This window comes from Defluviimonas aquaemixtae (assembly GCF_900302475.1).
GTDB lineage: Bacteria > Pseudomonadota > Alphaproteobacteria > Rhodobacterales > Rhodobacteraceae > Albidovulum > Albidovulum aquaemixtae.
In genome coordinates this window covers 1-54096 of sequence record NZ_OMOQ01000004.1, presented here as the reverse complement: position 1 = coordinate 54096, position 54096 = coordinate 1, and the positions used below count along the sequence as shown (strand labels likewise).

Genomic DNA, 54096 nt, shown 5'->3' with positions numbered 1-54096 from the left:
GCGGGGGGAGTCGGGCGGAAGGTCCCGAGCGAAACCGAAGGGGCGCGCGGACGCCGAACCTGGCGGCCAGGAGGCTTGCTCAGGCGATGATGTCGGGCGTCAGGATGTCCTCGATACGCGCGATCTGATCCTTCAGCATCAGCTTTTGTTTCTTCAGCCGCTTGAGCGTCAACTGGTCGGCACGGCCCGACGCCTCCATCAGATGGATCGCTTCGTCGAGATCGCGGTGTTCGCGGCGCAGCACTTCGAGCTTCACGCGCAGAACCTCGGAATTTTCCATCTCCATATGGGCGTTCATGTGGTCCTTTGGCATGAGTCGGCGGGAAGCGGCGAAGCGAAGATACCAATTTCGACCCCTGCCGGGAAGCGCTTCGGTCGGAATTGCCCTTGCTGACGAATGCGCGACACCCCATATCCCAAGGGTCGGGGCTGCCTGCAAGGGGCTCCGGCAGATGTCGCTTGATCACGAGGGCATGATTGCCATGACGAAACTGACCTTTGCCTCGCATCCCTTCCTTTTGGGATTCGACCAACTCGAGAGGCTCGTGGAGCGAACCGCGAAAAGCGGGAGCGACGGATATCCGCCATTCAACATCGAGCAATCCTCGGAAAACGGCTTCCGCATCACGCTGGCGCTTGCCGGATTCCGGCTCGAAGACATCTCCATCACTGTGGAAGACCGCCAACTCTTGATCCGCGGCCGGCAGGTCGAGGAGGACGAGGGCCGGGTATTTCTGCACCGCGGCATCGCCAGGCGCGCCTTCCAGCGGAACTTCGTGCTCGCCGACGGCGTTGAGGTTGCAGGCGCTGTGATGGAAAACGGGCTGCTGCACGTCGACCTTCACCGGGCTGCGCCCGAGAAGGTGGTGCAAACGATTCAGATAACCAAAGGCTGAGGAGGTTCGGGCATGCATACCAAGTACGATTTCGGACCCGATACCGGAGAGCGCATCGTCTACGTCCGCGCCGTTGATGTCACGGACCTTCCTGACGAGATTCGCGCGCAGGCCGGGGATGCTGAGACGCTTTATGCCGTCCATGACTCGTCGGGCGAGCGGCTGGCACTGGTGAAGGACCGGAGCCTTGCCTTCGTGCTGGCTCGTCAGAACGACATGGCGCCGGTGAGCGTTCACTGACGCCCGGCAACGGCAGTTGTACGGACTCGCGGCGGAATATTCCTCCGATCCGGTGTATGAATCGCGACCCCGTGGGGTTCCGCGTCTGACCGCGTGAGGTATTCGTGTAAGAGATTACCGGTTACAGCGCAGAGATCGCGCTGCATTGACTCTTGCTGGCGCTGATCATCGTGACCTACGTCAGCGAGGACACCATGAAGACGGCGTGGCGCGCGCTCAACCGCGGGCAGGAGATCGCGCATATTGAAGACAGGAATACCACGACCTGCCGGAAGAAGAGAATTTGAAGCACGTGGTGTTCGCCGACAGCCACCTCAGCCATCGCCGCGCCAGCAGCAAATCACCCGTCGCTAGAAGAGCCCTCAGAATGCCCTGAATGTTGCGGGTCGATGCGGGCGCGGGCTGTCCAGTATTGACTGAGCTTGACATCGTGTCTGCCTTTCTTGACGGTAGCTTGGTACGTGAGTACCAAATCACCAAATTGTAAATGGCGACGGGAGATCAGCTGTGACGGCGGGCCAAAAGAAAGTTGAACGCGTTCAGACCGGCGTGCGGATAGAAAAGCGCATCCTGAAGGTACTCAAGGCCATCGCAGCCAGGCACGAGATGACGCTGGGCGACCTGATCGAAGGGATCGTGCTGCACAGTTTCGAGGGCAAATCGCCGTTTGAGCCGGAGACACTGGCGTTCATCGATAAAATGCGCACCGCTTTTGGGCTCGAGCTCACGGCGGCCGACAGCCATAAACTATCCGAGGACTAAGTGATTGTATTTTTGTTGAGATTTCATGATTTTGGTCATCGCGCTGGGCGTGGTGGCTTACTTCAGGATGCCCACTCTCGGCCGCCGCGCTCTGCATTTCTGCAGAGTTGCTGCCCGAATGAGCGGATAGGCTCGCGCCGCAGACTGGACCACTCTTAGGGTGTTCAGTTCAGCCAGATGGAGCGCGACATGCATGCCCCCCAAATATCGGAAGCCCGTTACCCGACCAAGACTCGGGAGATGCACAGCCACCATTTCGACAGCACGATCTGGAACGACCTGTCCATCCGCGACGACGACATCATCATCGCCACCTATGCCAAGTCCGGCACGACATGGATGCAACAGATCGTTTCGCAGCTCATCTTCCAGGGCGAAGAAGGTCTGCCGGTCGCCGAGATGAGCCCCTGGGTCGACCTTCGCGTGCCGCCCAAGGAGGTGAAGCTGCCGCTGATCGAGGCGCAGACCCATCGGCGCTTTCTCAAGACCCATCTGCCGGTCGACGCGCTCGTCTTCTCGAAAAGGGCGAGGTACCTCTATATCGCCCGCGACGGCCGCGACGTGATCTGGTCGATGTACAATCACCACGCCAACGCAAATGACGCTTGGTACGAAGCGTTGAACGACACGCCGGGCCTTGTGGGCCCGCGGATCGAGCCGCCGCCTGCCTCGAAAGAGGACTACTTCAAGACCTGGCTCGACGAAGACGGTGCGCCGTTCTGGTCGTTCTGGGACAATTTGTCGAGTTGGTGGGCGATCCGGCACCTGCCGAATGTCCGCATGGTCCACTTCGCCGATCTGAAGGCGGATATGGAGGGCGAGATCGGCCGCATCGCCGAGTTTCTCGATATCGATGTCTCACCGGAAGTCATGGAGCGCGTCAAGAAGCATTGCTCCTTCGAATACATGAAGGCGAATGCCACGGCCTCGGTACCGCTGGGAGGCGCGTTCTGGGACGGCGGCGCAGAGACCTTCATCCACAAGGGCGTCAATGGGCGCTGGAGAGACGAGCTGAGTGAGGACCTCAGCCGCCGATACGAGGATATGGCGGTCGAACGGCTCGGCCCGGCCTGTGCGACCTGGCTGAAGAACGGCAGCCGCTAGGACCGTGGCCCTAGGGTGCATTGCAGCCGCCCCGGACCACCTTCATTCCGATCTTTCGCTCCCGCTTTGACGAATGCTCCTGTGCTGACATAGTAAAGGCAGAGGAGCACGACATGTTCGAGTGGAGTGATATCCGCATCATGCTCGCCGTAGCCAGTGCCGGCTCGACGCTCGGAGCGGCGAAGTGCCTGCACATGAATCAGACCACCGTCAGCCGGCGTATCCAGGCGCTCGAACATGCCCTCGGCCTTACCCTATTCGAACGCGATACCCGGGGTTACGCACTTACACTCAATGGCAAGGCCCTTTTGGAGCTGGCGGAGGCGATGGGAGGCACGGCCAAGCGGATCGAGACACTTTCGCGTTCCATCGCCCGCGGCACGAAGGGCAGCATCAAGATTTCCGCTGCGCCCGACATGCACCCGTACTGGGTCAACCCCGTGACCACTGCCTACCGCAAGAAGAATCCCGAGGTCTTTTTCGATATCGACGATGCCGTCTTTAACGTCGATCTCGGCGCCGGCGAGGCCGATATTGCGGTGCGCAGCGGGGATGAAATCCAGGACGAAGAGTTGGTCGTGCGCAAGCTCGGGAAGTGCGTGTGGGCTATATTCTGTAGCAAGACCTATGTGCGGAAGTTTGGCATGCCGCGCTCCATCGAAGACCTCGCCAATCGCGAAATGTTCTTCTACTCCCCAGCGATCGTCGACCGCTTGAAAGTCCTTCGGTATCTCGGCGAACGCATCAAGCCGGAACAGGTTGTGCAGACGTTCAGGGCGCCGACTGCCCTCTCCAGAACTCTTGAATTCAGCTATGCCGTGGGGCTGTTGCCCGTCGTCGCCGGGGCCTCCCGCCCAGAACTGGTCCAGTGCTTCACCGACCCCGGGTTCCGCCAGAACGTCTGGCTCGCCACGTCGCGCGACAGCTACCAGCGGCCCCTCGTGCGAGACTTCATGAAATTCTTTGGCGATTTTACGCTGAAGGACGGGGTCACGCTAGTCTGAAACGAGAGGCGGCGGTCGCCGCCGCGGAATTCAGCATCCAAGCCGAACTGATGGTGTCGGTGCCTGGCCGTCATAGGCACCCCAGACCGACTGATCGAACTGGATGACCGAGCCGGTCATCATGCCACTGTCACCCGAGGCCAAGAACGTCACCGCTTTTGCAACCTCGTCAGGTTCCAGCAGCCGTCCGAAAGGCATGGAAGCGGCCTGCCTGTCGATGAATTCCGGATCGCCGGATTCCTTGGCCTGAAGCGCGCGTTCGTTGTCGGAGTTCATCCAGCCGATATCCAGCTGGTTCACCCGAATTCGATTCCGCATCAGCGCAAAACCGGAATTCCGCGTCAGCGTCGCCAGCGCGCCCTTGGAAGCGCAATAGGGTGCAAGGAATGGCTGGCCAGCCCTTTCGGATGTGGATCCGATATTGACGATCGCGCCTTCGGTTGCCTCGCGGATCATTACCCCAACCGTGTCCTGCATCAGGAAGAACGGGGCGCGGACATTGATCGCGAACATTCGGTCGAAGAGCTCTGGGCTGGTGTTCAAAAGGTTGCCACGGTCAGTCAGTCCGGCGGCGTTGACAAGGATGTCGATCCGGCCAAAGGCCTCGTCGGCAGCCGCGATGACGGAACGACAATCGGCGAGCTCCGCGAGATCGGCGGTCACGAAGCGGACAGGGATGTCGTGAGCCCCACAGATATTGGCCGCGACGGCGCGGCCCTTGTCCTCATTGCGGCCGCAGATCACGATCCCCGCCGCGCCTGCCATTGCGAAGCGGCGCGCGATGGCAGCGCCCAGTCCTTGCGTTCCACCCGTCACGACAGCGACTTTCCCGTCCAGACTGTTCATTGGTTTCGGCTCCTGCCAACGAGACTTGGTTCAACCCGGCTTGTAAACCCTGTGAGCTTCGGGTTCGTCCTCGGTATAGGGAAGTGCGCTGACTTCCTCCCAGACAGTTTCCGGGATCGGCTGCTGAGCCCATTCTAGCGTCTGAGTCACGCGCTCGGGTTTTGAGACCCCGGCGATCGTCGACGTGATTCGTGGATCTTTCATCGAAAACTGGAGCGCCAGCGCCCCCGGCACGATGCCGTAACGGGCGCAGATCGCCTCGACACGGCGCACCGGCGCGAGATCTTCGTCACTGGCGACCTGGTAGGTCACGCGCGGCATCTTTGCGCTGCCCTTCGCCAACACACCGCCCGCATAGGGTGCGGCGTTCAGAATCGCTATGCCCCTGTCATGGGCATGGTCGAACATCTCGGCGGCCGAGCGGTTCAGGATCGTGAAGCGATTGTGGCTAATAAGGGCGTCGAAAGGCCGTTCGCGAAGGATCGGGAACATCACGTCGATACGGCCCATGGCAAGGCCCACCGCCCGCGCGACACCTTCTTCCTTCAGCTTGAAGAGTTCGTCCAGCGCTCCGCCCGAGCCGGTGATCTCGCCGAGGTCGCGTGCGTGTTCGGGGTCGTGCAGGTGCAGAAGCGGGACGGTGTCCAATCCAAGCCGCGACAGGCTCTCCTCAATGGACTGGCGCACGCGCGCCGCGTCGAACCTGCCCGTCTCGATATCACGATCGAGCTTTGTCGACAGCACGAAGCCGTCCGGCAGCCCTCCCCGTTCACGGATCACGGCGCCGATGCGCTCTTCGCTCCGCCCGAAGCCGTAGTTGTTGGACGTATCCAGGAAGTTCACCGGCCCGTCGAAGATCGCCCGTACGGTCGCCTGGGCGCGCTCTTCGCCGACTGAGTAACCGTAGGTGTCGGGCATATCTCCAAGACCCGACGTTCCAAAACAAAGCGGCGTGACGGATAGGCCCGATTTCCCAAGAGGTACTTTGTCCATTGTAGTCTCCCTCAGATCGATCCCGCTTCGACCATGTAGTTGTTGGCCGTGCACATCGCGGCATCGTCCGAGGCGAGAAACAGCACCATTCGCGCAAGGTAGACCGGTTCGATCAGATCGGGGAGGCACTGCCTGTCGCAGTGCTTTTCGAGCGCTTCCGGCTTGGCCCAGAGTTTCTTCTGCCGTTCGGTCATGACCCAGCCTGGAACGACCGTGTTGACCCGAATGCGGTGACCGCCGAGGTCGCGGGCCATGGTGCGGGTCAGCCCGTGCACAGCGGCCTTGGCACTTGTGTAGGCGGGAAAGCCGCCGCCGGCTTCCCACCAGGAATTCGATCCCATGTTGATAATCGATCCGCCCCCTGCCTCGATCATGTCGGGCGCAACCGACTGGATGGCGAAGAACATGTGGCGCAGGTTCGTCGCGTAGCGTTCGTCCCAGTATTCCGGTGTGACTTCCCGCCAATCGTGGCGGTCGTCACGTGCGGCGTTGTTCACCAGCACTTGAACCGGGCCGATCCGGCCCCGCAAAGAGGCGATTGCTGCTCGCATCGCATCAATGTCGCGCAGATCGCAGATCTCGAACTGCGCGTCCCCCTGCAGTTCGTCCACCAGCGCCGCGGAGGCGTCTTGGTTGAAATCCAGAAACCCGACGCGGGCGCCTTGGGCGGCGAATGCCTTGACGATCTCGGCGCCGATACCGGACGCCCCTCCGGTGACAAGCACAGACCGGCCCTCGAGGCTTGGGTAGATTGCGAAACTCATAGTGTCCCCTTCATGCTGGGATCCGATAGAATTCCTGCGCGGTCCCCGCGAAGACGCGCGATCGCGCTTCGCCGTCGAGACCCGCCGTGAGCGTCAATGCGCGCTCGTGCCAGCTCTCGTATTCGCAGCGCAGGCGGCACACCGGCCAATCAGAGCCCCACATCACGCGCTCGGCCCCGAACGCGGTCAGGACGTGATCGACATAGGGGCGCAGGAGGTCGATGGACCAATCCTCGCCGGCCTCGGTCACCAACCCCGAGAGCTTGCAGAAGGCGCCGGTGTCCCGGGCGAGACGTGTCATTCCGTCGGACCACTCCCCGAAAGCCCCATCAGAATGGGCCCGAAGCTGCGGCTTCAAGCAATGATCCAGCACCGCACGCATCCGGGGGTACCGCGTTAGCAGCGTCAAGAAATGCTGAAGATGCCGCGGGAATCCGAGGCAGTCGAAAGTCAGATCCAGATCGATGATCGCCTGATAGGCCCATTGCACATCATCGCGCAGCATCCAGAGGTCGTCGTCGATATCTTGAATCATCGGGCGCACACCCTTGAACTTCGGATGCCGCGCGAGACGCTCCAGCGTTCTGATCTGGGAGGGCTTTTCGAAGTCAATCCAGCCGACCACACCGGCGACATGCGCCGTCGCATCCGCGATTCCGAGCATGTACTCGGTCTCTTCGACGGTGGGCGCCGCCTGGACCAGTATGGTCCGCGCCACACCTGCCGCGGACAGACCGGGCGCCAGATCATCCGGACCGTAGGGGCGGGTGAGAACCGGATCATCTACAGGCATCCAGCCGTAGTCGCCCCGCGCCGGATGCCAGAAATGCTGATGTGCGTCGATCATGCCTGGCTCTTGAAGATATCCGCCCAGTCGGGGTGCCAGCGCGACAGCGGTGGCCGATTTTCGGTCATGTCGCCTGCCGCCCAGAGAATTCGCTTGACGTCCATCTGGGGCGTCACCTCGTTGTCTGGGCAGATGATATAGAAATCGCCTTGTTCCAGGCGCTTGATCATCAGTTCGACGACCTGCTCTGGCTGCCAGCCGCCCGGATCGGGTGTATGCGGGCCGGTGATCGTCCAGCCGGGGATCAAAAGATGGGCCGTGACCTTGCAGCCGTCGGTGTTTCGCAGGCGGTGCTGCAATCCCTCCGTGTAGGTTTTCAGCGCCGATTTCGTAGTGTTGTAAATCAGGTTACCGGGCGGGTTCGTAATGCCCTGCTTCGAGCCGGTATTGACGATCATCGCGGGTTGCCCGGCTTCGATCATCCGCGGGAGAAAGGCGCGCTCGGCATAGACGGCGGCCCAGAAGTTGACCTCCATCGTTCGGTGCCATTCATTCAGGTCATCACGCGCGCCTCCGGCAACACGCACGGCGGCATTGTTCATAAGGAAGTCCACGCGTCCGAAGCGATCGTAGACGGCGTCTGCCAGTGCCGCGATGGCGGAGGCATCCGCGACATCGGTTTCGCGCGTCATGACCTTGTGGGTTCCAAGCGAGGCAGCAATGCGCTCGCCCTCCGCGTTCAGTTTGGCGGCGTCAATGTCCACCATTATAACTGACATGCCGCGCGCCGCCAACGCGCCGACCGCGGCGAGGCCGATGCCCGAAGCTGCGCCTGTCACGACCGCGACGGCGCCGCGGCTCAATGCATCCTGTGCCATATTGAACGCCCATAAAGGAGTTTGGCGGCGGCGCCAAATCCTGCGCCGCCGCCTTTGGTCAGATCACTGCATTCGCGTTACTGCACGCAGGAGTCGATGTTCTCGTTGCTGCAGACGTCGAGGCCAGTGTAGATCGGGTCTTCGACCGCTTTGCCTTCGGCGATGTCCTTCAGAATGAACATTGCCTTGTAGCCCATCTCGAACGGACGCTGACCAACGAGGCCGTTGCCGAGGCCATCTTTGGTCTGCTGGAGCTGCATCGGCAGCGTGTCGGCGACTACGATTGTCATCTCTCCGTTCGCCATCTTCTCCTTGTAGGGCTCTGCGGCCTGACGATAAGCGTTGTCGAACCACTGAGTGAAGGCCCCGGTTGACAAGAACGCCGTTAGATCGGGGTTGGCCGCAAGAATGTCGGTCATGCCCTGAACGGCGACGTTGCCGTCATCATTGGTGATGAGCGGGCAGCCCGAGATCTCAGTCCAGCCGCCCTGACCGGTCAGCGGCGTGCCCGGCGGATCACCCAGCTTCTCGCCGGCCAGTTGCTCACGGGCGCCGAGCAGGCGTTCGTTGTGGTTGGCAGCCGCCGCACCGCCAGTCTGCAGGCAGATGGTTCCGCCGTCGGGATGACGGCCCTGCACGAGTTCGGCCAGATGACGACCGATGTCGTAGTTGAATGTTCCGACGTAGGTCGTACGGAGCGCTTTGTCCTCTTCCAATAGGTCCGAGTCCCAGGTCATCACCGGGATACCGGCATCTGCAGCGGCTTTCAGCACCTTCGCCATGGCCGGCGCGTTCGATGGCGCAACCGCGATTCCGTCGACACCCTTGGTGATCAGGTCCTGGACGATCTGGATCTGCTCAAGCTCGGTGTGCTCACCGGGACCGATATATTCGCAGGTCACGTCGGCCAGCTCCTCCTGCGCCTTGTAGCAGCCGTCGCGCGCGAGGTCGAAGAACGGGTTGTTCATCGCCTTCGGCACGAGCGCGAAAGTATACTCGGCCTGCGCCGCGACCGGCACGAGCATTCCGACGAGGGCCGTTGCTGTGAGTATTCTCTTCATTTAGTTCCTCCCATTTGTTTTGAAGAGCCTGATATAGACCTACTTGCCCCCACGATTGCGGAGCTGTTCGAGAAGCACCGCAAGGATGAGGAAGAGGCCGACGAAGAATTGCTGCCAGAGCGCGGGAATCCCGGCCAGAAGAAGCGAATTCCGGATGAGTTCGACGAGTGCGGCGCCGATCGGGGCGCCAAGCGCGTAGACAACGCCGCCCATCAGGTTCGCGCCGCCGATCACCGAGGCCGCGATGACGTTCAGTTCATAGGTCACGCCCATGCCGTTGGTGGCGGAGCCGGTGTAGCCGATGAACATGAAGGCGGCGAGGCCCGTGCACATCGAACAGACCATGTAGACCGAAACGATCATCCGTTCGACCGGGATACCGGCGAGCTTGGCCGCTTGCGCGTTGCCGCCGATGGCGATTACCCAGCGGCCCCAGGTCGAGTAGCGCCAGACCCACCAAAACGCCGCCGCCATGATGATGAGGACCCAGACCACATTCGGGACGCCAATGATACTCTCGCCGCCGATCCACTCGAACAGGTCGGTGTCGGGGCCGAATTCGTATATCATCTTGTTGTCCGACAGGACCATCGCGATCGATCGCGCCATGGCCAGCATGCCAAGTGTGACGACGAAGGGTGCCATGCGCAGGTAGGCGATCAGGATGCCGTTGATCAGCCCGACGATGGCGGCTGTGGCCATGCAGACGAGGAATCCCATTTCGATGCCCCAGCCGGCCTGCATCGTCAGGCCGAGCGTGATCGCGCACAGCCCAAGCAGCGAGCCGACCGAGAGGTCGATTCCGGCAGTACAGATAACCGCAGACATGCCCAAGGCCATGATTCCGAAGAAGGCGAAGTTCCGCGTGATGTTGAACATGTTGCGTTCGGTCATGAACGCGTCCGACACGAACGACATCACGATGCCGATGGCAATCATCGCCATGAAGACCCAGAAGGGCTGCGTGCGGAGCATCGCGCCGATCCCGGAGACTTCCTGACGCGAGGTGATGCTCTCGTCGATTGCCGCGTGGTCCATTCCGTCCAATTCATCCATAGGTCCACGGCCCGGATGGCGACGCAACTCTTGGTCGGTTGTTTGGTCGGTCATGCTGTTTCAATCGCCCCGGTAATGAGGCCCGTGACTTCCTCCGGGCTGGTTTCGTCAATGCGCTTGTCGGCGACTTTGGCCCCGCGTCGGAGAACTGCTACGCGGTCGCAGACTTCGAATACATCGGGCATCCGGTGAGACACGAGAATGACCGCGTGGCCGGTGTCCTTCAACCTTTTTATCAGTGCCAGAACCTCTGCAACCTGCCGGACAGAGATCGCCGCCGTCGGTTCGTCCATCAGGACTAGCTTGGGGTCCGACAATCGCGTGCGTGCGATTGCAACGGCCTGCCGCTGGCCGCCCGACATCTGCTGAACCAAATCGCGTGGACGGGTTTCGGACTTGAGCTCGGTGAATAGCTCGCCCGCGCGCTCGTACATCGCCCCGTAATCGAGATACGAGAACGGACCAAACTTCTTCTTGAGCTCACGTCCAAGAAAGACATTGGCGCCCGCCGTGAGATTGTCGCAGAGCGCGAGATCCTGGTAGACGATCTCGATCCCCGCGTCGCGCGCGTCGATGGGCTTGTGGAATTCGACGGACCGGTCCTCGATACGAATCTCCCCCGAAGTAGGTGGAAAGTTCCCGGCAACGATCTTCATCAGCGTCGATTTCCCGGCGCCGTTGTCGCCCATGAGGCCAACAGCCTCCCCCGCCGCGATACTCAGGTTCACACCCTGCAGGGCGTGGATGGCACCGAAGCTCTTGGTGATCTTTCTCAACTCTAGCATGCTCAAGAGTTTCCCTCCCTCAGATTGCCTGCGGCGTGAAGTCCGACGGCGCGACCGGCATGACGCCATTAAGAAGCGCCACCGATTTCTCCAGACCTTCCAGAGAGTTCAGAAGCACGTCCTCGTGCTCTATGCTGAGCCAGCCATCGTAGCCGGCCATTCTCAAATGATAGCATAGTTGCCGCCACCACTCCTCGCCATGGCCAAAGCCGAGGGTGACGCAGCTCCAACTACGGGCCGGTATATCCATTAGGTCACCGTTTTCCAGAAGGCTGGTCGTGGCCTGAACCGGGGTGTTTAGGAGGGTGTCCTTTGCATGCACGTGATATATTGCCTCCCCGAGTGCCGTGGCTGCGGCCAAGGGGTCGGCGCCCATCCAGAAAAGGTGCGAAGGGTCGAGATTGGCCCCAACGATGGGCCCGACCGCTTCGCGCAGTTTCAATAGGGAGGGCACGTTGTAGACACATTGGTTCCCATGCAGTTCGAGTGCGATCCGCTTTACCCCGGCGGAACTCGCCAGATCGACAATCTCGCGCCAATAGGGAAGCAGCGCCTCATTCCACTGGTAGTCGAGGATGTGTTGCGTCTCGGGCGGCCAGGACGACACGACCCAGTTCGGCATCGTATCGGTCGCACCGCCAGCCGGCAATCCCGACATCCTGCAGACGGTGGATATCCCCGTGTTTCCCGCCACGCAGATCGTGTCATTCAGGCATTCGCCCTGCGCCGGATCGGTCGGGTGCAACGGGTTGCCGTTTGCATTCAGACTCACGATCTCCAACGACCGGTCGCCGAAGGCCATACGGAAGTCGCGCCGCGCATCTGCGCTGATTTTCATTGCCTCGAGGTCGGAATGCGGAGCGGCCGACCAGCCGCCGGTATTGATCTCGACGCCGCTGACGCCAAGCCCGGAAGCGGTGTCTAGGAGCTCATCGAACCCCATGTTGCCAAGGCTGTCTGAGACGAAACCGAGCTTCACGCCGCGGTCCCCGCCGGGTCATAGAGCGCAGACCGCTCGGCGAGGTCGACGCGGGTCTTTTCCCCGGACTCCAGAGATCGCGCGCCTGCTTCGGCGATTGCGGTCGCACAATAGCCATCCCAGGCATTGGCGGCGCCTGCCGCCGGAACGCCAGTGGTGATCGAGGCTATCCAGGCCTTGTTCTGCAGTCTGTAGGCCTCGTGGAACCTAGGACGCCAATCGGCTGCATAAGCGACCGATGACGACAGGGACCTGTCGACGCGTACTGCGGCAAGCCCGCCGAGAGAGACCGCGCCTTCTTTCCCGACAAGCTCTGCGCGCACGTCATAGCCGTAGGCGGCATTGTTGTTCACCTCGACTGTGATGAGTTGGCCCTCGGACGTTTCCATCACAAGCACGACCGGATTGCAGGCTCCCGAGGTGCAGCGCTTCGGTTCAAACGCGGAAATGGACACGATCTCGGCATCAAGCACGTATCGTACAGCGTCGAACTCATGCGGCGCCGAATTCGTGATCGCCATCAAGCCGCTGAAGCCGGCCGGAGCTTCGACGTTGCGATGGAAATTGTGCATCATGATTGCACCGCCGATCTTTCCCGCGCAAAGCGTGTCTTTCATGTCGACGTAAGAAGGATCGAAGCGGCGCATGAAGCCGACTTGAACGAATTGGCGCCCGATAGCGCATTCCGCCTCGATCACAGCGAGGCAATCCTCGGAAGTCAGGGCGAGCGGTTTTTCGCATAGAACAGGCTTGCCGAGCTTAATTGCCTCGAGCGTCAGGCTGGCATGCGTAGCGTCTGGACTTGCAATCAGGACGGCGTCGACATCCTTCCGTCGAATGGCCGCCACGGGATCGGTGCTGACATCCTGCGCTGAATTCTCCTCCGCGACGCGACGCGCCGAAGCCTCTGACACGTCGCAGACGACCTGCAAGTCTGCCCCCGCGAGTTCCTCAGAGACAATCCGGGCGTGGTCCGCACCCATGATGCCTGCGCCGATAACAGCGACTCTGACTGTCATTTGTCACGCTGCCGGATTTTCCGGCCCCTCCCTGATTTCCAAGTACTATGACGCTCAACGATCCAAGCTCAAAGCGGGACGAGCACCCGTTCGTGATGCATAAGCCATCAGATCGTCTATTTGTCTTCTCGCCTAATTGACTAAATTCTTGAGATATCACTGCAAGAATGATGTGAATGACATTAGGATTACACATCAGGTTGAACTGCTCACATGGGTGGTGTCCCGAAGGTCGGCGGGCATTGGAAAGGCCCGACGATTCGCGAGATAGCAGAGCTGTCCGGACTTGGAACGGCCACGGTGGACCGAGTGCTGAACGGTCGGCCCGGCGTGCGCGACAAGACGCGCGAGAAGGTTCAGGCGGCGCTGCGCAAGCTCTCCCAATCGGCCATGGCCGACGAATTGCTCCGGATCGGACTTCTGTGTTAATCCGGTGTGACATTCAATCGCGCGATGGGTAGCGCCGCCGATCTCATCAATCGATCGTTGCCAGGAGGCTCGGTCTTCGATGACTACACCGAGACCAGCAACTTCGACGCCCAGGAATTCGCAGGCAAGGTCACCGATGCGGGCGACAAACCGGACGGCCTCATTCTGGTTGCCAGGGAACATCCGGCGATCAATCACGCGGTCAGAGGCCTGCGCAAGCAAGGCATGCCCGTGGTCTGTCTGACGACGGACCTGCCGAGTTCACGCCGCAATGTCTATGTCGGCAACGATCACTACGCGGCCGGCAGCGTCGCCGGTCAGCTGATCGGGCACGCTTTGCCGAAGACGAAGCAGAATATCCTAGTCGTGATGAGCGTCGCATTCCGCTGCCAGCAGGAGCGCGAAATGGGCTTTCGGCGTGTCTTGCGCTCAGCGTTTCCCCATTTGCGCATTGAAGAGCGGGTGATTTCTGACGATGTGCCTGAGACGACCTACGAACAGCTTTATGCGCTTTTCGAGACACAGGGTGTGCCGACAGCTATCTACAACGTCGCCGGCGCCAACCGTGGCGTCGCCCAGGCGCTGGCAGGTTTCGGTTCCGCTGAGGCGACGATCTTCGTCGGACACGAGCTGACGTCGGTCTCGCGGGAGTTGCTGGAAAACGGCACGATGGATTACGTGATCTCGCATGACTTTGCGGCGGAGTTGCGCGGTGCCGTGCAGTGGATCGAGGCCTTTCATGCCGGTGTTGAAGGCGAATCCGGTCCAACGCAGATCCTTCTGCACACGCGGTACAATTGCAGCGTGTAGGGACGCCACTCCAGCTCGCGGTGCCAGTTCATTGGTCTTTTCGCCCCGGCAGGTGATATTGCCCGGACCGGGCAGCGCGGGCGGGCGCCCGCACTTCGCCACAGCCACCAGCCCTCACGCAAGACAGCCGAGAATGGGGACAATATTGCTGATGGGGGGGCGCGACTTTTTGGTCCTGCGCGTCATCGGATCGTCACGACCCCCTCGTGCACGGCCAACTGCCGTCGCCCGGTGGTGAAGGTGATCCACGAGGCCATCGGTATCCGGTACGGGTCGATCACGACGACGACGGGTAGCACCACGGCGATCACGCTGATCTATCTCGAGCTGAAAGGGCAGCTGAACGGCCTCGCCGTCCGTGTGCCGCTGCGCAACGCCGCAATCACCGACTGCGTGTTCGAAGTCGAGCTCGCAACAGATGCGGAGGAGGTGAACGCGCTCTTCAAGGTCGCGGCTGAAGGTTCGCTCAAGCGTATTCTGCGCTATGAGGTGCGGCCCCTCGTTTCGGCTGACAACACTAACGACACGCGGTCGAGCATCGTCAATGCCCGCCACGACGATGGTGGTGAACGGCACGCAGGTAAAGGCCTTTGCCTGGTACCACAATGAGATGGGGTATCCCCCCGGTTGGTCGATGTGGCGCTGATGGCCAGTGCCTCGCTTCAATCCTACCTGATCCTCGCGTTCATGCGCGAAGAGCGCGTGACTATGGATGCGGGCTTTTGCTACACGGCCAACGCAGATGGGTGGCTGATCGGTACGGTGCTTTTGGGACTGACCTACCAGGTGGGCGGGCTGGCGTTGACGCTCGGCATGGCCGCAGGAGTGGTCGCAGCTCCTGCACTTGCCGCCGGGCGGCTGCAAAGGGAACACCCCGACGAGACACCGGCATGAGTGCAGAAATCATCGACATCGTCACTTCGCGAAACTATGCGGAGTCGGCCAGGTCAACCACGTCGACAAGGGCGACAGGGTGGACGCCGGCACCGCAATCGTTGAGCGGCCCGGCGGCACCCAGATCTTGGCCGACTGGGCCGGGGCAGGCGCGAAGGGAAACTGAGCGTGGCGTCAGGCGTCACGACCCCTTCGATTGAAGCGCGAGCGGCGTCGGAAGAAACCAGAGGTAGTATGAGCGAGATCACCTTTTCGCCGGGTGTTCAGCAACGGCGGTCTGAAGGCAGGCATTTCACCGAAATAATACGGAATGATCGGAGACACTATGATAGTCCACTCCTGCCCGATCTCGCGCGCATTCGCTATCGGCCCGGCTTTTCCACGACACGCCGATGTGGGCGACTCTCAGGAACGGCCGTCTTGAATGAAAAGCTCCGACGGGCGTTTCGTCCGCTTCGAGCTCAATACTGACATTTGCGCTGAATGTTGAAGACCCGAAATGGAGCCAGGTCATGCGCAGTCATCCAGAATTGTCCGATCACTATGCCGACCCCAGCACTTGCCCTCCGAGTGTCGCGTGCATGGACGTGCAATACCTACTGATTGGCTTAGTAAAAATATCGGTGCTGGACTATGGCCTACTTCATTCCGACGCAACTCATGACGTGGTACACGCTTGGAAAGGCGTGTTTTTCCGACTCGAAGATCACCTCGAACGGTTCTTTGCCGGATTGGAGAAGCTGCACATGGCAATCTCGCATGACAAAGCACAGGTTACAGAAATCCTGAAAAAAATTTCGTAGCGCTGTCGGGGCTTCAGAATTCATACGTTGAGTTCACCTCTATGCGCGGAATGTCCCCTACTTTCAGTCGGGCCCCGAGAAACGCAGTCAATCGGCTAATCGCATTTGCGTTTCCCTTTGGGTCTGTTGCCATTGCCGAACAGTTGGAGAACGGCTTGCACGCCGCCATAGCTCTAATTGTGCGCATTCCGCCTCAATCAGTTGATTCAACCGTAAAGAACTACCATTGGCTTGATTTGATCAAGGGGCTCTATTCGGCATACGACCAAAGCGCCGATACAGCAATTCTCGTTGACGTCAACGGGAACATTTCCGAAGGGCCTGTATTCGATATGATTGCCGTGTCGGATGGCAAAACCTGGACATCCCGCCATGGTGTCCTGAAGTGAATCACCCGCCAGACAGTTTTCAACATCAGCCAAATGATGGAGGTCGAATGCATCGCGCAGGATATGTCTCCGGATCAGCTCAGGCAGGCGGACAAGGTCTTTATCACTTCGATCGCAGGCGGGGCCATGCCCGTCACCAGGATTGACGGCGAACCAATTTGGACGGGAACACCTGGGTCGATTACCAAAAAGGTCACCGAGAGATACGGGCGAATGTATGCGGAAGGGCAGTACCGCATAATCGTCGATCATCCGGCTACGGCTTAACGCAGGTTCTACACTGACTCCGCACGTCTGATGGTCACCTTTATCCCGCATTGCGGTGATCTTCGCCCACCGCGACCAGCCTCCCACGCGGGATACTCTGAGGCCTTGCCCTATAACTCCGATTGGCCCCGCCGCAGTCCAAAGCCTATTCCTTAGGTCTCGCGATCAGGCCCTGATCAAGCCCATCGACTCGAGCTTCAGGATCACCTGGTGCGCGCAGTTGTCGACGTCGACATTCTCGGTCTCGACCCGTAGCTCCGGGTTCTGCGGTTCCTCGTAGGGGTCTGAGATACCGGTGAATTCCTTGATCTTGCCTTCGCGGGCGAGCTTGTAGAGTCCCTTTCGGTCGCGGCGCTCACACTCTTCGAGGCTCGTGGCCACGTGGACTTCCAAGAAGGCGCCGTATTGCTCGACCATCTCGCGCACCGCTCGGCGGGTCGCGGTGTAGGGCGCGATCGGCGCGCAAATCGCGATTCCGCCGTTTTTGGTGATCTCGGAGGCGACATAGCCGATGCGCTTAATGTTGAGGTCGCGGTGCTCTTTCGAGAAGCCGAGTTCGGAGGACAGATGCTTGCGCACCACGTCGCCGTCGAGCAGCGTCGTCGGCCGGCCGCCCATCTCCATCAATTTGACCATCAGCGCATTGGCGATCGTCGACTTGCCCGAGCCCGAGAGCCCCGTGAAGAAGACCGTGAAGCCCTGCTTGGCGCGCGGCGGCGAGGTGCGGCGCAGCTCCTGTACGACCTCGGGGAAGGAGAACCAGTCGGGGATTTCCAGCCCCTCGCGCAGGCGGCGGCGCAGTTCCGTGCCGGAGATGTCGAGCACGGTCGATTTTTCGGGCACCTCGTCCACGGGAAAATACTGGGCCTTCTCCTGCACGTAGACCATTTGCTTGAAGTCGACCATCTCGATGCCGATCTCGGCCTGGTGCTTGGCGACAAGGTCCTGCGCGGCATAGGGGTCGTAGAAATCCTTGCCCTCGCTGTTCTTGCCCGGACCGGCATGATCGCGCCCGACGATGAAGTGGGTGATGCCGTGGTTCTTGCGGATGATCGCGTGCCAGACGGCTTCGCGCGGGCCGCCCATGCGCATCGCAAGGTTCAGAAGCGACAGGTGCGTCGTGGAGGCCGGGTACTGGTCCAGCACCGCCTCGTAGCAGCGTACGCGGGTGAAGTGATCGACATCGCCGGGCTTCGTCATGCCGACGACCGGGTGGATCAGGAGGTTTGCCTGCGCCTCCTTCGCCGCGCGGAATGTCAGTTCCTGATGCGCGCGGTGCAGGGGGTTGCGGGTCTGGAACGCTACGACCTTTCGCCATCCCAGTTTGCGGAAGTAGGCACGGAGTTCATTGGGCGTGTCGCGGCGGGCCTTGAAGTCGTAGTGCACGGGCGGCTGGATGCCTGTGATCGGGCCACCGAGATAGACCTTGCCCGCGGTGTGGTGCAGGTAGTTGACAGCCGGATGCGCGATGTCGTCGGCGCCAAACACCTTTTTGGCCTCGGCGTTTTTGTCCGGGCTCCATTTGTCGGTGACCGACAGGATGGCGAGGATTACGCCCTCGGCATCGCGGAGAGCGATGTCCTGACCGGGCTCGACTGTCTCGGCGAAGGCTTCTGCGACGTCAAGCGTCACCGGGATCGGCCAGATCGACCCGTCGGAAAGCCGCATGTTTTCAAGCACGCCGTCGTAGTCGGCCTCGGTCATGAAACCCTTTAGCGGGTGGAAGCCGCCGTTCATCAGAAGCTCCAGATCGCAGGTCTGGCGCGGCGTCAGGTCCCAGGACGGAAGGCCTCCGGCCTCGTGCTTCAGTTTCTGGGCGGACTCGTAGGAGACGTAAAGCTCCGGGATCGGAGCGTGATTGGGGATCGACATCACTGAAGTAACCTCAGATTGAAACAGCGCGGCCAGGCGGGGCGCATCTGGGCGGGGCATATCCCCGATCTTGGCCGAAGTTCAAGCGAGGGGCCGGTCTTTTTGCGGGATTCGGGCCGGAATCGCACAGTTTCCTTGCCCTGGCGGACACTGTTGCGGGCAGGGCGCCGGACGGCGGACGAACGGTTCTGCGCCGCGTGCCGGGCCGGAACGATCCCCTGGCGGGATTTTCGGCCTCGATCCCTTCACAAGGGACGGGCCCACCGCTATAGCCACTGGCCTGACAACGAGGAGCCGGAGGCCGATGCAGGGCAGCGCCAATCTTAACCTGATGATCAAGGCCGCCCGCAAGGCGGGCCGCAGCCTCGTGAAGGATTTCCGTGAAGTCGAGAACCTTCAGGTCTCGGTCAAGGGGGCGGGGGACTTCGTGAGCAAGGCCGACCTTGCGGCGGAGAAGATCATTCGCGAGGAGTTGACTGGTGCGCGCCCGACCTATGGCTGGCTGGCCGAAGAATCCGACGAGGAGGCGGGCGCGGACCCGACCCGTCGCTGGATCGTCGATCCCCTGGACGGGACGACGAATTTCCTGCACGGCCTGCCGCACTGGGCGGTCTCCATTGCGCTCGAGCACAAGGGGGAGATCGTTGCGGCGGTGATCCTAGACCCGGCCAAGGACGAGCTGTTCTGGGCTGAGAAGGGCCAGGGCGCCTGGATGAACGAGGCCCGCATCCGTGTCTCGGGGCGGCGGTCGATGGCCGAGGCGGTCTTCGCCACGGGCGTGCCGTTCGGGACGAAGAAGACGCTGCCGGCAACGCTGAAGGACCTCGCGCGGCTGATGCCGACTTGCGCGGGCGTGCGCCGCTGGGGGGCAGCCGCTCTGGACCTCGCCTATGTCGCGGCGGGGCGGTATGACGGCTTCTGGGAGCGCGAGCTCAATGCCTGGGACATGGCGGCGGGGCTTCTACTGGTGCGCGAGGCCGGGGGGTTCACCGAGGCGGTGCGCGAGAGGCGGGAGATATTCGACAGCGGTTCGGTGATCGCGGCGAATGGCGAGCTGTTCGCTGGCCTGGCGAAGGTGCTGCGCGAGGAGGCGTAGGGGCCTTCTGCCCCCTCTTGCCGCATGCGCGACAATTCACCCCCGAGAGTATTTTTCTAACAGAAGAAGATCAGGCGCGGTCGGAGGGGTGGTTGATGCCGTCGGTCCATTCCACGGGGTCGAGGTCGCGCGGATTGACGCCTTCGAGGCAGGCCGCGTTGACGCCGCACTCGTTCGGGTTCGACCGGCGCCGGTGGTGGGTATAGATGCCGCAAGTCTTGCAGAAATAGTGTTTCGCAGTGCCGGTGTTCCAGGTGTAGAGCGTGAGATTCTCCGCGCCCCTCACGATCCTCACGCCGTTAATCGGCGCGGTCACCGCGATGGCGCCCCGGCGCGCGCAGAAAGAGCAGTCGCAGCGCCGGGCGGTGGTGAGACCGTCGGAGAGCGTGACCGCAAGCTCCACCGCGCCGCAATGGCAGGTGGCGCGGTGCGGAGTGCGAATCTCGGGCAGGGTCATTTGCGTCTCCGGCGGATGACGGGGATCGAGGTGGTCGAGTAGCGCGCGTCGGGATGCGGCGGATGGCCTTCCGTGCGCTGCCAGTACCCGCGCGCTCCGCGCCTCAGCCAGGTTGGAAACGCGAGCAGGATTCCGGCGATGAAGCCTCCGGCATGCGCCCAGTAGGCGACCCCGCCGCCTTGGGTCGGCGTGCCGAGACCGCCGAAGATCTGCATCGCGAACCAGAGCCCGAGCATGGTCCAGGCCGGGATCGCAAAGACGCGGAAGAAGACGATGAAGATCAGAAGCACGTCGATCCGCGCGCGCGGGAAGAACAGAAGGTAGCCACCGAGCACGGCGCCGATCGCGCCCGAGGCGCCTACGGTCGGGACGACCGAAGCCGGGTTGGCCGCGATATGGGCGAGCGCCGCCGCGACGCCGCCCGCGAGATAAAAGAGAAGGAAGCCCAGATGGCCGAGCTGATCCTCCATGTTGTCGCCGAAGATCCAGAGAAAGAGCATGTTGCCCGCGAGATGCAGGAGCCCGGCATGTAGGAACATCGAGGTGAAGATGCCGTGGAGTTCGCCGCTTTGGGTGACCACGACCGGGATCATCGCCCAGTCGCGCCAGAAGGCAAGCATGGCGCGTTCGCTGCCTGTGTAGGGCAGTTGCAGGAGATACGCGGCGACGTTCGCCGCGATCAGCGCATAGACCACGTAGGGCGTGCGTTCCGAAGGGTTGTGGTCGCGGATCGGGAACATGGGACGAGGCTCGCCCCTCCCCGATCCGGCGTCAAGCGGAACCGGCCTGGGCGAGCAGCGCGGCGTTGCCGCCCGAGGCGGTGGTGTCGACGCAGACATGGCGTTCATGCGCGACATGGCCGAGATCGGGCAAGGCGGTGACGAGCGGCAGAATCGGCCCGTCGCGGCGCGCGAGCGCCTCGTCCAGCGTGCGCGCCGTCGCCTCGTCGCCCCAGTAGAAGACGCCGGCGAAGCCCCTGAGCGTGGTCAGGGCCTCGGGGTCGAGCGTGCCCGCGACCGCGATCGCCTGCCCGCCGAGCGCCTGGATCGCCTCGGCCTGCGCCCCGGTCGCCTCGCGGCCGGGGCCGAGACAGAGGAAGGGCGCGCGGGCGAGAAGCGTCAGCCGGTTCGACTCGCCCGTGGGGCCGGGCAGGTCGAGGCGGGCGAGCGTAGTCGGCGGCGGCGCGGCGTCGAGCGCGGCCTGGACCCGGGCCGGATCGGCCTTGCATTCGGCGTTGCCTGCCTTGTCCGGCCGGGGCGGGGCGGTGAATCGGGCGAGGTAATGCGGACCGCCGGCTTTCGGGCCGGTTCCCGAAAGGCCCTCGCCGCCAAAGGGCTGGGAGCCCACGACCGCGCCGATCTGGTTGCGGTTTACGTAGATGTTGCCGACGTGCAGCGCCTCGGTCACCTCCTGCACGCGGTTGTCGATCCGGGTGTGGAGGCCGAAGGTGAGGCCGTAGCCCGTCGCGTTGACGTCATCGATGATCTTCTGAAGGTCGTCCGCATCGAAGGTCGCGACATGCAGGACCGGGCCGAAGATCTCGCGCTTCATGTCGGCGATGCCGGACACGCGGATGACGGACGGCGCGATAAAGTGGCCTCCTTTGGGTGTCGAGAGCTGGCGCAGGAGCCGCCCCTCCTTGCGGGCCTTTTCGACGTGGGCGCGGATGCCTCGTTCGGCCTCTTCGTCGATGACCGGGCCGACATCGGTCGAGAGATGCCAGGGGTCGCCGACGGAGAGCTCCTCCATCGCGCCGAAGAGCATGTCGGTGAAGCGGTCGGCGATGTCCTCCTGCACGTAGAGGCAGCGGAGCGCCGAGCAGCGCTGGCCGGCCGACTGGAAGGACGACGCCACGATGTCGCGCACGGCCTGTTCGGGGAGCGCGGTCGAGTCGACGATCATCGCGTTCAGCCCGCCCGTCTCGGCAATCAGCGGCGCGCCGGGGGCGAGGTGTCGCGCCATGGCCTTGCGGATGAGCTGCGCCGTTTCGGTCGAGCCGGTGAAGCAGACGCCGTTCACGCGCGGATCGGAGGTGAGCTTGGCGCCGACCGTCGCGCCGTCGCCGGGCAGGAGCTGGAGCGTCGAGGCTGGGACGCCCGCCTTGTGGAGGAGCGCCACGGCATGGGCGGCGATCAGCGGGGTCTGTTCGGCGGGCTTGGCGACGACGGCGTTGCCGGCCGCCAGCGCGGCGGCGATCTGGCCGGTGAAGATCGCGAGCGGGAAGTTCCAGGGGGAGATGCAGGCGAAGGTCCCGAGCGGCGGTTGTTTCAGTTCCAGACCGCGCGCCGCGTAGTAGCGCAGGAAGTCCACCGCCTCGCGCAGTTCCGCGACGGCGTCCATTTGCGTTTTGCCCGCTTCGCGTGCGAGGAGCGCAAAGATCGGGCCGAAACTCTCCTCAAAGAGATCGGCGGCGCGATTCAGGACCGCTGCGCGCTCGGCGGCACTCGCCTTCCAGGGCTTCGCCGCGGAAAGCGCGCCGTCCACGTCGGCGGCTGAGGCATCGGTGACGCGGCCGACAAGCTGTCCGGTCGCGGGGTTGTGGACGCGTCGCGGCTTCAGCCCCGCCACATTGCAGGCGAGAAGCGGTTCGGCGGTGAACTCGGTCTTGGCGAACTCGGCGCGCGCGGCGTCGATCCGGGCGAGCGTGGGACCGTCGGACAGATCGAAGCCTTTGGAGTTCTGCCGCTCGGGCGCGAAAAGGTCCGGCCCGGTGCGGATCGCTCGGTTTGTCAGGCCCGGAAGCATCGCCTCGACTGCGTCGAACGGGCAGGCAGCGACCTCTTCCGGCGAAACGTCCTCGTCGACGATCTGGTTGACGAAGGAGGAGTTGGCGCCGTTCTCCAGGAGCCGCCGGACGAGATAGGCGAGCAGGTCGCGATGCGCGCCCACCGGAGCGTAGATGCGGCAGCGGGTCTTGTCGCGCTTTAGAACGATGTCGTGCAGCCGCTCGCCCATGCCGTGCAGGCGCTGGAATTCGAAGGGCTTGTCGTCGGCCATGTCAAGGATCGCGGCGACGGTATGGGCATTGTGGGTGGCGAACTGGGGATAGATCCGGTCGGTCATGCCAAGGATCCTCCGCGCATTCGCGACATAGCTCACGTCGGTCGCTTCCTTGCGCGTGAAGACCGGGAAATCCTCAAGCCCCATGACCTGCGCGCGCTTGATCTCGGCGTCCCAGTAGGCGCCCTTCACCAGCCGGACCATGATCTTGCGGTCGAGTTTTTCTGCCAGCGAGTAAAGCCGGTCGAGCACCATCCCCGCGCGGCGGCCATAGGCCTGGACTACGACACCGAAACCGTCCCAGCCGGCAAGCTCTTCGTCGGCTAGCACGGCCTCGATGACCTTCAGCGAGAGCGTCAGCCGGTCCGCCTCTTCCGCGTCGATGTTGAAGCCCATCCGCGCCTGCGCGGCCTGCCGCGCGAGGTCGCGGACTACCGGCACCAGTTCGGCCATCACACGCGCTTCCTGCGCGAGCTCGTAGCGGGGGTGGAGCGCCGAGAGTTTCACCGAGATCCCCGGATTTTTGCGGATGTCGTCGCTTTTCGCGGCCCGGGAGATAGCGGCAATCGCCTTGGAATAGGCGATGGCGTAACGTTCGGCATCCTCGGCTGTCTTGGCAGCCTCGCCTAGCATGTCGTAGGAATAGGTGTAGCCGCGCGCCTCCATCCTCGAGGCGCGCTCCATCGCGGCGCTGATCGTCTCGCCGAGCACGAATTGGCGGCCCATCTCCTTCATCGCTTGCCGCGTCGCACGCCGGATCACGGGTTCGCCCAGCCGCTTTACGGCACCGCGCAAGTGGCCGACGATGCCGGGGTCCTTCTCCTCTTCAAGGACCTTGCCGGTCAGCATCAGCGCCCAAGTCGAAGCGTTGACGAGCGAGGATGCGGAATGGCCAAGATGCTTGCCCCAGTCCGAGGGCGCGATCTTGTCCTCGATTAACGCGTCCATCGTGTCAGCGTCGGGGACGCGCAGCAACGCCTCAGCGAGGCACATGAGCGCGATCCCCTCTTCAGTCGAAAGGCCGTATTCGGCGAGGAAGACCTCCATCATCCCTGGCCGCACGTCGGACCGGATCTGACGGACGAGCCCCGCGCCCTCGGCGACGATCCGATCGCGCGCGGCGCGGTCGAGCGCGGCCTCGCCGATCAGGCGTTCGAGAAGAGGAGCTTCCGGCTGAAGCGTGCCGGAATCGATGGTGTGCCAGGGGTGGTGCATGTCTTCCTCCGCGTTGTGCGGCTAAGATAATGCTTGTTCTGAAGTCATTCTGACTGAATGTTTATCAGTAGTAGCCCGTTAGACCAAAATAAAGGCGTTTCGCATGCCAGATGACCTGTCCCCGATGGATCGCTACGACGCCGCGATTCTGCGCGCCCTTTCGGAGGACGGCCGTATGTCCGTCACCGAGCTTGCCCGCCGCATCGGGCTGACCAAGACGCCGACCCAAGCGCGGGTGCGCCGCCTGGAAGAAGCGGGCGTGATCGCGGGCTACCGGGCCGTGCTGAATCCCATCCGCATGGGGCTCGCGCATGTCGCCTATGTCGAGGTGCGCCTCTCAGACACGCGGGAGGCGGCGCTCCAGGCCTTCAACAGAGCCGTGCGCGCGCTGCCCGAGATCGAGGAATGCCACATGATGGCCGCAGGTTTCGACTATCTGATGAAAGTCCGCACAAGCGACATCGCCGACTATCGGCGGGTACTGGGCGAACGAATTTCCACGCTGCCGCATGTCGCCGCGACCTCGACCTTCGTGGCGATGGAGGCGGTGAAGGAGCATGGGCTCTGAGCCGCGGGGCGGAGTGGCCATTGCCGGGCGGGTCGAGGGCGACTAGAAGAGGCGCGGGCGGCCGCTTGCTGGAACAGGTAGACAGACCCGACTTAAAATCGGAGGCCTTCGGGCGTGAGGGTTCGAGTCCCTCAGCGGCCACCACTTCCATGATGCGGCTAGCGCGGCCCAATCGGAAACCTCGATGGAGAGTGGAGGCGGGTACCGGAATCGAACCGGTCTACACGGATTTGCAATCCGCTGCGTAACCTCTCCGCCAACCCGCCGGAGGTGGGGCGGAGATATACCATGGCTCTGTCCCACGCAAGCCCGGCGCATGCGAGCTTTTGTGCGGTCCGGGCAGGGCGGTCAGACGTTGCTCCGCCCGGGTTTATGTGGCAAGAGTTTGCGCTAGAGAGCAGACCGAAGAGTTCAGGCCATGACCGATTTCGCACAGCGCCGCACCATGATGGTGGATACGCAGGTCCGTCCCAGCGACGTGACGAAATTTCCCATCATCGAAGCGATGCTGAGCGTCCCGCGCGAAGCGTTCGTGCCGGCACAGCGGCGCGAGGCTGCCTATGTCGGCGGGGACGTCGATCTGGGAGGCGGGCGTGTCATGCTCGAGGCGCGGACGTTGGCCAAGATGCTTGATGCGCTGGATATCGGCCCCGAAGATGTCGTGCTCGATATTGGCTGCGGGCTCGGGTATTCTGCCGCGGTGATGGCGCTCCTGGCCGAGGCCGTCGTTGCGGTCGAGGAGGATCCCGATCTTGCGGCGCAGGCGCAGGCCCGGCTCTCGGCAGAGGGCGTGGACAGCGCCGCCGTCATCGAGGCGCCTCTATCCCAGGGCGCGGCGAAGCACGGTCCCTACGACGTGATCGTCGTCGAGGGCGCGGCGGAGGTGGTGCCGGATGCGATCCTCGCCCAATTGAAAGAGGGCGGGCGCATCGCGTGCCTGCTCATGGAGGGGGCGCTGGGCGCCTGCCAGGTCGGTCGCAAGATCGACGGACGCGTGAGTTGGCGCTTCGCATTCAACGCGACGGCGCCGGTCCTGCCGGGATTTGAGCGTGAACGAGGGTTCACACTGTGACCGAATTGTCCGCCCCCAAGCGCCGGCCGGGCACCGAGGCAGGGAAGGGAGTTGACATGAGAGCGCTCTGCAGTCTTTCGCCGCGCCGTTTCGTCGCTGCGGGCATCTGTGCTTTCGGGCTGATTGTCTCCGGCGCCGCAAAGGCCGAGACTTTGGGCGATGCGCTGGTCGCCGCCTACCGCAACTCCAACATCATCGAACAGAACCGCGCCGTACTGCGCGCCTCTGACGAGGACGTGGCTGGCGCTGTGGCCACCTTGCGCCCCGTCCTCCGGTGGGTCGCGAGCGCGCAGCTGAGCGACAGCACGCTCAACCGGAACCTGACGACCTCGCTCGGCCTGCAGGCCGAGGTGATCCTCTTCGATTTTGGCCGGTCCGATCTGGCTGTCGAAATCGCCAAGCAGAGCGTTCTGGCCACGCGCCAGGCGCTCGTCGGCGTCGAGCAGGACGTGCTTTTGTCGGCGGTTCAGGCCTATTTCAGCGTGCGCAGCGCCATCGAGAACGTCGCGATCAACCAGAACTCGGTGCGCGTCCTTGCCGAGACGCTGCGCGCCACGCAGGACAAGTTCGATGTCGGCGAGGTGACGCGAACAGATGTCGCCCAAGCAGAAGCACGGCTGGCGGGCGCACGCGCTTCGCTGGCGGCGGCCGAGGGTGATCTGGCCAGCGCTCGGGAAGCCTACAGGGCCGCGACCGGGGGCTATCCCGGTTTGCTGGCATCCGCGCCGCCCGCTCCTGCGCTGCCCCGGATCCTGGCCGAGGCGCAGTCCATTGCACAGCGCACCCATCCCGACGTCCGTCAGGCGCAGTTCCAGGCGCGCGTAGCCGATCTTCAGGTCGATCTTGCCGCCGCCGAGCGGATGCCCGACGTGCGCGGCACCGCAGCGCTTTCACGCAACAGCGACGGGGCCGACACCTCCCGGCTCGGGATCGAACTCCGGCAGACGATATTTGCGGGTGGCGCGCTTTCTGCGGCCCACCGGAAGGCCATCGCCGGGCGCGACGCGGCGCGCTCCGCGCTGCTGCAGGCCGGTGTCTTCGTGACGCAGGGCGTGGGCGACGCCTGGGCCGCCATTGAGGTTGCGCGTGCCCAGATCGTTGCGACCGAGCGCGAAATCGAGGCAGCGACCATCGCCTATGACGGCGTATCTGAAGAAGCCAAGCTTGGCGCGCGCACGACGCTCGACGTTCTCGATGCCGAGCAAGCGCTGCTCGACGCCCGCGCGCGCAGGATCACCGCAGAAGCCAATTTGCAGATAGCGTTCTATCAACTATTGTCTTCTATGGGTCTTCTGACCGCGGAGCGTCTGTCGCTCGGGGTTCCGATCTACGATCCCGAAGCGTACTACAATGCCGTCAAGAATGCGCCCGTGACCTCGGTACAGGGGAAAAGCCTCGACCGGGTCCTGAAGGCCATCGGAAAGAACTGACTGCACGTTACGGTTGTGGGGCAGGGCGTGCAGCCTTAGACTGAGGGGCAGGAACGGTTGAGGAACAAAATGTCTGACCCGCTGACGAATATGGAGATTCAGGACGTTCTGTCCTCCATACGGCGTCTCGTCTCGGAAGACAGCCGCCGCAAACCGGCAGGCGATGCCGAGCCTCGAGCCGATGCACAGAAGCACGACGAAGCTGGACGCGAGGCGTCCGAGGAACCGGGCAAGCTGATGCTGACGGAGGCGCTTCGGGTTACCGAAGGCGGCGAGACCGCGCCTCTCGGAGTGGATACGCTGCGCCAAACGATCGCGGGCGACGGGATCTTCGAGGAAGGCGACGAGGTGCCGGAAATCGAGGTCCGCGATCCCCAGCTCGCCGGCCGCGGCCAGGACGACGTCGTCGATTGGGACAAGGATGCCGCGAGCGATGCTGGTGAGGCTGGCTCGCTCGAGGATACGATCGCCGAGCTCGAAGCCGCGGTCGCCGGATTCGGCGGGGAGTTCGAGCCCGACGGCAGCGAGATCGCATCAGATCGCGGTGTCGATGCAGAGCTGGACGAGGTCTTCGAGGACGGCTTCGCCGTGGACCAAGGGGACGACCCCGACGTGGCGGAGCTTTCGCAGCCCGTGACCGGTGGCGGCGCGGACGACTGGCTGGAGGCTGGAAAAAAGCCCACCGAGGGTTCTGGCGACGCGGCAGAGACCGACGCGGAGAGCGGGGTTCTTGTGCTTGGCGAATCCGAGGACCGCCTTGGCGGGGGGGCGTCGGACATTTCAGATCAGCCCGGTTCGGACGCTGTTCCACAGGACGCTCCTGTCGAGGAACTGCCGGAAGTTGTCGGGGCCGCGGCCGCTTTGCCTGCCTTCAGTGCGCGTCGTCAGGAGGACTCCGAATCCCCGGAGGCACTCACTGCGGGCGGAACTGGTGAGCGTGCCACAGCACCACCCCGCCGGTTGCACCTGGGCCCCGCCGAGGCCGTGGCAGCGACCGAGACCGTTGATGACGGAGCGACCGCAGAAGCCGAGAGCGCCGGTCCGGACGTGGCGGATGCACAAGGCACTGGCGACAGCGGTGCGGAGGCTGGTGAGTCCGGTCTCTCGGGTGTCGCGGGCGCCGAGGTTGCGCTCGAGATGGACGTCCTGCGCGAACTCGTTGCCGAGATCCTGCGCGATGAGTTGAAGGGGCCGCTGGGCGAGCGCATCACCCGCAATGTCCGCATGCTCGTTCGGCGTGAAATCCAAAGGGCGCTCGAAAGTGGCGAAAACGGCTGAACTCCCATCCGGAGGCGACGCCCGGCACATTCCGAACATTTGCCCATAACGAAAGCGCGCCCTGGATGGGGCGCGCCTTCATGCGTGGCGGCAGGTCCCGCCGGGCTGGGTCAGGCCGCCTCGGCTTCCTCGGCAGCGGCGGCGTGGCGGCGTTCGCTTTCCTCGCGCGACAGCGCCACGGAGGTGCGCACGCCTTTGGACACGAACTCCATCAGGCCCGTCACGACCCGCTCGTTGGGGTCGATGCCGGCACAGGACAAAACTTCGCGCCCATCACGGGATCGCGCCCAGCGAGCGATCTGCTCGGGGCCGTTGCCATACTTCTTGTCATCGGCGATCGCATCGTCCAGAGCGGCGAGCACAACGGCGGCGAAGAGCTTTCGCGACCTCTGGCCTTGCTCGTAGTTGAATGCGGTGCCGTCAACGAAATCGCGCATTTCCTGTATCCATTATTCTTGCTCTTGCGTTTCCGGGCGTCCTGCTGTTTATGGCTTTTTGGCCCTGATTCGATATTCCCCTTTGGTCATGGCAGATATGCTCTGAATGCATAGCTTCTCCCCAAAGCATACCGTATCTTGTTGGCTTGCTAGTTGGCAGAGTGGCATATATAGGTGCCGCCCAACTCCATTCAACCTTTCGTCAAGGTTTAGACAGATGCCCAAGATCAATGGCAACGAAATTCGTCCCGGAAACGTTCTGGAACATGACGGTGGCCTCTGGGCCGCCGTGAAGGTCAGCCACGTCAAGCCCGGAAAGGGCGGCGCCTTCGCCCAGGTCGAACTCAAAAACCTGCGCGACGGCCGAAAACTGAACGAGAGATTCCGGTCCGAGGACAAGGTCGAGCGCGTGCGGCTTGACCAGAAGGACCAGCAATTTCTGTATGAAAATGACGGCATGCTCGTATTCATGGACAACGAGACGTTCGAACAGACCGAGCTGCCGGCCGACCTCCTCGGCGAACGTCGGCCCTTTCTGCAGGATGGGATGGTCGCGACAATTGAATATTACGGCGACGAGGCGCTCAGCGTTCAGCTGCCGCAGAAGGTCGTCTGCAAGGTTGTGGAGACCGAGCCCGTCGTGAAGGGCCAGACCGCGGCGAATAGCTACAAGCCCGCGATCCTGGACAACGGGGTCCGCGTCACCGTGCCGCCCTTCGTCGGCGAGGGCGAGGACATCGTCGTCCACACCGAGACGATGGAATATTCCGAACGCGCCTGATGGCAGGCTGGGGAACAAGACAGGGCCCCTTTCGGGACGTTCTAGTCTTTCAAGGAGAGGCGCGCAGCGCCCGCCTTCATCGCGCCCTCGGCCCTGTCGAAACGCAGCCAGGCGATCCCTTCGCCGCCTGATTGGGTAAAGAGCCGACCCGCGGGCTTGTCGCCCGCCGCAATCTCGGTGCCGACTGGGGCCGCGCCGTCCACTGAGATGGTGACGAGACCCTTGCGAAGCTCGGTCTTGTGTCGCATCCGCGCGGTGACCTCCTGCCCGACATAGCAGCCCTTTCGGAAGTCAACACCGTGGAGGCGCTCGAATCCGCATTCGAGTACATAGCTTTCGTCGGGGATCAGCTCGATTCCGGTTTCGGGTACGCAATGGGTCACGCGGATGGCGTCCCAATCGACTTCGGGTGTGGCGCCCGCTTCGGTGCTGTAGCGCCGCCAGCCGAGCGCGGGATGACGCGGATCGGGATGGGCGCCGGCAGGTGCGGGACCAAGCCCGCGCGTCACGGTTAGCGCTGTCTGGTCCAGCGTCACGTCGGCGCGCAGGCGGTACATCGACAGCCGGCGAATGAGCGCGTCGGCGTGATCGGATTTGACGTCGATGAGAATACGGTCGTCGTCCGGTACGAGGAAGAAATCGGCCAGATACTTGCCTTGCGGTGTAAGCAGCGCGGCATAGACGAGGCCGTCGCCGAGTTTCGCGACGTCATTCGTAACCAAGCCCTGCAGAAAGGCGGTGCGATCCTTACCGCCCACCGCGATGACGGTCCGATCGGGGGCGGATTCGCCAGTCATGGTCTTACTCTCCGAGTTCATCCGATCATTCCGAGAATTGGAGCCTGCAAAGGCTCGCGTAAAGACCGTCGGCAGCAAAAAGCGCTTCGTGGGTGCCCTGTTCGACGATGCGGCCCTGGTCCATCACGAGGATGAGATCGGCGTCGCGCACCGTCGCAAGCCTGTGTGCGATGACAAGCGTCGTGCGCCCGCGACTCAGCCGGTCAAGCGCTTCCTGCACGAGCGCCTCGCTTTGCGCATCGAGCGCCGAGGTCGCCTCGTCCATCAAGAGGATCGGAGCGTCGCGCAACAAGGCCCTTGCGATCGCCACCCGCTGACGCTGGCCGCCAGAAAGGCCCGAGCCTCGCGGGCCGGCCGGTGTCTCGATCCCTTGAGGCAGTTCGCGGACGAAGGCGCCTACATGAGCAGCTTCGAGCGCTTCGGCCAACGCGTCGGGAGCCACATCTGAGCGCCCCAGCGTCACGTTTTCACGGATCGTTTCGTCAAAGAGCCAGGCATCCTGGGTGACCACGGAAAAGAGGTCTCGGAGTGTTCCGAGTTCGATATCTGCAATGTTCGTATCGCCGATGGTGATCCGGCCCGAGTCCGGGTCGACCATCCGGGTGAGCAGGTTGAAGACGGTCGATTTGCCCGCTCCGGAGGGGCCGACGACCGCGGTTGTGCGGCCTGGCTCGGCCGTGAAACTGAGCCCGCGCAGAACCTCGTGGTCGCCATAGGACAGATGCACGTCCTCGAAGCGGATACGCATTTGCCCGACGGGCTGCGGGTCCGGTCGGGCAACCGGACGGATCGCGGCTTCGGTATCAAAGAGCCGGTAGAGCCGCGCGAGGCTCGCTGCCGCGACCTGCCAGGCGCCCGCCATGTCACCGAGGCGTCTGAGCGGCTGGAATGCCAGCGCGATGGCGGTGAAGAACGACATGAACTCGCCGATCGTGCGTTCGCCCGAGATGATCTCGCGCCCGGCAAGAATGAGGACGCCGAAGAAGCCGATCCCCGTGACCACGTCGATCAGCGCGGGCACAGACGCCCGGCTGACGGCTGTCTTGATCTCGGCGCGGACGATGCGTCCGGCGATGCCGCGGAACCGGCTAAGCTGGTAGTCCTCCATCCGGTTGAGCTTTACCGGAACGATGCCATGGAAGATCTCGTCAAGTCGCGTCGCGCGTGCGGCGGACTCGTTTCTCACGTGATCCGTCTTGCGCCGGATATAACGCTGGACCGCGAGTGTCGGCAGGATGAGGAGCGGTGCGCCGATCAGCGCGGCAAGCGTCCAGCGCAGGTCGATCGACACAGCGACACCGAAGAGTGCGACCAGAGAAATGACGTCTCGACCGAACCCCGCGATCAGCACCGTCCAGATGCGCTGCACCGCGAAGGTGTCGCCCTGGACACGCTCGATTAGCGCGCCGGGCGGGTTCGTCTGGAAGAACCCGCCGTCGAGCGTCAGTACATGGGCGAGCAGATCGACCTGCATCGCGCTGGTCGTCTTCATCGCGACGCTCGACATCAGCGCGCGGTTGATGATGAGCATCGTCGCGCGGATCAGGAACAGAGACAGGATCACGCCGCCCACCCACCAGATTGCGCCCGCGTCGCCTGCGACGAAGACCCGGTCGAACAGGGGTTTCAGCATCCAGCTGAGAACGCCGAGCGTGGAGCCCTCGATCGTCATGAAGACGAAGGCCGCGAGCATGGTCCATTTGTGCGACGCGAGGTAGTCGCGCCAGAGCCGTCCCAAAAGCCTGCGCGAGCTGTAGGGATCGGAGCGTCCGGTCTGGGAAAGGAGGGCGGTCACGGGACGGTTCGGTCCTTCGGTCACATCGCGGGGCACGGACGGGACCCGCGCGGGTCATGGCGATCTAGCCCGAATGAGGCGGGCTGGCAAGCGAGCGGCGCGGCATCGCAGCGGCTCAAGCGCGGGCTGCGGCAAGCGCCTCGGGCAGGGCGGACGCGAAATGGGCGAGGTCTTGCGGGCGGCCCGCGCTTACCCGGATGCAGCGGTCGTGTGGGGCAATGAAGGGCATGCGCACGAAGACGTCGCGTGAAACGAGCTCACTCAGCACCTTGCGGGCGAATGCACCGTCCGCGCCGCAATCCATCGTGACGAAATTCGTGGCCGAGGGCAGCGGGACTAGGCCGTTCAGCCGTGCGATGCGGGAGAGTTCATCCCGCGCGCCGGCGACCGTTTCCTGCACGACCGCGAGGTAGGCCTGATCTCCGAGCGCCGCGAGCGCGCCGGCCTGGGAGGTGCGGCACATGCCGAAATGGTTGCGGACCTTGTCGAAGGCGGCCACGAGATCGCGATGGGCGATGGCATAGCCCACCCGGGCGCCGGCCATGCCGTAGCCCTTGGAGAAGGTCCGCAGGCGGATCACGCGCCGGTCGTCCGGGTCGATCACGGGCGCCGTGCCGTCGGGCGCAAGCTCAAGGTAGGCCTCGTCGAGTGCGAGGAGCGCGCCTTCGGGCACGGCGTCGATCATCCGCTGGACGGAGTCTGAATCGTGCCATGAGCCCATCGGGTTGTCGGGATTGGCGAGATAGATGAGCTTCGCGCCGGTATCCGCAGCCTTGGCGGCCAGCGCCTCGGGGTCTTCATGGTCGCCCGCATATGGCACCTTGTGAAGCCTGCCGCCGTAGCCTGCGACGTGGAAGTTGAAGGTCGGGTAGGCTCCGTCAGAGGTGACTACGGGGTCACCGGGCGCGGCAAGCAGACGGACGAGGTAGCCCAAAAGCCCGTCAATGCCTTCTCCGACGACGACATTTTCCGATGGCACGCCGTGGTGTTCGGCCAAGGCTTCGCGCAGGTCGTGGTTCTCGGGATCGCCGTACATCCAGACATCGCGGGCAGCCTTTTCCATGGCCACGATGGCGCGGGGCGAGGGGCCGAAGACGCTTTCGTTGGCGCCGAGGCGGGCGGCGAAGGTGCGGCCGCGCGCGCGCTCCTGGGTTTCCGGCCCCACGAAGGGCACGGTCGAGGGGAGCGCGGCGGCTAGCTGGGTATAGCGTGGTCCGGTCATGGGCGGAGTGAAAGCCGAAAACGCACCGCCCGGCAAGCGATCAGTTCTTCACGAACCTGCGCCGGGCTTCCTCGGCGACGGCGCAGCGCTGCTCCAGGCGGGCGATCTCGGCCATGGCCGCGCGCCGTTCGGTCTCATCAGCTGCGGCAGAATATCGGGCCTTCGCCTCCTGGACCGCCTCTCTCAGCGAGATCTCGTCTGGCAGGGCGCCAGTTTCGGCCATGATGCGAAAGCCGATCGCCTCGCCCGGATCGATGAAAATGTCGCCCGGACGGACGGGCAGTGGCTCGTCCTCGCCCGCGAACTTGCCGAGCGCACCCTCGGCGCGGGCCTTCAGCATGCGGCGCTTGGCAATCCGGTTCAGCCATCCGGGCATCGGCATCTTGTTTATCCGAAATAGGTGCAGGTCCGGTTAACGGGAGGGTCGAGCGCGCCGTCCCCGTACCTTCGAGCCGCGTTCCGGACTGATAGTATCGGATCAGCCGATTTCGGCGAGCCGGCTCAATGCGGCCTTGAGTTTTGCGGCCTCATCCTCTCCGAGGTCGAGCTTTTCGCGGGTCTCCTCGACCACTTCCTCGGGGGCGCTTTCGACGAATTTCGGGTTACTGAGCCGCCCGCGGAGGCTGCCGAGATCCTTCTCAAGCTTATCCAATGTCTTGGAAAGACGCGCTTTTTCCTCCGAGATGTCGATGACGCCCTCCAAGGGGATCGCGAAGCCTCCGCCCTCGACGGCGATTGTGATCGCACCTTTCGGGGCCTGTCCTTCTGTCATGCCGTCGAGGCGGGCGAGGCGTTCGATCATGGGCGCGTTGTTGGCGTAGGCGGCGCGGCCTCTGACGTCGAGCGCGGTCTGGATGATCGGGAGTTTCAGCCCCGCCGGCACGTGCATCTGGGCGCGGGCGGAGCGGATTTCCTCGATGAGGCCGATCACCCAGTTCATCTCTCGGTCGGCGTTTTCGTCAATGAGGTCAGCGCCATAGTCCGGCCAGTCGGCATGGACGAGCTGCTTCGCCCGGTCGCCCGTCAGGCCCCAGAGTTCCTCGGTGACGAAGGGCATGATGGGGTGCAGCAGGATGTAGCACTGGTCGAGGACCCAGGCCATCGTGGCGCGGGTTTCTTCAGCGTGTTCGCCGTCCATCAGCGGCTTGGCGAATTCGACATACCAGTCGCAGACCTTGCCCCAGGTGAAGGCGTAGAGCGTGTTCGCCGCGTCGTTGAAGCGGTAGTTTTCGAGCGCCTCGTCGACGGCGATCCGGGCGCGGGCGACCTCTCCGATGATCCAGCGGTTGACCGTATGTTCCGCGTCGGGTTTCTGTAGTTGTTCCGTAGCTGCAACGTCCCTACGCAAGGCGCCGTTCATTTCCGCGAAACGGGTGGCGTTCCAGAGCTTCGTGGTGAAGTTCCGGTAGCCGGCGATGCGGTCCTTGGAGAGCTTGAGGTCGCGGCCCATCGCCGCCATCGCGGTCAGCGTGAAGCGCACCGCGTCGGCGCCGAATTCCTCGATCAGGTCGAGGGGGTCGAGGACGTTGCCCAGGGACTTCGACATCTTCTTGCCCTTCTCGTCGCGGACAAGCGCGTGGACGTAAACGGTATGGAAAGGAATCTGCTCTACGACTGCCAATTGCATCATCATCATCCGGGCGACCCAGAAGAAGATGATGTCGAAGCCGGTGACGAGGACAGAGGTCGGGAAGTATTTCTTGAGTTCGGGCGTGTCCTCGGGCCAGCCGAGCGTGCCGATCGGCCAGAGGCCCGAGGAGAACCAGGTGTCGAGGACGTCGGGGTCGCGCCAGACGGGATAAACTGGTCTCCCCTTGATTAGCGAGTCCCGGAGAACGTGCATGCCTTCTTTTGCATCTGCGACCACCTCGATGGTCCAACCAGATAGATCAGTGTCTCTGGCAATTGACGAGATGTGATCCTGCAACTCCTTTGCGTGAGGATCGAACACAGACAAGCAAAAGCGAGGAAAATCAGAGATGCCCGAGTAGGCATCTTGGCTTTGGAAGACGTTTAGCGTTGCACCTCGGTGTAGGCTGCCCGCCAGTTCGTACTCAAACTCGATGTCTCTCAGTCGCGGTCCATACCACACCGGAATCTGATGTCCCCACCAGAGCTGGCGGGAGATGCACCAGGGCTCGATGTTCTCGAGCCAGTGGTAATAGGTCTTGGCGTCGCGTTCAGGGAGAATCCGGGTGTAACCGGCGGCGTCGTCGAAGCTGCCGGCCTCGTGGGCGGACATGCCCTTGCGGACCGCCTCGAGCGCCGGTTCGACGATCTTCGCGGTGTCCACGAACCACTGGTCGGTCAGATAAGGCTCGATCGCGACCTTCGAGCGGTCGCCATGCGGGACCATGTGGCGGTCCTTGTCAATGCCGTCGAGCCAGTCCTCGGCGGAGGCTGTCTGGACGATCCAGTCGCGCGCCTCGTAGCGGTCGGTGCCGTCGATGGCCTCGTAGAGGCGTGCGAGGGCGTCGGCGTCGCAGCCCTCGGCGAAATCGGCATTGTCCTTCAGCCACATGGCCGCGCGGGTGGTCATCACGTTGATCGCGCGTAGGCCGCAGCGTTGGCCGACGCCCCAGTCGTTGAAATCGTGGGCGGGGGTGATCTTCACCGCGCCCGTGCCCTTGGTGGGGTCGGCGTAGTCGTCGGCGACGATCGGGATGCGGCGGCCGACCAGCGGCAGGATCACGTCCTTGCCGATCAGGTGCGTGTAGCGCGGGTCGTCCGGGTGGACCGCGACGCCGGTATCGCCGAGCATCGTCTCGGGCCGGGTCGTGGCGACGGTCAGGTAGTCGCGAGTCTCGCTCAAGGTGACGTTGCCGTCCTCGTCCTTCTCGACATAGTCGAAGGTCTCGCCGTCGGCGAGGCGATAGCGCAGCCGCCACATATGGCCGTCGACCTCGACCTGCTCGACCTCGAGATCGGAGATCGCGGTTTCGAAATGCGGGTCCCAGTTCACCAGCCGCTTGCCGCGGTAGATCATGCCCTTCTCGTACATCTCCACGAAGACCTTGATGACGGCGTCGTGGAAATTGCCTTCCTCTCCTTCGGGTGCCTCCGGGGCGCCGGACATGGTGAAGGCTTCGCGGTCCCAGTCGCAGGAGGCGCCGAGGCTCTTGAGCTGGTTCTTGATGTTGTCGCGGGACTTCACCTTCTGTTGCCAGACCCGCTGAATGAATTTCTCGCGCCCCATGTCGCGGCGGGAGAGGTTGCCTTCCTTGGCCAGCTCGCGCTCGACGACCATTTGGGTCGCGATGCCGGCATGATCGGTGCCGGGCTGCCAGAGCGTGTCGAAGCCGCGCATCCGGTGCCAGCGGGTGAGGATGTCCTGCAGCGTGTTGTTGAAGGCGTGGCCCATGTGGAGCGAGCCGGTGACGTTCGGCGGCGGGATCATGATGCAGAAGGTCTCATCGCGCGAGGCGTTGGCCCCGGCCTTGAAGGCGCCGGATTTCTCCCACTCGGCGTAGATACGCGCCTCGGCCTCATGGGCGTTGAAGGTCTTTTCCATCGGCATGATCAGCGTCCCGTCGTTAACCGGGTTTCCCTTAGCGAATGGGTACGGGAAGGGAAAGGGGGCGGGCGGTGGCCGTCAGTCGCGAAAGCCCGCCTTCGGGAGCGCGCGGCGGAGAAGCGCCACCATCCGGTCGTCGCGGAACGGGAAGACGGCGAAGAACTGCGCCAACGACGGTGCGTCGTCTCGCGCCGCCACCCGGGCCGCCCAGAAATCCGCGCGCGCGTCGTTGCCGGCGAGGCGCTGGGTGGCCGAGGCGATGGCCGCGATGTAGACATGCGCACCCGGCGACAGCGCGCCGCGTTCAGCCCATTGCGCGGCGGGCGCGAAGTCGCCCTCCGCCAGGCAGGCAAGGCCGCGGACCGTGTTCATCGCGTAGGCCAGGGGGTCGAGCGGGCTGAGCTTGAGCGCGGTGCCGGCATTGTCGTGGGCATGCATGGTATCGCCCGCGATCACGTTGACCCAGCCGCGGGAATAGTGGCCGGAGGCGAAGCTGGGGCTGAGCTCGACGGCGCGGTCGAGCCAGCCCATGCCGGCCTCGGGTCTGCCGTCGAGCCAGTGCGCGCGCCCGAGCGTGTAATTGGCGAAGGGGTCCAGCGGGTCGAGCTCCACCGCGCGTTCGGCGAAGCGCCGCGCCTCGGAGGCGTCGCGGTCGCGGTCGGGGGAGTAGACGAGAAACGCGCTCTGGAAGCTCGCGAAGGAGCGCGCGGCAAAGGCGCGGGCGAAGTCGGGATCCATTTCGGTCGCGCGGCGGAAGTGATCGGCGGCGAGCGCGTTGTCGGCCCGGTTGAAGCGGTACATGTGCCGCAACCCGATATGGTAGAGCGCCCAGGCGTCGAGGCGGTCGGATGTCCGGAGCCGCGCCTTTTCGGCCTCGTTGAGGGGGATGTGGACCTCGAGCGCCGCCATCACCTCGCCCACGATGCGCGTCCGGGTTTCGTGCAGGCCGTCAACCTGGGTCGTCGCCCGGTCCGACCAGATCACGCGGTGGGTGGCGGTGTCGGTCAGTTCGAGCCAGAGCGAGAGCGTGTCGCCGGCGATCTCGACGGTTCCCGAGAGGCAGTAGCCGGCGCCGAGGCTCTGGCGCAGCGCGTCGAAATCGATCGACGGGCCGCGGAAGCGGAACGAGGAGCCGCGCGCGATCACGCCGATCCAGCGCATCCGCGACAGCGACGAGATGAGCTCGGCCGGGAGCGCGTCGGCGAGCGTCGCCGTGAGGTGCGCGGTGCCGAGTTCCTCGAACGGCAGAACGGCCAGGACCGGGCGGCCGACACCGGCGTCCGCGGAGGGCGGCGCGGGGGACGGGCCGTCCGGGGCCGCCTCGGCGGCGAGGGCGGTCCGCACGGGCGCGACGAAGCGGAAGCCGCGTCCGCGCAGCGTGCGGACGAACCGCTGCGATGCGCCGTCGTCGCCGAGCGCATGGCGCACGGCCTTGATTCCGGTCGAGATGGCGGCGTCGGTGATGAATCGCCCGTGCCAGACCTTCTCGACGATTTCGTCCTTGGAGACCATGCGGTCGTGGCAATCGACGAGAAGTGCCAGGAGGTCGAAGGCGCGCGGTTCGAGCGTGACCTGCGCGCCCGCGCGCCGCAGTTCGGCGCGCGCGAGATCGAGTTCGAAATCCTCGAAGCGGTGCAGCACCGCGAGAGCCTACCTGATCGGCGATGACATCGCCAGATAATCGCCACGTTTCCTCAGCCAGTCCACAAGCTTCGGGCCTGTCGGGGGTGTAGAGCGGCGACGTGCGGTCCGGGCAGAGTGTCCGGTGCCGACATGACAACAGAACGCGCCCGGCCCTGACCGGCCGGGACACAGGAGGAGAAATCCCATGACTACGATGACCACACCCACCGTCGATCTCGCCGCCGTCAAGGAAAAGCAGCGCGCCGCCTGGGGCGCGGGCGACTATGCCGTGATCGGCACGACGCTCCAGATCGTCGGCGAGGAGCTGTGCGAGGCGATCGACCTGCGGGCCGGCACCAAGGTGCTCGATGTGGCCGCTGGCAACGGCAACGCGACGCTCGCCGCCGCGCGCCGGTTCTGCGAGGTGACCTCGACGGACTATGTTCAGGCGCTGCTCGACCGGTCGCGGAGGCGGGCCGAGGCCGAGAGGCTGGATGTGACCTACCAGATCGCCGATGCCGAGGCGCTGCCGTTCGCCGACGGGAGCTTCGACACGGTGCTGTCGACCTTCGGCGTGATGTTCACGCCCGATCAGGCGATGGCGGCGTCGGAGCTGGCGCGGGTCTGCCGGACGGGCGGCACGATCGGCATGGCGAACTGGACCGCCGATGGCTTTATCGGGCAGGTCTTCAAGACGCTCGGCAAGCACATTGCGCCCGCCCCGGGCGTGCAGTCGCCGGCCCGCTGGGGCGACGAGGGCGTGCTGCGCGAGCTGTTCAGCGACAAGGTGTCGGATATCCAGATCGTCGAAAAGGAGTTCGTGTTCCGCTATCGCTCCGCGGCGCATTTCCTCGACGTGTTCCGCACTTATTACGGCCCCCTGAACCGTGCCTTCCTGGCTCTGGGCGAGAAGGGGGATGCGCTTCGGTCCGATCTCGAGGCGCTGATCGCGCGCTTCAACGTCGCCGGCCGGGACGGATTCGTCGTGCCTTCGACCTATGCCGAGGTGCGCATCCGTAAGTGAGCACAGAGAGCGATGCCCCCGGCCTGGCTCTGCCGGGCCGGGGATGTCTTCGACGGCCGGGCGGCGAATCCACTCCCAACCGCCTGGCTTGTCGAAGCGGCCATTGACGATGCCTAAGCCCGGCGGCTGCGGGAGGCCTAGCTTTCCAGTGCCTTCTTGCGTTCGGCGTATTCCTTGGGATCGATCTCGCCCTTCGCGAGGCGTTCCTGCAGAATATCAAGTGCCGACGACCGCTTGCCCGCGCCCTGATCCATCCACCAGCGCACGGCGATCACGACGAGCGCGAGGAGGATCACCCAAAAGAGCACCATCATCAGTCCGCCGAACAACCCGTAGCCCATGCCGTAGCCGCTACCCCACATATGCCCGTCTCCCCACACGTGACCATGAAATTCGTCACTGCGCTCCCGGACTTGCGCCAATGCGCTGCCCGGGAGCGACAAAAGAGCGACGAATGCGGCCGAAAACCTTCGCCTGAATGCGTTCACCGCGATCTCCCTTCAGCTCGAAGCCGGTGCCAATCACCGTTTCCGACTGGACAGCATCAAAGCATGTTTACGAGGAACCTGACCTGATCCAGATCATGCCCCGGGGTCTTCGCGTGTGTCCGGGCCGAGATGACCTGTGTTTGCATGGAAACGTTACACCAAGCGCCTGAGCGGGCCCAATGAAGCCGAAAGCCGGTGACAATGTCGGTGCGACCGCGCAATTTGGCGCCAGTGACGAGCAAGGGAGGCGCAATGCATGGCGGAACTCACGGCCTTTTCGATGGACGGGGCAGGGGGCGTGGCACCGGTCGAGGTGACGGACCGCAAGCTGGCGGACTTGACGTCGCCCGAAGGCGGCTTTGTCTGGGTCCATGTGAATTTTGGCAGCGCGGCGGGGCTCGCCTGGCTCGACGCGGCGGGGCTTGATCCGATCGCGCGGGCGGCGCTGACCGCCGAAGAGACGCGGCCGCGCTGCACGCTCCATGGTGACATGGCGCTCATCAACTTGCGCGGCGTGAACCTCAACCCCGGCGCGGAGCCGGAGGACATGGTCTCGCTCAGGCTGTGCCTGTTGCCGGGGCGCATGATCTCCACCCAGCGCCGCGAACTCGCGGGCGTCGGCGACGTGATCGCGGGACTTCGGAGCGGCCACGGTCCGGCGACGCCTGGCGACCTGATCGCGCGGATCGCATTGAGGCTCGCCGACCGGGCCGAGCCTGTCGTAGCTGCGCTGAACGAGCGGCTCGACGATCTGGAGGATCAGGTGTCGTCGGAGGTGGGGCCGGAGCTGAGGCGCGAGCTCGCCGATGTCAGGCGGGTGTCGTCTGTCCTCAGGCGGTTCATGTTCCCCCAAAGGGATGCCCTGAGCACGCTCGAGATCGAGGAGCTCGACTGGCTCAGCCAGCGCGACAGGAGCCGTTTGCGCGAGGCGACAGAGCGGGTGACGCGGCTTGCGGAGGAGCTGGACGCGATCCGCGACCGCGCGCAGGTGGTGCGCGACCAGGTCGTGGACATCCGGGCCGAGGCGATGAACCGGCAGATGCTGGTCCTATCGGTCGTGGCGGCGATTTTCCTGCCGCTGGGGCTGTTGACGGGGCTTCTAGGCATCAACGTGGGAGGTATTCCCGGATCAAGTGTGCCTTGGGCGTTCTGGGCCGTTTGCGGGCTTCTGGGTGTGGTCTGCCTGTTCCAGATCTGGCTGTTCCGGCGGCTCGGGCTGCTCGGCTGATCGCCGACTTGCGGGCACGGCTCAGATTTCGTCCGCGTCTTCGGGGTCGCCGCGCGCCCCGCTGTTGAAGAAACGGTTCCCGGCCGCGCCGCGCAACGGTTGCAGGAGCATCCGGTCGAGCCAGAGGTCGCGGAGCGTCCGGAATTGTTCGATTCCGATCGTCATGCCGAGGTGCCCGTCGCGGGGCTGGGCGCGGTAGGTGCCGAGCAGGCGGTCCCACCACGGTAGGTTGAAGCCGAAGTTCGTGTTGGTTTCGGACGGGTGCACCGAGTGATGGACGCGGTGCATGTCCGGGGTCACGACGAAGAGGCGCAGGATGGCGTCGATGCGGCGCGGCAGGTCGATGTTCGAATGGTTGAAGATAGATGTGGCGTTCAAGAGGACCTCGAACATCAGGACGGCGACGGCGGGGGCGCCGAGGGCGGCCACGATCCCCAGCTTCAGGCCCATCGACAGGAGCACTTCGACGGGGTGGAAGCGGACGCCGGTCGTCAGGTCGAATTCCAGATCGGCATGGTGCATCCGGTGGAGCCGCCAAAGCGCTGGAACGGCATGAAAAAGGACGTGTTGGAGGTAGATCGCGAAGTCGAGGGCAAGGAAGGCGACAATGACGGCAATCCAGCCGGGAACGACGACGGCGTTCAACAGGCCCCAGCCGCGATCCTCCGCAATGACGGCGACGCCGACCGTGAGGACCGGGAAGGCGAGCCGGACGAGCGCGGCGTCGATCACGACGAGGGCGAGGTTGTTGGACCACCGGAGGACGCGCGGGATCTCGACGCGGCGGCGAGGGGCGGAGAGTTCCCAGAGCGCCATGGCGGCGAGCGCGGCGAGGAAGGCCGCGAGCCGGATCGGCACTTCGTAGATGAGGAGAATGTCGGACACGGGCGACCTCCGGGCGCCGCATCTTAGCAACGCGCCGGGGCAGCGCCAATGCCGGCTGCTAACGGGTGGCGGCGGCCGTTTCGTTCGTCAGCGGCTCGCGTTGGTCAGGCCGGATGACTGCCGGATCGTAGGGCTTGCGGTCGAAGACCTCGCGCACCATCGGGGCGAAGAAATTGAGCGGCAGGTCGTCGTGGTCGGGGTCGAATGAAGCCTGGTCCCAGCGTTCGCAGAATTCGGCGCAGTCGTCGAAATAGGGGTTGCCGCGGTGGCGGTCGCGCTTGTGCTGGTCGCCGCCGACGTGGTGGCCGTAATAGAGCATCTGGAAGTCGCCATGGGTCTGGACGACCCAGGTGCATTGCTCGCGGACGAAAGGCTTCAGGATCGTCGCGGCGTATTCGTCATGGTTGTAGGGCGCGTAGATGTCGCCGATGTCGTGCAGCAGCGCCGAGACGACCCAGTCGATGTCCGCCCCGTCGCGCCAGGCGCGGGTGGCGGACTGGACCGAGTGGCCGAGGCGGGTAATCTGGTAGCCCGAAAGTGACTTGTCGAGGTCGACGAGCGCAGCCAGGAGCCGGTCGGCGGTGTGCTTCGTATGATCGATCTCGTGCGCGGTGAGGAATTCGTATTCCTCCCTCGTACCGTCCTTCATCTGTTTGAAGTTGACCTTCTCCATCAGCGCGCCTCCGCGTAGAGCCCGTTTGCGTTCGTCGTGCCCTTCATCAGGAATTTGGCCTGAGCGGAGCGGATTTCATCGTAAAGCGCAAGGCTTTGGGGCGTGAAATTCGCGGTGGGCGGGCAGAAGTTAATGAAGTTGCCCGTCCGGTCGGCGCCCCGGGCGAGCATCGCGTAGTCCTTTTCCCCGACTAGCTGGGCGATTTCCGGCGTCACATAGCGCACCACCGCGCCGATCCGGCGGTCGTCCGACGCATTGGGGCCGGAGCCGTGGATCGTCAGCCCGTGATGCAGGCTGATCTGGCCGGGCATCAGTTCGATCGGCGCGCGGTCTTCGGACGCGACGTCGACCTTGATTTCTTGGCCGCGCGAGAGGAGGTTGTCCGCGGCGAAGGTGTCCTCGTGCGGCAGGATCGGGTTGAGGTGCGAGCCCTTCACGAACTCCATGCAGCCCGAGGCGCGGGTCGAGGGCGACAGCGCGAGCCACATCGTCACCAAGCCGTCGATCGCGCCGAGCCCCCAATAGGTGAGGTCCTGATGCATGGAGACCTTGTGCTTCGTGTGCGGTTCCTTAATGAAGAATTCCACGCCGTAAATCAGGAGGTCCGGCCCGAGGATGCCTTCGACGATGTCGAGGATCGCGGGGTCGGCGCCGATTCGATGCGCAAGCGGCATCACGCAGTTGGCGTTGACGCGTTTGTAGGTGTTGAGCGGCAAGGGCAGGCCGGCATCGAGCCAATCATGTTCGATTTGTTCGAGTTCGGACCGCCAGGCGCGGGCTTTTTCCGGCGGGATCGCCTGGATTGGGAAGAGATAGCCATCCTCCCAGTATTTCGCCTTTTCGGTTTCTGAAAGCCGGCCGTCGATCAAAGGCATGCACATGTTGGTCTCCCGTTCGTCGCTTAGTGGCGACGTTAGCGCGTGTGCGTTCGGGGTCAGAACGGTATCTCTTGCCGCTGAGAATAAGTTGAACTTATGCTCGGAGGCATGGAGCGCCCCCGCATCCCCTCGCTCAACTGGCTGCGCGTCTTCGAGGCGGCGGCGCGGACGGAAAGTTTCGCGCGGGCGGCGGCGGAGTTGAACATGTCGGCACCGGCGGTAAGCCAGCAGGTCAAGGCGCTTGAGGGCCATCTGGGGATGCCGCTTTTCATCCGCCACGCTCACGCGGTCCGCCTTACAGAGGCCGGGCGGGCATATCTTCCGTCGGTGCAGATGTCGCTGGTGTCACTCGAAAGCTCGACACAAGGATTGTTCGGGCGGGCCCGGGAGGAGCGGCTTTATGTGCAGGCGGTGCTGATCTTCGCTCAGGGAATTCTCGCGCCGCTTTATGGCGATTTCACCGCGCGCCACCCGGACATCGCACTGAACCTGACGACCGGTAACGCGACGGAGGACTTCGCCCATGCCTTCGCCGATCTGAAGATCGTGTTCGGCGCGCCTTCGGCCCACGGCCCGGCGCATGACCGGCTGATCGGCGAGGTGCTGTATCCCGTCGCCCGGCCCGACATCGCCGAAAGGATCGGGACGCCCGCCGATCTTCTGGCCCATCCGCTTCTGGAGGTTGCGACCCATCGCGCGGGGTGGCCGCATGTCTTCTCGCATCTGAAGATGCTGGGCGCGGGTGCGCGGTTCGTGATGGTCGATTCCACCGTCATGGCGGCAGCCCTGGCCGGGAGCGGTGCAGGCATCGCGCTGGCGCGCGCGCCGGCGAGCAACCCGGTCGTCGCGGCGCAGGGGCTGGTGCCCTGCCTGCCCGGGGTGTCGGTGCCGGGGCTGGAGCACTACCACCTCGTCTACCCGGAGGCGGCGACGCTCCGCCGCCCCGCGCGGGTCTTCCGCGACTGGCTGTTGGAAAGCTGCGCCACGATCGCTCGCGGCTGAAGCGTCACTTCGGCCCGACGAGCGCGAAAAGCGCACCCTGTGGGTCGTTTCCGACCATGATGAAGGCGCCGCCGGGAATCTCCATCGGGCCGTGAATGACCTTGCCGCCCGCTTCGTTCGTGCGCCCGATGGCGGCTTCGATGCCATCGGTGCCGAAATACGGGAGCCAGAAGGGCCGCTTCGGTCCCGGCATGCCGGGCGCCTGTTTCATCATGCCGCCGATATCGGTCTTGCCGTGGCGGAACATGTCGTAGCTGCCGCCGGGGCCCATATCCATGCTGTCGGCGGGCTTCCAGCCGAAATGCTTTCCGTAGAATTCCATCGCCGCTTTCGGATCCGAGGTCATCAACTCCTGCCATTGGGCGTGACCGGGCTTATCCTGGTCAAACGCATTGCTGTCGTCTTCGAGCGGTTGGAGAATCCCAATCGCCGCGCCCTGGGGGTCGGCGACGATGGCGAAGCGGCCGGTATCGGGGATGTCGGTCGGTTCCTGACGGACCGCGCCGCCCGCCTTCGCGATGGCCTTTGCGGCTTTGTCGCAATCTGTGACCGTCGCGTAGACCATCCAGAGCGGCTCGGTGTTCTGGCCCTGCGGTGCCATCATGCCCGCGACCATGTCGTCGCCGGATTTGGCGATACGGTAGTCGAAGCCCGGCATCCCGGCATCGGCGACTTGCCAGCCGAGCACGCGCCCGTAAAAGCTTGCGGCCCCATCGGGATCGGTCGTGGAAAGCTCGTACCAGCAGGGCTTGCCCCGTTTCGCCTTGGCCATGTTCGTCCTCCGTGTCGGTGTCTACCAGCGCCGAACCAGCGATATCCGGTCCGGATCGTGCGCGGACAAGCCTGCGCCGCGTGGCGGCCGAAGGCAAGGGTATCAGACCGCGCGGTCGAGCTTGGTCGAGAGATGGATGAGGCTTTCGGAACTTTTCACGCCCGTCATCTCGCCGATCTGGTCGAGCACGGTGTCGAGCACTGCGGTCGTCGGAGCGGCGACTTGCAGCAGGAAATCGACGCGGCCCGAGGTGGTGTGGATGCGCTCCACTTCAGGAATCGCCTTGAGCCGGGTCAGCACGTTCGCCTGCGCGCGCGGCTCGATCGTGAGAAGCACCGCGGCGCGGATGCGGCTTTGGCGGGCGGCCTCGCCGAGCTTGACCGTGTAGCCCGCAATCACGCCCGACGTCTCGAGCCGTTCAAGCCGGGCTTGAATGGTGGAGCGCGCGACCTTCAGTCGCCGAGCGAGCGTGGCCACCGACATTCGGGCGTCGGAGCCGAGATATCCCAGGATCGAGCGGTCGAGGTCGTCCATTCTGCAACACCGGCGTTTTGACTGCAATTTTCGTCATTCTAACGAAGTAGCGCAACAAATCTACTCTTTTGATCGGTCGAAATGTGCCTCATATCCGGCAAACTCGTTCAGGAGAAGGGCGGCTCATCCGCACCTGGCCTGGTTTGGTCAAATGCGTAAGCGCTTTCCAACCGGTGGTCCCGGGCAAGAGGTGGCTGCGCCTTGTTGGTGGAGTGACGCCGATGGGGCTTTCAAAGATGATCTGGACGAATCCGTCCGAATTCCTGCGCAACGAGCGGCCGCTCAGCCCCGTGATGTTCTTCGCACCGTCGGTTCTGCAGGCTACCGCGCGGCGCTTCATCGATGGTTTCCCGGGCTTCGTCACCTACGCGGTCAAGTCGAACCCCGAGGAGGTGGTGATCCAAAATCTCGTCGCCGCCGGCATCCGCGGCTTCGACGTGGCGTCGCCCGCCGAGATCGCGCTTATCCGCCGGCTCGCGCCCTCCGCCGACCTGCACTACAACAACCCTGTGCGCGCCCGGCACGAGATCGCCTACGCCGTGGAGATGGGTGTGAAATCCTATTCAGTGGACAGCCGGTCCGAACTGGCCAAGCTCATCAAGATCGTGCCGGCCGAGGGCACCGAAATCTCCGTGCGATTCAAGCTGCCTGTGGCGGGCGCGGCGTATAATTTCGGCGCCAAGTTCGGCGCGACAGTGGAGCGCGCGACCGAGCTACTGAGCGAAGTGGCGCTGCACGGCTTCGTCTCGTCGCTGACCTTCCACCCGGGCACCCAGTGCACCGATCCGATGGCCTGGGACGCCTATCTGCGCGCCGCGGCCGAGATCTGCCGCAACGCGGGCGTCACGGTCCGCCGCCTGAATGTCGGCGGCGGCTTCCCGTCGCACCGGCTGAACACTGAGTTGCCGCAGCTCGACGCAATTTTCGCGCTGATCCGGCGCGTGGCCGACGAGGCGTTCGAAGGCGCCCCGCCCGCGCTCGTCTGCGAGCCAGGCCGCGGTCTCGTCGCCGAGAGCTTCAGCCTTGCGGCCTGCGTGAAGGGACTGCGCGATGACGAGCACGTTTTCCTGAATGACGGCACGTATGGCTGCATGGACGAACTGCCGATCACCGGCATCATCGACCGTGTCGCAGTCATATCGCCTGAGGGTCAGCGCCGCGAGGGCGAGGCCCGGGCGCGCGTGATCTTCGGCCCGACATGCGACAGCGTCGACCGCCTTCCGGGCGAGGTCGATCTGCCGGGCGACCTGGCCGAGGGCGACTACGTCGTCTTCTCGGGCATGGGCGCTTATTCCACGGCCACCAATACGCGCTTCAATGGCTTCGGCGAGATGTCGGTCGCCACGGTGATGCGGCTGACCGTCTGACCTGACTGCGAGAATGTGACAGGGGCCGGCGCGGTCTGCGCCGGCCCTTTCGCGTTCGGACCCCGTCTCGGCACAAAAGCGTCACGGAATGGCCCCGCGATCGATCAACGTTTTGTCAAACTTGTCCGTCTAGACTGCGAGTACCGGGCCGTCCGGCCTATCTATCCAGTGCTGAAAGGCCTGCCGGACCGGTGAGCGCGGCTGCCCCATCCGGGACCACCGCCGAGGTTAACGCCGATGACGGCATTGCTGCATTGTTGCGGCCGGGGAAACGGAAACATTCAGTAACGGGAAGTTACGTATTCCTGACTTTAGGCGACTCGGAGCGTTGGGGTATGCTGGAACCAAGGGTGACGAAGCACGCTGCGACAAAAAGCGCGGCGAAGCAGGAGATGGGAAAGGGTGACGCGGCTCACTGATAAGCTGCTACGACTTTTGCGGATCGGCAGGCGTGTCGAGACACGCCACGCGGTGCCGGGCCGTGGACCCACGGACCATGTCGTCCTCCTGGACGGGACGCTCTCCACGCTCGACGATGGCCACGAGACGAATGTCGGGCTGATCTACAAGCTTCTCCGGGCGCAGCCGGCCTCGGCGCGCCTATCGCTCTATTACGAGGCGGGCGTGCAGTGGCACATGTGGCGCCACACCGCCGACGTGGCGATGGGGCGCGGGATCAACCGCCAGATCCGCCGCGCCTATGGTTGGCTTGCCACGCGCTACCGGCCCGGCGACCGGATCTTCCTGATCGGCTATTCGCGGGGCGCCTACGCGGTCCGCTCGCTGGCCGGGATCATCGATCAGGTCGGTCTTCTTCAGGCCAATCATGCCACCGAGCGGAACATACGCTTGGCCTACCGCTACTACCAGCGAGAAACCGAAAGCCGGTTCGAGTCGATTTTCCGTCGCCGCTTTTGTCACGAAAAGGCCGAGATCGAGATGATCGGCGTCTTCGACACGGTGAAGGCATTGGGTCTTAGGCTTCCAATCCTGTGGATGTGGACCGAGCCGCAGCATGAATTCCACAACCATGCGCTTGGCCCGATCGTCAAGCACGGCTACCACGCGCTGGCGCTGAACGAGAACCGGGCGGCCTTTGATCCGATCCTGTGGGACACGCGCAACGGCGAGTGGCAGGGACGAATAGAGCAGATGTGGTTTCGTGGCACCCATGGCGACGTGGGCGGCCAGCTTGGCGGCTTCCTGCCGGCGCGGACGCTCGCGAATGTCCCCCTGGTTTGGATGGTGGAGAAGGCGGAGCACTGTGGCCTAGTATTGCCCGACGGTTGGCGGGAGCGCTTCCCGACCGATCCTTCGGCGCCTTCCGTCGGGACGACGCGCGGCTGGGGTAAGTTATTTGTCCTGCGTGCGCGCCGCAGGGTCGGGCGCGATCCGTCCGAAAGCCGCCACCCCACAGCGATGGTCGGTCCGCCGCGTCGGGAATGGCGCATTCCCGTCCTGCGGTTGAGCCGCCGCGCCTGAGGCGCCCGCGCGCTGAACTACATTCATCTGCACGACATGGGGCCGCGTGACGGTCCCGCGGCATCTTGGCCGATCGGTATACCATTCCGGTCGGCCAAGGGATGGCGTATCCGCGTCGTCAGCCGTCAAACAGGCCGATATCCCTGCGGATATGTTCGGACAGGTCGCTCAGCGCGCGCCTTGCGAGCTTTTCCTTCTGTTCCGTCGGTAGGGGCCTTCGACGGACCAGTCGCGCGAGCTTCTGGGATAAGCTGCTCTCGATAGAATGCGCTGCGGTGTAATCGGTCATCGAATGAGTCCATTTGCTACGTTTCCTGCTTATAATTTGGTCAGAATCGAATAGTTCGCCAATCGAACGTGAGTCATCTGACATAAGTGGGACTTATGACTTTGCAGCCGCCTCTCCCCCCGCTCGCGGCGATCCGCGTGTTCGAGGCCGCAGCCCGGCACGGCAGTTTCACCCGCGCGGCCGCCGAGCTTGGCATGACGCAGGCCGCGGTGAGCTACCAGGTCAAGGTTCTGGAGGACCGGGTCGGGATGCCGCTCTTTCGCCGCCGCGCGCGGGGCGTGTGTCTGACGGCCGAGGGGGCGCGACTTGCCGAGCGGTCGGGCGAGGCGATGGAGATCCTCCGCCAGGCCTTCGCGGAGGCGCGGCGCGACAGCCAGGAGACGCTTGTGATCAGCGTGCTCGCCACCTTCGCTACCCACGTGCTCGCGCCGGCGCTCGGCCGGTTCCAGATCGAGCATCCTGAAATAACGACCCGCGTCGAGGTCGACCACCGGCTGGCGGATCTTCTGACCGGAGAGGCCAGCGTCGCGATCCGCGCCGGGCAGGGCAAGTGGCCCGGGCTCATGGCCGACCATCTGATGCGGTCGCGCTTCACGCCGATGGTCAGCCCCGAATTCGAGCGCCGCCACGGGCCATTCCGGAAGCCGCAGGATCTGCTCAAAGTGCCCCGGCTCGACGCGGATGATCCGTGCTGGGCGCTGTGGTTCGAGGCAGCGGGCGTGCCGCCGCCACCTGTCGGTGCGCGCGGCAGTTCGTGGCTCGGCGCGCAGATCCTCGATGCCCAGGCGGCGCTGGCCGGGCACGGCGCCTGCCTGCTAACGCCGCTTTACTTCCGCAGCGCGCTGGAGCGGGGCGACCTGATCCAGCCATTCGACCTCGTGGCCGAGGAGGATCTCTCGCTCTGGCTCGTCTATCCGGAACGGCGGCGCAACGCGCCCGCGGTGCGCGCCTTTCGAGCATGGCTACTCGCAGAGATGCGCGCGCTCGGCGGCGATGTGGTCCGGCAGGCAGCCGGAGCGTAGAGCGCTCAGATCTTCATTTTCTTGAAGATGAATTCCGGGATATGGCGGATGATCAGCATGATGTAGCGCCAGAAGAAGGGCGTGTAGATCACGTTGCGACGCCTCCGGACAGCGTTCAAGATGTCCGTGGCGACATTCTCGGGCGAGGCGACGAGGAACATGCCCGGCAGCCCCCAGGTCATGCCGGTGTCGACGAAGCCGGGCTTGACGGTGACCACGTGGCCGCCCGCCCGCGTCAGCCGGTTCCTGAGACCCGAGAGGTAAGTCGCGAAGCCCGCCTTGGCCGAGCCGTAGACGTAGTTGCCGATCCGCCCCCGGTCGCCCGCGACCGAGCCGACGCCGACCACCGTGCCGCCGCCCCGCGCCTCCATCACCGGCGCGATCATCTGGAGGAACCGCGCGGGGCCGGTATGGCTGTCGGTCACGACGCCGTCGATGAGCGAGGGATCGGCGTCGATCGCCGCCTGTTCGGGCATCGAGCCGACGAAGACGGCGGCGTTGATCTCGCCCTCCTCGGATTCGAGGCGCTCGACAAGGGCGGCGAAGCCCTTGGGTTTGCGGGCATCGAAGGCCATGGCCTCGGCGAACCGCGCGCCGCGAAGCGCGCAGTCGCTGGCGATGGCCTTCAAGTCGTCAGTGTCGCGGCCCGCGAGGAGTACACCCGCGCCTTCGGCCGCGACGGCGCGCGCGAACGCCCGCGCCATAGCCGAGGTCGCGCCGAGGATGATCCAGGTCGAGGTCATGGCGCGCTCCTGAGGCTGAGACGGCGAACAAGGTCGGTCGCGAGCGCGCCCTCCGGGTCGGCCTTGGCGACGGCGGCCTGCCAGTCGGCTAGATCGGGATACATCCCGCGGATATCGGTCCCGCGTGCGAGGCTGTCCTTTGCGAAATAGATCCGTCCGCCGGCATCGGCCGCGTGGTCTTCGAGTTTCTTGATCAGCTCGCGCGCCTCGGCGCGGTTTGGGAAATCGACGGCGAGCGTGTAGCCTTCCATCGGGAAACTGAGGAAGCCCGCGCGTCCCGGACCCATGCGCTTCAGGACCGCGAGCGGCGAGGCGAGGCCGGAATTCGCGATCTCCTCCAGCATATCGCGCAAGGCGGGGGCGGAGGCGATGGGCACGACGCACTGGAACTGGTGGAAGCCCTTCTTGCCGTAAAGCTTGTTCCAGTCGTGGATCTTGTCGAGCGGGAAAAAGAAGTCCGAAATCGGCTTGACGACCGTGCGTCCGGTATCCGGCACGCGGCGGTAGTAGGCTTCGTTGAAGGCGCGCACGATCGGGGCCGCTAGCGCAAAGCGCGGCGCGTCGAAGGGTACCTTGCGGTACTTCACGCGCTTCGGCACAAGACCGGAGCCGGTTTCACCTTCTTCCAGAATCCCGCGGCCGAGCTTCGCGCCCTTGGCGGTCGCGTCGACCCAGCCGACGGTATAGGTGGCCTCGGAGGCGTCGAGGAGCGCGAGGAATTCGTCCCAGCCGTCGACGCGCCGTTCAGTCACGACCATCACGTCGCCCTTGCAGGCAAGAAGTTTCAGACGCGCCGAGACGATCACGCCGGTTTGGCCGAGCCCGCCTGCGGTCGCGCGAAAAAGATCGGGCGCCTTCTCGGGCGTGACCTCGACGGTGCCCTGGCCGTTGCGGAGCGTCAGTGAGACGACATGTTCGCAGAAGGACCCGGCGTGATGGTGGTTCTTGCCGTGGACGTCCTGCGCGATGCAGCCGCCGACGGTCGCGAAACCGGTGCCGGGCATAACCGCCGGTAGCCAGCCTTTCGGCGCGAACGCGGCGGCGATTTCGCCGATGCGGGCGCCGGCCTCCACGTCCAGAACGCCGGCCGCCGGGTCGAAGGAGATCATCCGGTCGAGCCGGGTCATGTCGATCACCCGCCCCCCGTCGTTGAGCGCGGCGTCACCGTAACTGCGGCGCATCCCGATCGCGGGGACCAGGCTGTCGGCCAGGATCTCCTCGAGCGCGCGCCGCCGCTCGGGGCGGGCGATTTCACCGTGGGCGGTCAGTGCCCGGCCCCAGCCGGCGTAGTCAGCCTCTTTCCAGCGCATGTGCCCCTCTCAATGACGCCCTCTCGGCGAAGGGAAAGACCGCCATGCCGATCGCGAGCGCGAACCACAGCGTCGTGACCCGGATGATCGCCGTGGCAGGCACCGAAACCTCCATCGGCACGCCGTCGAGCGCGAGCAGCGCGATCATCGCGGCTTCGGCCCCTCCGACGCCTCCGGGCGCGCCTGTGAGCCCGCCGGCGAGCGTGGCGAAGACGAAGATGGCGATGGCCTTCATCAGCCCGATGTCGGCCCCCATCCAGCCGAGAAGCAGATGAAACGCGTAACCTTCGGCGAGCCAGCCCACGATGCCGAGGGCGAGCGCGGGCGCCATGACGCGCGGGTCGGAAAACCGCGCCACCGAGCGGGCGGCCTGCCGGAGCCGGCCGAAGAGCCTTTGCCAGCGGCCGATGGCGCGGTGGGCGAGCGTGACGAGGCTGGCGAGGAGACGGGGGCGCGTCGCCACATAGGCGGCGGCGAGCGCGGCGATCGTGACTGGGACGGCGCCAGTCATGCCACCTGCGGCGAGCGCGAGCGACAGCGCAAGGATCAGCGCCATCGCGGCGAGGTCCGAGGCGCGGTCCATGAGCGCGAGCGGCGCGGTTCGTTCGTAGGCCCAGCCGGTCTCGCGCTTGAGCCAGCGCATGCGCACGAGTTCTCCTACCCGTCCGGGGGTGACGACCATCGCGAAGCCGCCGAGGAAGTGGCGGATGTCTTGGCCGGGGGTCGTCGCGATGCCTAGCCGGCGCGCGAAGAGATGCCAGCGCAGCCCGCGCAGGAGGTAGTTGACCAGCGAAAGCAGAAGCAGGATCGCCCCCTGCCAGAGCGTCAATCGCGCAATCTGGGCCCGGGTTTCTTCCCATCCGGTCGCGGCAGCAAGGCCGATGAGCCCGGCGATGAATAGCGCAAGCAGCGCCGCCACGACCACGACGTCGCGCGCACGTCGGCTGCGCGGCGCGGGAGGCTTGTCGGGAAGGGGCAGATCAGCGCTCATCATTGTCCCGCTCGCTAGCAACGGATTGGGGCAGGATTAAGGATTTGTCTCGGAAAAGTTGACAGTCGCGGGGGCGTTTCAGACGAACACGTCCTGCCACTCGGGATGGCGCGCCGCCAGCGATTTTACGAATGGGCAGAGCGCGATGATGGTGAAGCCGCGCGACCGGGCATCGGCGACCAGCGCCTCGACCAATTGGCGGCCCGCGCCGGTGCCGCGCAGGGCATCGGGCACGCCTGTATGGTCGGCGATGATCTTCGTCGGGCTCACGATCGAGAAGGTCAGTTCGGCCTCCTCGCCCGACTGGACCAGCACGTAACGGCCCTTAGCAGGGCCGCTTTCGCGCGTGATCTCAGGCTCAGACAATCGTCGCCTCGGTTGCGGCACGGAGTTCGTCTTCGCTGACGCCCTCGGCGGTCTCGACGATCTTCAGGCCGCCCTCGACCACGTCGAGGACGCCGAGATTGGTGATGATCCGGTCGACG

The 54096-nt window shown here is 64.3% G+C and carries 55 protein-coding genes, 2 tRNA genes and 2 pseudogenes; 24 read left to right on the top strand and 35 right to left on the bottom strand.

Annotated features, from left to right (window positions below; translation table 11 throughout):
• Positions 1-79: 79 nt before the first annotated feature.
• Positions 80-298, bottom strand: a complete 219-nt coding sequence (locus DEA8626_RS18570) for a YdcH family protein (protein WP_108854807.1) — start codon at positions 296-298, stop codon at positions 80-82.
• A 184-nt stretch (positions 299-482) separates the two neighbouring features.
• On the opposite strand from DEA8626_RS18570, the gene DEA8626_RS18565 reads away from it, so the two are divergent.
• The 6 genes from DEA8626_RS18565 to DEA8626_RS18545 all read left to right on the top strand — a co-directional run bounded on the left by DEA8626_RS18565 (position 483) and on the right by DEA8626_RS18545 (position 4006).
• Entirely contained in the window at positions 483-896 is a 414-nt protein-coding gene (locus tag DEA8626_RS18565) for an Hsp20 family protein (protein WP_108854806.1), read from the top strand.
• 12 nt (positions 897-908) lie between these two features.
• Complete coding sequence (locus DEA8626_RS18560) at positions 909-1136, top strand: DUF1150 family protein (protein ID WP_108854741.1); 228 nt, start codon at positions 909-911, stop codon at positions 1134-1136.
• A 152-nt stretch (positions 1137-1288) separates the two neighbouring features.
• Entirely contained in the window at positions 1289-1423 is a 135-nt protein-coding gene (locus tag DEA8626_RS21650) for a hypothetical protein (RefSeq protein WP_281261507.1), read from the top strand.
• A gap of 220 nt (positions 1424-1643) precedes the next feature.
• Positions 1644-1898 (top strand): hypothetical protein, encoded by a 255-nt coding sequence (locus DEA8626_RS18555; protein WP_108854740.1) that lies wholly within the window; start codon positions 1644-1646, stop codon positions 1896-1898.
• A gap of 189 nt (positions 1899-2087) precedes the next feature.
• A complete protein-coding gene (locus DEA8626_RS18550; RefSeq protein WP_181366520.1) occupies positions 2088-3002 on the top strand; it encodes a sulfotransferase domain-containing protein in 915 nt (304 codons plus the stop codon).
• Between the two features lie 113 nt (positions 3003-3115).
• Positions 3116-4006, top strand: coding sequence for a LysR family transcriptional regulator (locus DEA8626_RS18545; RefSeq protein WP_108854739.1), 891 nt, complete (start codon positions 3116-3118; stop codon positions 4004-4006).
• Positions 4007-4036: 30 nt separating this feature from the next.
• Here the strand turns inward: DEA8626_RS18545 and DEA8626_RS18540 are convergent, their stop codons facing one another.
• The 10 genes from DEA8626_RS18540 to DEA8626_RS18495 all read right to left on the bottom strand — a co-directional run bounded on the left by DEA8626_RS18540 (position 4037) and on the right by DEA8626_RS18495 (position 13174).
• Entirely contained in the window at positions 4037-4852 is an 816-nt protein-coding gene (locus tag DEA8626_RS18540; RefSeq protein ID WP_108854738.1) for an SDR family oxidoreductase, read from the bottom strand.
• 30 nt (positions 4853-4882) lie between these two features.
• Entirely contained in the window at positions 4883-5845 is a 963-nt protein-coding gene (locus DEA8626_RS18535; protein ID WP_108854737.1) for an aldo/keto reductase, read from the bottom strand.
• Positions 5846-5856: 11 nt separating this feature from the next.
• A complete protein-coding gene (locus tag DEA8626_RS18530) occupies positions 5857-6609 on the bottom strand; it encodes an SDR family NAD(P)-dependent oxidoreductase (protein WP_108854736.1) in 753 nt (250 codons plus the stop codon).
• A gap of 10 nt (positions 6610-6619) precedes the next feature.
• The gene (locus DEA8626_RS18525; protein WP_108854735.1) at positions 6620-7456 is read right to left on the bottom strand and encodes an amidohydrolase family protein; all 837 of its coding nucleotides are present in this window, start codon (positions 7454-7456) and stop codon (positions 6620-6622) included.
• Entirely contained in the window at positions 7453-8274 is an 822-nt protein-coding gene (locus DEA8626_RS18520) for an SDR family NAD(P)-dependent oxidoreductase (protein ID WP_108854734.1), read from the bottom strand. The genes DEA8626_RS18525 and DEA8626_RS18520 overlap by 4 nt, the downstream gene beginning before the upstream one ends.
• Positions 8275-8351: 77 nt before the next feature.
• On the bottom strand, positions 8352-9335 hold the full coding sequence (locus DEA8626_RS18515) for a sugar-binding protein (protein WP_108854733.1): 984 nt from the start codon (positions 9333-9335) through the stop codon (positions 8352-8354).
• Between the two features lie 39 nt (positions 9336-9374).
• Positions 9375-10445: an ABC transporter permease gene (locus DEA8626_RS18510; protein ID WP_245890921.1), complete on the bottom strand. Its 1071-nt coding sequence runs from the start codon at positions 10443-10445 to the stop codon at positions 9375-9377.
• On the bottom strand, positions 10442-11176 hold the full coding sequence (locus DEA8626_RS18505; protein WP_245890929.1) for an ATP-binding cassette domain-containing protein: 735 nt from the start codon (positions 11174-11176) through the stop codon (positions 10442-10444). Before DEA8626_RS18505 ends, DEA8626_RS18510 begins: the two co-directional genes overlap by 4 nt.
• 19 nt (positions 11177-11195) lie before the next feature.
• Positions 11196-12155 carry a sugar phosphate isomerase/epimerase family protein gene (locus DEA8626_RS18500; protein WP_108854730.1) on the bottom strand — a complete coding sequence of 320 codons (960 nt, stop codon included), beginning with the start codon at positions 12153-12155 and terminating at the stop codon, positions 11196-11198.
• Positions 12152-13174, bottom strand: a complete 1023-nt coding sequence (locus DEA8626_RS18495; RefSeq protein WP_108854729.1) for a Gfo/Idh/MocA family oxidoreductase — start codon at positions 13172-13174, stop codon at positions 12152-12154. The genes DEA8626_RS18500 and DEA8626_RS18495 overlap by 4 nt, the downstream gene beginning before the upstream one ends.
• A 213-nt stretch (positions 13175-13387) precedes the next feature.
• Between DEA8626_RS18495 and DEA8626_RS21245 the strand changes: the two genes are divergently transcribed.
• The 5 genes and pseudogenes from DEA8626_RS21245 (at position 13388) to DEA8626_RS21450 (ending at position 16499) form a co-directional block, all read left to right on the top strand.
• The gene (locus DEA8626_RS21245) at positions 13388-13603 is read left to right on the top strand and encodes a LacI family DNA-binding transcriptional regulator (RefSeq protein ID WP_219929223.1); all 216 of its coding nucleotides are present in this window, start codon (positions 13388-13390) and stop codon (positions 13601-13603) included.
• A 24-nt stretch (positions 13604-13627) separates the two neighbouring features.
• Positions 13628-14413, top strand: a complete 786-nt coding sequence (locus DEA8626_RS18490) for a substrate-binding domain-containing protein (protein WP_219929222.1) — start codon at positions 13628-13630, stop codon at positions 14411-14413.
• 165 nt (positions 14414-14578) lie between these two features.
• Positions 14579-15307, top strand: a pseudogene (locus DEA8626_RS21465) (hypothetical protein); the annotation flags it as partial.
• Positions 15308-15819: 512 nt separating this feature from the next.
• Complete coding sequence (locus DEA8626_RS21455; protein ID WP_245890920.1) at positions 15820-16110, top strand: aminotransferase class IV; 291 nt, start codon at positions 15820-15822, stop codon at positions 16108-16110.
• Between the two features lie 41 nt (positions 16111-16151).
• Entirely contained in the window at positions 16152-16499 is a 348-nt protein-coding gene (locus tag DEA8626_RS21450; protein ID WP_306418118.1) for an aminotransferase class IV, read from the top strand.
• Positions 16500-16931: 432 nt separating this feature from the next.
• On the opposite strand, the gene DEA8626_RS18475 is transcribed toward DEA8626_RS21450, so the two are convergent.
• Complete coding sequence (locus DEA8626_RS18475) at positions 16932-18638, bottom strand: bifunctional sulfate adenylyltransferase/adenylylsulfate kinase (RefSeq protein WP_108854728.1); 1707 nt, start codon at positions 18636-18638, stop codon at positions 16932-16934.
• 304 nt (positions 18639-18942) lie between these two features.
• On the opposite strand from DEA8626_RS18475, the gene DEA8626_RS18470 reads away from it, so the two are divergent.
• A complete protein-coding gene (locus tag DEA8626_RS18470) occupies positions 18943-19734 on the top strand; it encodes an inositol monophosphatase family protein (RefSeq protein WP_108854727.1) in 792 nt (263 codons plus the stop codon).
• Between the two features lie 70 nt (positions 19735-19804).
• Here DEA8626_RS18470 and DEA8626_RS18465 read toward each other — a convergent pair whose 3' ends face one another.
• Genes DEA8626_RS18465 through putA form a run of 3 tightly spaced genes read right to left on the bottom strand, consistent with a single transcriptional unit; the run spans position 19805 to position 24406 of the window.
• Positions 19805-20191 (bottom strand): GFA family protein, encoded by a 387-nt coding sequence (locus tag DEA8626_RS18465; RefSeq protein WP_108854726.1) that lies wholly within the window; start codon positions 20189-20191, stop codon positions 19805-19807.
• Positions 20188-20931, bottom strand: a complete 744-nt coding sequence (locus DEA8626_RS18460; protein ID WP_108854725.1) for a rhomboid family intramembrane serine protease — start codon at positions 20929-20931, stop codon at positions 20188-20190. Before DEA8626_RS18460 ends, DEA8626_RS18465 begins: the two co-directional genes overlap by 4 nt.
• A gap of 31 nt (positions 20932-20962) precedes the next feature.
• A complete protein-coding gene (gene putA / locus DEA8626_RS18455; protein WP_108854724.1) occupies positions 20963-24406 on the bottom strand; it encodes a bifunctional proline dehydrogenase/L-glutamate gamma-semialdehyde dehydrogenase PutA in 3444 nt (1147 codons plus the stop codon).
• Positions 24407-24509: 103 nt separating this feature from the next.
• Here putA and DEA8626_RS18450 point away from each other — a divergent pair, with 103 nt between their 5' ends.
• Entirely contained in the window at positions 24510-24974 is a 465-nt protein-coding gene (locus tag DEA8626_RS18450) for an Lrp/AsnC family transcriptional regulator (protein ID WP_108854723.1), read from the top strand.
• A gap of 59 nt (positions 24975-25033) precedes the next feature.
• Positions 25034-25118, top strand: a tRNA-Leu gene (locus DEA8626_RS18445).
• Between the two features lie 48 nt (positions 25119-25166).
• Here DEA8626_RS18445 and DEA8626_RS18440 read toward each other — a convergent pair.
• A tRNA-Cys gene (locus tag DEA8626_RS18440) sits at positions 25167-25240 on the bottom strand.
• A 152-nt stretch (positions 25241-25392) separates the two neighbouring features.
• Here DEA8626_RS18440 and DEA8626_RS18435 point away from each other — a divergent pair.
• From DEA8626_RS18435 to DEA8626_RS21165, 3 genes are all read left to right on the top strand, one after another.
• Entirely contained in the window at positions 25393-26046 is a 654-nt protein-coding gene (locus DEA8626_RS18435) for a protein-L-isoaspartate O-methyltransferase family protein (RefSeq protein ID WP_108854722.1), read from the top strand.
• 56 nt (positions 26047-26102) lie between these two features.
• Positions 26103-27476, top strand: a complete 1374-nt coding sequence (locus tag DEA8626_RS18430) for a TolC family outer membrane protein (RefSeq protein ID WP_108854721.1) — start codon at positions 26103-26105, stop codon at positions 27474-27476.
• A 69-nt stretch (positions 27477-27545) separates the two neighbouring features.
• Positions 27546-28754, top strand: coding sequence for a hypothetical protein (locus DEA8626_RS21165; RefSeq protein ID WP_181366518.1), 1209 nt, complete (start codon positions 27546-27548; stop codon positions 28752-28754).
• Positions 28755-28864: 110 nt separating this feature from the next.
• Here DEA8626_RS21165 and DEA8626_RS18420 read toward each other — a convergent pair whose 3' ends face one another.
• A complete protein-coding gene (locus DEA8626_RS18420; RefSeq protein WP_108854720.1) occupies positions 28865-29191 on the bottom strand; it encodes a DUF6280 family protein in 327 nt (108 codons plus the stop codon).
• 217 nt (positions 29192-29408) lie between these two features.
• On the opposite strand from DEA8626_RS18420, the gene efp reads away from it, so the two are divergent.
• Complete coding sequence (gene efp / locus DEA8626_RS18415; protein ID WP_108854719.1) at positions 29409-29972, top strand: elongation factor P; 564 nt, start codon at positions 29409-29411, stop codon at positions 29970-29972.
• 41 nt (positions 29973-30013) lie between these two features.
• On the opposite strand, the gene ygfZ is transcribed toward efp, so the two are convergent.
• The 6 genes from ygfZ to DEA8626_RS18385 all read right to left on the bottom strand — a co-directional run bounded on the left by ygfZ (position 30014) and on the right by DEA8626_RS18385 (position 38941).
• Positions 30014-30769 carry a CAF17-like 4Fe-4S cluster assembly/insertion protein YgfZ gene (gene ygfZ / locus DEA8626_RS18410; RefSeq protein ID WP_108854718.1) on the bottom strand — a complete coding sequence of 252 codons (756 nt, stop codon included), beginning with the start codon at positions 30767-30769 and terminating at the stop codon, positions 30014-30016.
• Positions 30770-30794: 25 nt separating this feature from the next.
• A complete protein-coding gene (locus DEA8626_RS18405; RefSeq protein ID WP_108854804.1) occupies positions 30795-32462 on the bottom strand; it encodes an ABC transporter ATP-binding protein in 1668 nt (555 codons plus the stop codon).
• A 217-nt stretch (positions 32463-32679) separates the two neighbouring features.
• Positions 32680-33786 carry a pyridoxal phosphate-dependent aminotransferase gene (locus DEA8626_RS18400; protein WP_108854803.1) on the bottom strand — a complete coding sequence of 369 codons (1107 nt, stop codon included), beginning with the start codon at positions 33784-33786 and terminating at the stop codon, positions 32680-32682.
• Between the two features lie 40 nt (positions 33787-33826).
• Positions 33827-34168, bottom strand: a complete 342-nt coding sequence (locus DEA8626_RS18395; RefSeq protein ID WP_108854717.1) for a DnaJ family domain-containing protein — start codon at positions 34166-34168, stop codon at positions 33827-33829.
• Between the two features lie 96 nt (positions 34169-34264).
• Positions 34265-37303 (bottom strand): valine--tRNA ligase, encoded by a 3039-nt coding sequence (locus DEA8626_RS18390; RefSeq protein WP_108854716.1) that lies wholly within the window; start codon positions 37301-37303, stop codon positions 34265-34267.
• A 75-nt stretch (positions 37304-37378) separates the two neighbouring features.
• A complete protein-coding gene (locus DEA8626_RS18385; protein WP_108854715.1) occupies positions 37379-38941 on the bottom strand; it encodes a winged helix-turn-helix domain-containing tetratricopeptide repeat protein in 1563 nt (520 codons plus the stop codon).
• 187 nt (positions 38942-39128) lie between these two features.
• On the opposite strand from DEA8626_RS18385, the gene DEA8626_RS18380 reads away from it, so the two are divergent.
• Complete coding sequence (locus tag DEA8626_RS18380; protein WP_219929221.1) at positions 39129-39947, top strand: class I SAM-dependent methyltransferase; 819 nt, start codon at positions 39129-39131, stop codon at positions 39945-39947.
• 137 nt (positions 39948-40084) lie between these two features.
• On the opposite strand, the gene DEA8626_RS18375 is transcribed toward DEA8626_RS18380, so the two are convergent.
• A complete protein-coding gene (locus tag DEA8626_RS18375) occupies positions 40085-40309 on the bottom strand; it encodes an SHOCT domain-containing protein (protein WP_108854714.1) in 225 nt (74 codons plus the stop codon).
• Positions 40310-40691: 382 nt separating this feature from the next.
• Here DEA8626_RS18375 and DEA8626_RS18370 point away from each other — a divergent pair, with 382 nt between their 5' ends.
• On the top strand, positions 40692-41663 hold the full coding sequence (locus DEA8626_RS18370) for a zinc transporter ZntB (protein WP_245890918.1): 972 nt from the start codon (positions 40692-40694) through the stop codon (positions 41661-41663).
• Between the two features lie 21 nt (positions 41664-41684).
• Here the strand turns inward: DEA8626_RS18370 and DEA8626_RS18365 are convergent, their stop codons facing one another.
• The 3 genes from DEA8626_RS18365 to DEA8626_RS18355 are packed head-to-tail and all read right to left on the bottom strand — an operon-like array spanning position 41685 to position 44102.
• Positions 41685-42548 carry a sterol desaturase family protein gene (locus tag DEA8626_RS18365; RefSeq protein ID WP_245890917.1) on the bottom strand — a complete coding sequence of 288 codons (864 nt, stop codon included), beginning with the start codon at positions 42546-42548 and terminating at the stop codon, positions 41685-41687.
• Between the two features lie 58 nt (positions 42549-42606).
• Positions 42607-43221, bottom strand: coding sequence for an HD domain-containing protein (locus DEA8626_RS18360; protein WP_108854713.1), 615 nt, complete (start codon positions 43219-43221; stop codon positions 42607-42609).
• Positions 43221-44102, bottom strand: a complete 882-nt coding sequence (locus DEA8626_RS18355) for a phytanoyl-CoA dioxygenase family protein (protein WP_108854712.1) — start codon at positions 44100-44102, stop codon at positions 43221-43223. Before DEA8626_RS18355 ends, DEA8626_RS18360 begins: the two co-directional genes overlap by 1 nt.
• A 105-nt stretch (positions 44103-44207) precedes the next feature.
• Between DEA8626_RS18355 and DEA8626_RS18350 the strand changes: the two genes are divergently transcribed.
• Complete coding sequence (locus DEA8626_RS18350; RefSeq protein WP_108854799.1) at positions 44208-45101, top strand: LysR family transcriptional regulator; 894 nt, start codon at positions 44208-44210, stop codon at positions 45099-45101.
• A gap of 4 nt (positions 45102-45105) precedes the next feature.
• Here DEA8626_RS18350 and DEA8626_RS18345 read toward each other — a convergent pair whose 3' ends face one another.
• Together DEA8626_RS18345 and DEA8626_RS18340 are read right to left on the bottom strand one after the other, a co-directional pair.
• Entirely contained in the window at positions 45106-45873 is a 768-nt protein-coding gene (locus tag DEA8626_RS18345) for a VOC family protein (RefSeq protein ID WP_108854711.1), read from the bottom strand.
• Positions 45874-45975: 102 nt separating this feature from the next.
• A complete protein-coding gene (locus DEA8626_RS18340) occupies positions 45976-46407 on the bottom strand; it encodes an Lrp/AsnC family transcriptional regulator (RefSeq protein WP_108854710.1) in 432 nt (143 codons plus the stop codon).
• A 221-nt stretch (positions 46408-46628) separates the two neighbouring features.
• Between DEA8626_RS18340 and DEA8626_RS18335 the strand changes: the two genes are divergently transcribed.
• Both DEA8626_RS18335 and DEA8626_RS18330 read left to right on the top strand, forming a co-directional pair.
• Positions 46629-47774 (top strand): type III PLP-dependent enzyme, encoded by a 1146-nt coding sequence (locus tag DEA8626_RS18335; protein WP_108854709.1) that lies wholly within the window; start codon positions 46629-46631, stop codon positions 47772-47774.
• A gap of 402 nt (positions 47775-48176) precedes the next feature.
• Complete coding sequence (locus DEA8626_RS18330) at positions 48177-49256, top strand: T6SS phospholipase effector Tle1-like catalytic domain-containing protein (RefSeq protein ID WP_108854708.1); 1080 nt, start codon at positions 48177-48179, stop codon at positions 49254-49256.
• 118 nt (positions 49257-49374) lie between these two features.
• Here the strand turns inward: DEA8626_RS18330 and DEA8626_RS21160 are convergent, their stop codons facing one another.
• Positions 49375-49545 carry a hypothetical protein gene (locus DEA8626_RS21160; RefSeq protein ID WP_181366517.1) on the bottom strand — a complete coding sequence of 57 codons (171 nt, stop codon included), beginning with the start codon at positions 49543-49545 and terminating at the stop codon, positions 49375-49377.
• A 137-nt stretch (positions 49546-49682) separates the two neighbouring features.
• Between DEA8626_RS21160 and DEA8626_RS18325 the strand changes: the two genes are divergently transcribed.
• Positions 49683-50567, top strand: coding sequence for a LysR substrate-binding domain-containing protein (locus DEA8626_RS18325; RefSeq protein WP_245890916.1), 885 nt, complete (start codon positions 49683-49685; stop codon positions 50565-50567).
• 5 nt (positions 50568-50572) lie between these two features.
• Here DEA8626_RS18325 and DEA8626_RS18320 read toward each other — a convergent pair whose 3' ends face one another.
• From DEA8626_RS18320 to DEA8626_RS18300, 5 genes and pseudogenes are all read right to left on the bottom strand, one after another.
• The gene (locus tag DEA8626_RS18320) at positions 50573-51310 is read right to left on the bottom strand and encodes an SDR family oxidoreductase (protein ID WP_108854706.1); all 738 of its coding nucleotides are present in this window, start codon (positions 51308-51310) and stop codon (positions 50573-50575) included.
• The gene (locus DEA8626_RS18315; RefSeq protein WP_108854705.1) at positions 51307-52620 is read right to left on the bottom strand and encodes an FAD-binding oxidoreductase; all 1314 of its coding nucleotides are present in this window, start codon (positions 52618-52620) and stop codon (positions 51307-51309) included. The genes DEA8626_RS18320 and DEA8626_RS18315 overlap by 4 nt, the downstream gene beginning before the upstream one ends.
• Entirely contained in the window at positions 52601-53611 is a 1011-nt protein-coding gene (locus DEA8626_RS18310) for a lysylphosphatidylglycerol synthase transmembrane domain-containing protein (RefSeq protein WP_108854798.1), read from the bottom strand. Before DEA8626_RS18310 ends, DEA8626_RS18315 begins: the two co-directional genes overlap by 20 nt.
• A gap of 78 nt (positions 53612-53689) precedes the next feature.
• Positions 53690-53977 carry a GNAT family N-acetyltransferase gene (locus DEA8626_RS18305; RefSeq protein WP_108854704.1) on the bottom strand — a complete coding sequence of 96 codons (288 nt, stop codon included), beginning with the start codon at positions 53975-53977 and terminating at the stop codon, positions 53690-53692.
• Positions 53970-54096: pseudogene (locus DEA8626_RS18300) on the bottom strand (succinyl-CoA--3-ketoacid-CoA transferase); the annotation flags it as partial. The gene DEA8626_RS18305 and the pseudogene DEA8626_RS18300, both read right to left, overlap by 8 nt.

Excerpts from the sequence above, each read along its gene's own strand:
- DEA8626_RS18570 (WP_108854807.1), bottom strand. The coding sequence starts at position 298 with ATGAACGCCCATATGGAGATGGAAAATTCCGAGGTTCTGCGCGTGAAG.
- DEA8626_RS18565 (WP_108854806.1), top strand. The coding sequence starts at position 483 with ATGACGAAACTGACCTTTGCCTCGCATCCCTTCCTTTTGGGATTCGAC.
- DEA8626_RS18560 (WP_108854741.1), top strand. The coding sequence starts at position 909 with ATGCATACCAAGTACGATTTCGGACCCGATACCGGAGAGCGCATCGTC.
- DEA8626_RS18550 (WP_181366520.1), top strand. The coding sequence starts at position 2,088 with ATGCATGCCCCCCAAATATCGGAAGCCCGTTACCCGACCAAGACTCGG.
- DEA8626_RS18545 (WP_108854739.1), top strand. The coding sequence starts at position 3,116 with ATGTTCGAGTGGAGTGATATCCGCATCATGCTCGCCGTAGCCAGTGCC.
- DEA8626_RS18540 (WP_108854738.1), bottom strand. The coding sequence starts at position 4,852 with ATGAACAGTCTGGACGGGAAAGTCGCTGTCGTGACGGGTGGAACGCAA.
- DEA8626_RS18535 (WP_108854737.1), bottom strand. The coding sequence starts at position 5,845 with ATGGACAAAGTACCTCTTGGGAAATCGGGCCTATCCGTCACGCCGCTT.
- DEA8626_RS18530 (WP_108854736.1), bottom strand. The coding sequence starts at position 6,609 with ATGAGTTTCGCAATCTACCCAAGCCTCGAGGGCCGGTCTGTGCTTGTC.
- DEA8626_RS18525 (WP_108854735.1), bottom strand. The coding sequence starts at position 7,456 with ATGATCGACGCACATCAGCATTTCTGGCATCCGGCGCGGGGCGACTAC.
- DEA8626_RS18520 (WP_108854734.1), bottom strand. The coding sequence starts at position 8,274 with ATGGCACAGGATGCATTGAGCCGCGGCGCCGTCGCGGTCGTGACAGGC.
- DEA8626_RS18515 (WP_108854733.1), bottom strand. The coding sequence starts at position 9,335 with ATGAAGAGAATACTCACAGCAACGGCCCTCGTCGGAATGCTCGTGCCG.
- DEA8626_RS18510 (WP_245890921.1), bottom strand. The coding sequence starts at position 10,445 with ATGACCGACCAAACAACCGACCAAGAGTTGCGTCGCCATCCGGGCCGT.
- DEA8626_RS18505 (WP_245890929.1), bottom strand. The coding sequence starts at position 11,176 with ATGCTAGAGTTGAGAAAGATCACCAAGAGCTTCGGTGCCATCCACGCC.
- DEA8626_RS18495 (WP_108854729.1), bottom strand. The coding sequence starts at position 13,174 with ATGACAGTCAGAGTCGCTGTTATCGGCGCAGGCATCATGGGTGCGGAC.
- DEA8626_RS21245 (WP_219929223.1), top strand. The coding sequence starts at position 13,388 with ATGGGTGGTGTCCCGAAGGTCGGCGGGCATTGGAAAGGCCCGACGATT.
- DEA8626_RS18490 (WP_219929222.1), top strand. The coding sequence starts at position 13,628 with ATGGGTAGCGCCGCCGATCTCATCAATCGATCGTTGCCAGGAGGCTCG.
- DEA8626_RS21455 (WP_245890920.1), top strand. The coding sequence starts at position 15,820 with ATGCGCAGTCATCCAGAATTGTCCGATCACTATGCCGACCCCAGCACT.
- DEA8626_RS21450 (WP_306418118.1), top strand. The coding sequence starts at position 16,152 with ATGCGCGGAATGTCCCCTACTTTCAGTCGGGCCCCGAGAAACGCAGTC.
- DEA8626_RS18475 (WP_108854728.1), bottom strand. The coding sequence starts at position 18,638 with ATGTCGATCCCCAATCACGCTCCGATCCCGGAGCTTTACGTCTCCTAC.
- DEA8626_RS18470 (WP_108854727.1), top strand. The coding sequence starts at position 18,943 with ATGCAGGGCAGCGCCAATCTTAACCTGATGATCAAGGCCGCCCGCAAG.
- DEA8626_RS18465 (WP_108854726.1), bottom strand. The coding sequence starts at position 20,191 with ATGACCCTGCCCGAGATTCGCACTCCGCACCGCGCCACCTGCCATTGC.
- DEA8626_RS18460 (WP_108854725.1), bottom strand. The coding sequence starts at position 20,931 with ATGTTCCCGATCCGCGACCACAACCCTTCGGAACGCACGCCCTACGTG.
- putA (WP_108854724.1), bottom strand. The coding sequence starts at position 24,406 with ATGCACCACCCCTGGCACACCATCGATTCCGGCACGCTTCAGCCGGAA.
- DEA8626_RS18450 (WP_108854723.1), top strand. The coding sequence starts at position 24,510 with ATGCCAGATGACCTGTCCCCGATGGATCGCTACGACGCCGCGATTCTG.
- DEA8626_RS18435 (WP_108854722.1), top strand. The coding sequence starts at position 25,393 with ATGACCGATTTCGCACAGCGCCGCACCATGATGGTGGATACGCAGGTC.
- DEA8626_RS18430 (WP_108854721.1), top strand. The coding sequence starts at position 26,103 with ATGAGAGCGCTCTGCAGTCTTTCGCCGCGCCGTTTCGTCGCTGCGGGC.
- DEA8626_RS21165 (WP_181366518.1), top strand. The coding sequence starts at position 27,546 with ATGTCTGACCCGCTGACGAATATGGAGATTCAGGACGTTCTGTCCTCC.
- DEA8626_RS18420 (WP_108854720.1), bottom strand. The coding sequence starts at position 29,191 with ATGCGCGATTTCGTTGACGGCACCGCATTCAACTACGAGCAAGGCCAG.
- efp (WP_108854719.1), top strand. The coding sequence starts at position 29,409 with ATGCCCAAGATCAATGGCAACGAAATTCGTCCCGGAAACGTTCTGGAA.
- ygfZ (WP_108854718.1), bottom strand. The coding sequence starts at position 30,769 with ATGACTGGCGAATCCGCCCCCGATCGGACCGTCATCGCGGTGGGCGGT.
- DEA8626_RS18405 (WP_108854804.1), bottom strand. The coding sequence starts at position 32,462 with ATGCTCGCGGCCTTCGTCTTCATGACGATCGAGGGCTCCACGCTCGGC.
- DEA8626_RS18400 (WP_108854803.1), bottom strand. The coding sequence starts at position 33,786 with ATGACCGGACCACGCTATACCCAGCTAGCCGCCGCGCTCCCCTCGACC.
- DEA8626_RS18395 (WP_108854717.1), bottom strand. The coding sequence starts at position 34,168 with ATGCCGATGCCCGGATGGCTGAACCGGATTGCCAAGCGCCGCATGCTG.
- DEA8626_RS18390 (WP_108854716.1), bottom strand. The coding sequence starts at position 37,303 with ATGCCGATGGAAAAGACCTTCAACGCCCATGAGGCCGAGGCGCGTATC.
- DEA8626_RS18380 (WP_219929221.1), top strand. The coding sequence starts at position 39,129 with ATGACTACGATGACCACACCCACCGTCGATCTCGCCGCCGTCAAGGAA.
- DEA8626_RS18375 (WP_108854714.1), bottom strand. The coding sequence starts at position 40,309 with ATGTGGGGTAGCGGCTACGGCATGGGCTACGGGTTGTTCGGCGGACTG.
- DEA8626_RS18370 (WP_245890918.1), top strand. The coding sequence starts at position 40,692 with ATGGCGGAACTCACGGCCTTTTCGATGGACGGGGCAGGGGGCGTGGCA.
- DEA8626_RS18360 (WP_108854713.1), bottom strand. The coding sequence starts at position 43,221 with ATGGAGAAGGTCAACTTCAAACAGATGAAGGACGGTACGAGGGAGGAA.
- DEA8626_RS18355 (WP_108854712.1), bottom strand. The coding sequence starts at position 44,102 with ATGTGCATGCCTTTGATCGACGGCCGGCTTTCAGAAACCGAAAAGGCG.
- DEA8626_RS18350 (WP_108854799.1), top strand. The coding sequence starts at position 44,208 with ATGGAGCGCCCCCGCATCCCCTCGCTCAACTGGCTGCGCGTCTTCGAG.
- DEA8626_RS18345 (WP_108854711.1), bottom strand. The coding sequence starts at position 45,873 with ATGGCCAAGGCGAAACGGGGCAAGCCCTGCTGGTACGAGCTTTCCACG.
- DEA8626_RS18340 (WP_108854710.1), bottom strand. The coding sequence starts at position 46,407 with ATGGACGACCTCGACCGCTCGATCCTGGGATATCTCGGCTCCGACGCC.
- DEA8626_RS18335 (WP_108854709.1), top strand. The coding sequence starts at position 46,629 with ATGGGGCTTTCAAAGATGATCTGGACGAATCCGTCCGAATTCCTGCGC.
- DEA8626_RS21160 (WP_181366517.1), bottom strand. The coding sequence starts at position 49,545 with ATGACCGATTACACCGCAGCGCATTCTATCGAGAGCAGCTTATCCCAG.
- DEA8626_RS18320 (WP_108854706.1), bottom strand. The coding sequence starts at position 51,310 with ATGACCTCGACCTGGATCATCCTCGGCGCGACCTCGGCTATGGCGCGG.
- DEA8626_RS18315 (WP_108854705.1), bottom strand. The coding sequence starts at position 52,620 with ATGCGCTGGAAAGAGGCTGACTACGCCGGCTGGGGCCGGGCACTGACC.
- DEA8626_RS18310 (WP_108854798.1), bottom strand. The coding sequence starts at position 53,611 with ATGAGCGCTGATCTGCCCCTTCCCGACAAGCCTCCCGCGCCGCGCAGC.